At 32.9% G+C, this 57,671-nt stretch carries 47 protein-coding genes (2 of these 47 cut by a window edge); 24 read left to right on the forward strand and 23 right to left on the reverse strand.

The features are described from left to right. The 3 genes from LG45_RS03185 to LG45_RS03195 all read right to left on the reverse strand — a co-directional run. Positions 1 to 35, reverse strand: partial view of a dihydroorotase gene (locus tag LG45_RS03185; protein WP_035124351.1) — the 5' end (the start) only. 1,219 nt of this gene lie to the left of the window's left edge; only the first 35 of its 1,254 coding nucleotides appear in the window; its start codon is at positions 33 to 35; its stop codon lies off the left edge, out of view. Beyond that, a complete protein-coding gene (locus LG45_RS03190; RefSeq protein ID WP_035124352.1) occupies positions 32 to 1,960 on the reverse strand; it encodes a vWA domain-containing protein in 1,929 nt (642 codons plus the stop codon). Before LG45_RS03190 ends, LG45_RS03185 begins: the two co-directional genes overlap by 4 nt. Positions 1,961 to 2,080: 120 nt before the next feature. Further along, a complete protein-coding gene (locus LG45_RS03195; RefSeq protein ID WP_035124353.1) occupies positions 2,081 to 3,286 on the reverse strand; it encodes a serine hydrolase domain-containing protein in 1,206 nt (401 codons plus the stop codon). Between the two features lie 199 nt (positions 3,287 to 3,485). Between LG45_RS03195 and LG45_RS03205 the strand changes: the two genes are divergently transcribed. The 10 genes from LG45_RS03205 (at position 3,486) to LG45_RS03250 (ending at position 21,336) form a co-directional block, all read left to right on the forward strand. Further along, on the forward strand, positions 3,486 to 4,688 hold the full coding sequence (locus LG45_RS03205) for an NAD(P)-dependent oxidoreductase (RefSeq protein WP_035124356.1): 1,203 nt from the start codon (positions 3,486 to 3,488) through the stop codon (positions 4,686 to 4,688). 107 nt (positions 4,689 to 4,795) lie between these two features. Beyond that, positions 4,796 to 7,531, forward strand: a complete 2,736-nt coding sequence (locus tag LG45_RS03210; RefSeq protein WP_035124358.1) for a helix-turn-helix and ligand-binding sensor domain-containing protein — start codon at positions 4,796 to 4,798, stop codon at positions 7,529 to 7,531. 279 nt (positions 7,532 to 7,810) lie between these two features. Further along, on the forward strand, positions 7,811 to 10,819 hold the full coding sequence (locus tag LG45_RS03215) for a SusC/RagA family TonB-linked outer membrane protein (RefSeq protein WP_035124360.1): 3,009 nt from the start codon (positions 7,811 to 7,813) through the stop codon (positions 10,817 to 10,819). An 8-nt stretch (positions 10,820 to 10,827) separates the two neighbouring features. Then, positions 10,828 to 12,309: a RagB/SusD family nutrient uptake outer membrane protein gene (locus LG45_RS03220; protein ID WP_240471805.1), complete on the forward strand. Its 1,482-nt coding sequence runs from the start codon at positions 10,828 to 10,830 to the stop codon at positions 12,307 to 12,309. Between the two features lie 55 nt (positions 12,310 to 12,364). Next, positions 12,365 to 13,180 carry a LamG domain-containing protein gene (locus LG45_RS03225; RefSeq protein WP_035124363.1) on the forward strand — a complete coding sequence of 272 codons (816 nt, stop codon included), beginning with the start codon at positions 12,365 to 12,367 and terminating at the stop codon, positions 13,178 to 13,180. 50 nt (positions 13,181 to 13,230) lie between these two features. Next, positions 13,231 to 14,586, forward strand: coding sequence for a glucoamylase family protein (locus LG45_RS03230; RefSeq protein ID WP_035124364.1), 1,356 nt, complete (start codon positions 13,231 to 13,233; stop codon positions 14,584 to 14,586). 10 nt (positions 14,587 to 14,596) lie between these two features. Next, on the forward strand, positions 14,597 to 15,292 hold the full coding sequence (locus LG45_RS03235) for a carboxylesterase family protein (protein ID WP_035124365.1): 696 nt from the start codon (positions 14,597 to 14,599) through the stop codon (positions 15,290 to 15,292). Positions 15,293 to 15,339: 47 nt separating this feature from the next. Continuing rightward, positions 15,340 to 17,640 (forward strand): beta-glucosidase BglX, encoded by a 2,301-nt coding sequence (gene bglX / locus LG45_RS03240; RefSeq protein ID WP_035124366.1) that lies wholly within the window; start codon positions 15,340 to 15,342, stop codon positions 17,638 to 17,640. A 278-nt stretch (positions 17,641 to 17,918) separates the two neighbouring features. After that, the gene (locus LG45_RS03245) at positions 17,919 to 19,670 is read left to right on the forward strand and encodes a discoidin domain-containing protein (protein WP_035124367.1); all 1,752 of its coding nucleotides are present in this window, start codon (positions 17,919 to 17,921) and stop codon (positions 19,668 to 19,670) included. 229 nt (positions 19,671 to 19,899) lie between these two features. Then, positions 19,900 to 21,336 carry an MFS transporter gene (locus LG45_RS03250; protein WP_035124370.1) on the forward strand — a complete coding sequence of 479 codons (1,437 nt, stop codon included), beginning with the start codon at positions 19,900 to 19,902 and terminating at the stop codon, positions 21,334 to 21,336. Between the two features lie 406 nt (positions 21,337 to 21,742). Here LG45_RS03250 and creD read toward each other — a convergent pair whose 3' ends face one another. The 5 genes from creD to LG45_RS03275 form a co-directional block, all read right to left on the reverse strand. Next, positions 21,743 to 23,032 (reverse strand): cell envelope integrity protein CreD, encoded by a 1,290-nt coding sequence (gene creD, locus LG45_RS03255; RefSeq protein WP_035124371.1) that lies wholly within the window; start codon positions 23,030 to 23,032, stop codon positions 21,743 to 21,745. A 64-nt stretch (positions 23,033 to 23,096) separates the two neighbouring features. After that, on the reverse strand, positions 23,097 to 23,552 hold the full coding sequence (locus LG45_RS03260) for a hypothetical protein (RefSeq protein ID WP_035124372.1): 456 nt from the start codon (positions 23,550 to 23,552) through the stop codon (positions 23,097 to 23,099). 11 nt (positions 23,553 to 23,563) lie between these two features. Then, complete coding sequence (locus tag LG45_RS03265; RefSeq protein WP_035124373.1) at positions 23,564 to 24,331, reverse strand: oxygenase MpaB family protein; 768 nt, start codon at positions 24,329 to 24,331, stop codon at positions 23,564 to 23,566. Between the two features lie 64 nt (positions 24,332 to 24,395). Then, positions 24,396 to 24,692 carry a winged helix-turn-helix domain-containing protein gene (locus tag LG45_RS03270; RefSeq protein WP_035124375.1) on the reverse strand — a complete coding sequence of 99 codons (297 nt, stop codon included), beginning with the start codon at positions 24,690 to 24,692 and terminating at the stop codon, positions 24,396 to 24,398. Positions 24,693 to 24,730: 38 nt separating this feature from the next. After that, positions 24,731 to 25,354, reverse strand: a complete 624-nt coding sequence (locus LG45_RS03275) for a hypothetical protein (RefSeq protein ID WP_035124377.1) — start codon at positions 25,352 to 25,354, stop codon at positions 24,731 to 24,733. Positions 25,355 to 25,442: 88 nt separating this feature from the next. Between LG45_RS03275 and LG45_RS03280 the strand changes: the two genes are divergently transcribed. Next, entirely contained in the window at positions 25,443 to 26,813 is a 1,371-nt protein-coding gene (locus tag LG45_RS03280; RefSeq protein ID WP_035124378.1) for a M28 family peptidase, read from the forward strand. Next, on the forward strand, positions 26,814 to 27,161 hold the full coding sequence (locus tag LG45_RS03285; RefSeq protein ID WP_035124380.1) for a DUF1801 domain-containing protein: 348 nt from the start codon (positions 26,814 to 26,816) through the stop codon (positions 27,159 to 27,161). It begins immediately after the preceding gene. A gap of 54 nt (positions 27,162 to 27,215) precedes the next feature. On the opposite strand, the gene LG45_RS03290 is transcribed toward LG45_RS03285, so the two are convergent. Beyond that, a complete protein-coding gene (locus LG45_RS03290; RefSeq protein ID WP_035124384.1) occupies positions 27,216 to 32,552 on the reverse strand; it encodes a T9SS type B sorting domain-containing protein in 5,337 nt (1,778 codons plus the stop codon). A 188-nt stretch (positions 32,553 to 32,740) separates the two neighbouring features. On the opposite strand from LG45_RS03290, the gene hflX reads away from it, so the two are divergent. Continuing rightward, positions 32,741 to 33,961: a GTPase HflX gene (gene hflX, locus LG45_RS03295; RefSeq protein WP_035124396.1), complete on the forward strand. Its 1,221-nt coding sequence runs from the start codon at positions 32,741 to 32,743 to the stop codon at positions 33,959 to 33,961. Positions 33,962 to 34,160: 199 nt separating this feature from the next. On the opposite strand, the gene LG45_RS03300 is transcribed toward hflX, so the two are convergent. The 6 genes from LG45_RS03300 to LG45_RS03325 form a co-directional block, all read right to left on the reverse strand. Then, positions 34,161 to 35,090: a DUF3078 domain-containing protein gene (locus tag LG45_RS03300; RefSeq protein WP_035125336.1), complete on the reverse strand. Its 930-nt coding sequence runs from the start codon at positions 35,088 to 35,090 to the stop codon at positions 34,161 to 34,163. 98 nt (positions 35,091 to 35,188) lie between these two features. Further along, positions 35,189 to 35,698 (reverse strand): DUF2480 family protein, encoded by a 510-nt coding sequence (locus LG45_RS03305; protein ID WP_035124398.1) that lies wholly within the window; start codon positions 35,696 to 35,698, stop codon positions 35,189 to 35,191. A gap of 43 nt (positions 35,699 to 35,741) precedes the next feature. Next, positions 35,742 to 36,065 (reverse strand): SUF system Fe-S cluster assembly protein, encoded by a 324-nt coding sequence (locus LG45_RS03310; RefSeq protein WP_035124400.1) that lies wholly within the window; start codon positions 36,063 to 36,065, stop codon positions 35,742 to 35,744. A 36-nt stretch (positions 36,066 to 36,101) separates the two neighbouring features. Beyond that, complete coding sequence (locus LG45_RS03315) at positions 36,102 to 36,521, reverse strand: SufE family protein (RefSeq protein WP_035124402.1); 420 nt, start codon at positions 36,519 to 36,521, stop codon at positions 36,102 to 36,104. An 11-nt stretch (positions 36,522 to 36,532) separates the two neighbouring features. Beyond that, positions 36,533 to 37,003: a hypothetical protein gene (locus tag LG45_RS03320; RefSeq protein WP_035124404.1), complete on the reverse strand. Its 471-nt coding sequence runs from the start codon at positions 37,001 to 37,003 to the stop codon at positions 36,533 to 36,535. A gap of 11 nt (positions 37,004 to 37,014) precedes the next feature. Beyond that, positions 37,015 to 38,229 carry an aminotransferase class V-fold PLP-dependent enzyme gene (locus LG45_RS03325; protein ID WP_035124406.1) on the reverse strand — a complete coding sequence of 405 codons (1,215 nt, stop codon included), beginning with the start codon at positions 38,227 to 38,229 and terminating at the stop codon, positions 37,015 to 37,017. 189 nt (positions 38,230 to 38,418) lie between these two features. Between LG45_RS03325 and LG45_RS03330 the strand changes: the two genes are divergently transcribed. Together LG45_RS03330 and LG45_RS03335 are read left to right on the forward strand one after the other, a co-directional pair. Beyond that, on the forward strand, positions 38,419 to 39,759 hold the full coding sequence (locus LG45_RS03330; RefSeq protein ID WP_035124408.1) for a serine hydrolase domain-containing protein: 1,341 nt from the start codon (positions 38,419 to 38,421) through the stop codon (positions 39,757 to 39,759). 299 nt (positions 39,760 to 40,058) lie between these two features. Then, positions 40,059 to 40,754 carry a hypothetical protein gene (locus LG45_RS03335; RefSeq protein ID WP_035124409.1) on the forward strand — a complete coding sequence of 232 codons (696 nt, stop codon included), beginning with the start codon at positions 40,059 to 40,061 and terminating at the stop codon, positions 40,752 to 40,754. A 51-nt stretch (positions 40,755 to 40,805) separates the two neighbouring features. Here the strand turns inward: LG45_RS03335 and sufD are convergent, their stop codons facing one another. From sufD to LG45_RS03355, 4 genes are all read right to left on the reverse strand, one after another. Beyond that, positions 40,806 to 42,122, reverse strand: a complete 1,317-nt coding sequence (sufD, locus tag LG45_RS03340) for a Fe-S cluster assembly protein SufD (protein ID WP_035124410.1) — start codon at positions 42,120 to 42,122, stop codon at positions 40,806 to 40,808. Between the two features lie 70 nt (positions 42,123 to 42,192). Next, positions 42,193 to 42,945, reverse strand: coding sequence for a Fe-S cluster assembly ATPase SufC (gene sufC, locus LG45_RS03345; protein WP_035124412.1), 753 nt, complete (start codon positions 42,943 to 42,945; stop codon positions 42,193 to 42,195). A 35-nt stretch (positions 42,946 to 42,980) separates the two neighbouring features. Further along, positions 42,981 to 44,429 (reverse strand): Fe-S cluster assembly protein SufB, encoded by a 1,449-nt coding sequence (sufB, locus tag LG45_RS03350; protein WP_035124413.1) that lies wholly within the window; start codon positions 44,427 to 44,429, stop codon positions 42,981 to 42,983. Between the two features lie 11 nt (positions 44,430 to 44,440). Further along, complete coding sequence (locus LG45_RS03355) at positions 44,441 to 44,770, reverse strand: HesB/IscA family protein (protein ID WP_035124414.1); 330 nt, start codon at positions 44,768 to 44,770, stop codon at positions 44,441 to 44,443. 220 nt (positions 44,771 to 44,990) lie between these two features. On the opposite strand from LG45_RS03355, the gene LG45_RS03360 reads away from it, so the two are divergent. The 4 genes from LG45_RS03360 to LG45_RS03375 all read left to right on the forward strand — a co-directional run bounded on the left by LG45_RS03360 (position 44,991) and on the right by LG45_RS03375 (position 50,131). Further along, complete coding sequence (locus tag LG45_RS03360) at positions 44,991 to 45,848, forward strand: MBL fold metallo-hydrolase (RefSeq protein ID WP_035124415.1); 858 nt, start codon at positions 44,991 to 44,993, stop codon at positions 45,846 to 45,848. A gap of 145 nt (positions 45,849 to 45,993) precedes the next feature. After that, complete coding sequence (locus LG45_RS03365) at positions 45,994 to 46,425, forward strand: MarR family winged helix-turn-helix transcriptional regulator (RefSeq protein WP_035124416.1); 432 nt, start codon at positions 45,994 to 45,996, stop codon at positions 46,423 to 46,425. 163 nt (positions 46,426 to 46,588) lie between these two features. Continuing rightward, complete coding sequence (locus LG45_RS03370; protein WP_035124418.1) at positions 46,589 to 48,184, forward strand: S8 family peptidase; 1,596 nt, start codon at positions 46,589 to 46,591, stop codon at positions 48,182 to 48,184. A 63-nt stretch (positions 48,185 to 48,247) separates the two neighbouring features. Continuing rightward, complete coding sequence (locus LG45_RS03375; protein ID WP_035124420.1) at positions 48,248 to 50,131, forward strand: M1 family metallopeptidase; 1,884 nt, start codon at positions 48,248 to 48,250, stop codon at positions 50,129 to 50,131. 41 nt (positions 50,132 to 50,172) lie between these two features. Here the strand turns inward: LG45_RS03375 and LG45_RS03380 are convergent, their stop codons facing one another. Then, positions 50,173 to 50,769, reverse strand: a complete 597-nt coding sequence (locus LG45_RS03380; RefSeq protein WP_035124423.1) for a hypothetical protein — start codon at positions 50,767 to 50,769, stop codon at positions 50,173 to 50,175. Positions 50,770 to 50,988: 219 nt separating this feature from the next. Here LG45_RS03380 and LG45_RS03385 point away from each other — a divergent pair, with 219 nt between their 5' ends. The 5 genes from LG45_RS03385 to LG45_RS15985 all read left to right on the forward strand — a co-directional run bounded on the left by LG45_RS03385 (position 50,989) and on the right by LG45_RS15985 (position 55,200). Then, positions 50,989 to 51,393 (forward strand): hypothetical protein, encoded by a 405-nt coding sequence (locus tag LG45_RS03385; RefSeq protein ID WP_035124424.1) that lies wholly within the window; start codon positions 50,989 to 50,991, stop codon positions 51,391 to 51,393. A 10-nt stretch (positions 51,394 to 51,403) separates the two neighbouring features. Continuing rightward, positions 51,404 to 51,790, forward strand: coding sequence for a ribonuclease P protein component (gene rnpA, locus LG45_RS03390; protein WP_035124426.1), 387 nt, complete (start codon positions 51,404 to 51,406; stop codon positions 51,788 to 51,790). A 115-nt stretch (positions 51,791 to 51,905) separates the two neighbouring features. Next, on the forward strand, positions 51,906 to 53,540 hold the full coding sequence (locus tag LG45_RS03395; RefSeq protein ID WP_035124429.1) for a S41 family peptidase: 1,635 nt from the start codon (positions 51,906 to 51,908) through the stop codon (positions 53,538 to 53,540). After that, positions 53,541 to 54,356: an OmpA family protein gene (locus LG45_RS03400; protein WP_035124431.1), complete on the forward strand. Its 816-nt coding sequence runs from the start codon at positions 53,541 to 53,543 to the stop codon at positions 54,354 to 54,356. A gap of 4 nt (positions 54,357 to 54,360) precedes the next feature. Continuing rightward, positions 54,361 to 55,200, forward strand: coding sequence for an OmpA family protein (locus LG45_RS15985; RefSeq protein ID WP_052087472.1), 840 nt, complete (start codon positions 54,361 to 54,363; stop codon positions 55,198 to 55,200). Here the strand turns inward: LG45_RS15985 and LG45_RS03410 are convergent, their stop codons facing one another. The 3 genes in view from LG45_RS03410 to LG45_RS03420 are tightly spaced (at most 37 nt apart) and all read right to left on the reverse strand, a layout consistent with a single transcriptional unit that may run on beyond the window. After that, the gene (locus tag LG45_RS03410) at positions 55,201 to 55,650 is read right to left on the reverse strand and encodes a GNAT family N-acetyltransferase (RefSeq protein WP_035124434.1); all 450 of its coding nucleotides are present in this window, start codon (positions 55,648 to 55,650) and stop codon (positions 55,201 to 55,203) included. It abuts the gene before it with no gap. 1 nt (position 55,651) lies between these two features. Further along, positions 55,652 to 56,641: a DUF4837 family protein gene (locus LG45_RS03415; RefSeq protein WP_035124436.1), complete on the reverse strand. Its 990-nt coding sequence runs from the start codon at positions 56,639 to 56,641 to the stop codon at positions 55,652 to 55,654. 37 nt (positions 56,642 to 56,678) lie between these two features. Continuing rightward, positions 56,679 to 57,671 carry the end of a LysM peptidoglycan-binding domain-containing protein gene (locus LG45_RS03420; protein WP_035124439.1) on the reverse strand. Its footprint extends 1,347 nt past the window's final position, so the window shows 993 of its 2,340 coding nt (coding positions 1,348–2,340); its start codon lies off the right edge, out of view — the gene reads right to left on this strand; the stop codon is at positions 56,679 to 56,681.

Raw genomic sequence — 57,671 nt, forward strand, 5'->3', positions numbered from 1 at the left:
TCTATAATCTTGGCTTCTCTGATGATTATTTTCATTTTACAAATTTTTGAATTAAAACTTCCAATGCAACAAAAAGTAGCGCTAAAATAACAAACCATTTCCAGATCTGATTGTCGGTTCTATCGGTTTGTAGTGTGTCGAATAAAGAATCTACGTTGCTTATTTCTTTAAAATCACTTGCTGCTTCGGGATTGGCATTCGTTAAGTTACTTTCGGTTCTATTGTAATTAAAACTTATGTTTTCTACTAATTTATCGTTGTTAAAAACACCAAAATTTCCGGCGTCTTTCGGATTATCATTGAACGTTAATTTGACTTTATTATTCAGTATTTGTTGAACCGGAATAAAGCTTTCTGTTGCGTTTTTTACATTAACAATTTCGTCTTTACTCAATAATGTCTCCATAATTAAAGGTTTGCTTTCTCCAATAATTGTGGCGTTAATTCCTGCTTTTTGAGCATTTTGAGCCATGTTATAAAACGTTGGAACAATAATTGGTGAATTCTGAAAATTACTATTCACTTTATTGATTTCACCAGCAAAAACATAAACCGAGGAAACACTATTTTGAATGGCACTTAAAAAAGGTGTTTGATCGCTGTAACCCAAAACCGTTGGCGCTGAATTACTTATTTCAAATGATTTTTTTGTGTTTGGATATTGAAAATTATCTACTTTTTTCTCAAAAACACCGCTAAATAATGGATGACTAAAATTGATTTTGGTAATCATCTTTTCAGTAGTTCCTAATTCATTAAATTTAAACGCTCCAAAATTGGCAAGAAAATTATTTAAGTTTGATGGCGTACTTTCTGAACTTGGAATTAATATTACATTTCCGCCTTTTTCTACAAATGATTTCAAGGTTGTTTGCAACGCTTGCGGAATTTCTTTTAACTCATTTAAAACAATTGCATCTTGCTTGTCAATCAAATTATAATCTAATGATTGCAATGGAAAATTAGAATAATTAAATTCATCCGAAGTATAAATTCTTGATAAAAAACTACTTTTTTCAACTTCACCAATACTTATAACATTGCTTTTTTCTGGTTTTGAAATGCTAAAATAATAATTGTTGTCGTATTCCAATCCGTTATCAGAAATAGTTACATAACCATGAAAATCTTCTTTCGGAATTGTAAAATTAATAGTTTTATTTTTTGATTCAAAATTAACTAAGGTTTTAGCAGTCAATTTTTTATTGTTGTATAAAGCAATTGGAATATCTTTAAAATCTTCACCAAAAGCATCCAATTTTACTCCGATTTCATAAAAATTATCCAAAACCTGATTCACATAAACACTGTCAATTGCAATGTTATCGGTTTTTTCGGCTTCTGGAATTATGAAATATAAGTTCTTGTCGTCTTTACTATTTTTTAGCTGATTAGGTTGCAATCCTACGGCATCGGTAATCACAACAATATCTTTTTCAAATGCCGATTTGTGTGCTTTAATTTTCGCCAAAAGATTATCCAATTGAAAAGGTGAAGCACTGTATTTTAAATTCTGAAGTTCTTTTTGAATTGATTTAATATCGGTATTCCAATAATTATCAGAACAGGTAATTAAAGAAAAATTGGCGTTTTCTGGAGTGTTTTCAAGCAAATCCTGAACGGCTCGTTTTAGTAATTCGCCTTTTTTACCTTTGGCTTGCATACTGAAAGAATTGTCTAAAATTATGTACAATTCGTTAGTTGCATTTTTACTGTCTTTGGCTTTAAAAAAAGGTTGTGCGAAAGCGAAAATTAGAAAAGCTAATAACAATAATCTTGTAGCGAGAAGTAAATATTTCTTAAGTTTCGAACTTTTACGTGTTTGGATTGCAAGTTCTTTCAGGAATTTTACATTCGTGAAATATTCGGTTTTAAATTTACGTAACTGAAAAAGATGAACCAGAATTGGAATTACCAATAAAAAAAGGAAGTATAGAATTTCTGGGTGTTTAAATTGCATTCTTACAAAGATTTACTTCACAGGTGTATATTTTGGATACTTTGGGTTGTTTTTTCAATTGTCAAAAATACATTTTTTTTAGCACAAAAACCTATCAGTTTAAGTTTTTGTTGTCAATAATTATTCGTCTTTAGATGTGGTATCTTTTAGTGTAAATGGATAATCTCCAAACAAAGCCGACAGTCGTTTCATTTGAAAAGTATTTCGTGTAAATTTGTTCGAAAGCGCAATAATTACCGTATTTTCTTTCCTTAAATTAATGTAACTTGACGTATTTCCATGCCACCAACCGTTGTGATAAAATAGCTTTTGTCCACTTTCCCATTCGCGCATTCTAATTCCTAATCCATAATTTTTCTCGCCGCGACTTTCATAACTGTAACCTTTAAAAACTTGATCAGCTAGTTTTTTACTTATAAAATCTGGTGAATTTCTGGCCAAATCAAATTTTAATAAATCACGTGGTGTCGAATAAATATTTTTATCGCCGTATACAGCATCCAAAAAATCGAAAGGATATTTTACATAGTTGTATTTGTACGATGGCGTTGCTTTTTCTTTAGGAGTATTTTCATCAAAAACAAAAGAGTTTTTCATGTCTAATGGTTCGAAAATAATTTTCTTCATCGCTTCCGCATATTTCATTTTGGTAACTTTTTCAATAACCAAAGCAAGCAAAGCATAATTGGTATTGTTATAACTAAAATGAGTGTCGGTTTTAGTTTCTAATTTTATGTCTTTTGTAATAATTACATTGAGTAAATCAGTGTTTGTTAGGGTTTTGTTTCTTCCCCAAATGGCTTTATCATCACAGAAATAATTGTATTTTTTCATGCCACTTCTGTGATTTAGAAGTGTTTTAATTGTAACATCTGGATAAGGAAAACCTTCAAAAAGCGTAGTCAATTTTTGATCTAAATCAATTTTTTTAGCATCAATTAATTTTAAAATGGCTGCGGCAGTAAGTACTTTAGTAACTGAAGCTATATGTAACGGAGTTTCTGGCGAGTTTAAAATGTTATTTTCTTTATCGGCATAACCATCGTATTTTTCATATATAATTTGTCCGTTTTTGGCCACTAAAAAACTCACGTTTTCAAAACCTCGTCCGAAATTATTTTCGAAAAAACCTTCAATTTGTCTTTTTTTGGTATTGGTATAAGCAGCAGAAAGTTTTGGCAAGGAATCTTCTAACGGAAGCATTGCATATTCTAAATCGCTTTTTCTTTTTGTTGACTTTTTTTCTTTTTCATCATTTTTGCAGCCAAACAGAAGTAAAAAAGTGACTGTAAAAAATAAGTATTTTGGTAATCGAATTGGAATCATTATTAATTTGGTTGAAAAACAAATATATAAAACAATAAATCAAACAATTGGAACAAAATGTTATAATAATTATAAAATTATCAACAGTTTCTTGCAATTATTTGAAATTCAGCAAATAATCTTAAATTTAATTTTAGGTTAAAAGTTTTGAAAACGTTTTCGTTAATGCTACTTTTGAGGCGCAAAAAAATAGCATATCATGAAGTTCGGAATCATTAAAGAAAGAAAAAATCCACCAGATAGAAGAGTAGTTTTTACTCCAGAAGAATTAGTTCGATTAAAAACAGAACATCCAGAAGCAGAAATTAAAGTTGAAAGTTCTGATATTAGAGTTTTTTCTGATGAAGAATATTCAAATCTTGGTTTGGAAGTTACAACAGATATGACCGATTGCGATGTGCTTTTTGGTGTAAAAGAGATTCCAGTTGATGCTTTAATTCCGAATAAGAAATATTTTTTCTTTTCGCATACAATCAAATTTCAGCCTTACAATAGAAAATTATTGCAAGCGATTTTAGAAAAAAATATTGAATTGTATGATCATGAAACGATTGTAGACGCTAATCACAGACGTTTAATTGGTTTTGGAAGATATGCAGGAATTGTAGGTGCTTACAACGGTTTTAGAGGTTTCGGAATTAAATATGAATTATTTAATTTACCAAAAGCAGAGACTTTAAAAAGTAAAGACGATTTGATTGTTAGATTAAAAAGACAAACACTTCCCAATATAAAAATTGTGCTTACAGGTCACGGAAAAGTTGGAATGGGCGCAAAAGAAATTCTTGACGGAATGAAAATCAAAGAAGTTCAAGTTGATGATTTTTTAAATAAGAAATATTCTGAACCAGTTTATACTCAAATTGATGTTTTAGATTACAACAAACGACTTGACGGAAAAATTTTAGACAACAACGATTTTTACAAAAATCCAAAGGAATATACTTCAAATTTTGAACGATTTTCGCAAGTAGCCGATATTTATATGGCTGGACATTTTCATGGAAACAATGCACCTGATATTTTAACTCGTGAAATGTTGTTATCTGCAAAAAACAAAATTCAAGTTGTAGCCGATATTTCATGCGATGTTGATGGTCCAATTGCTTGTACCATTAAAGCATCGACGATTGCAGATCCATTTTTTGGATATTTGCCTAGCGAAAATAAAGAAGTTCCTTTTACACATCCAGGTTCAATTATGGTAATGTCTGTTGATAATTTGCCTTGCGAATTGCCAAAAGATGCTAGTGAAGGCTTTGGAGAAATGTTTATGGAACATGTAATTCCAGCTTTTTTCAACAACGATAAGGACGGAATTTTAAAACGTGCAAAAATGACAGAAAATGGTCAATTAACCGAACGTTTCAAGTATTTACAAGAGTATGTAGATGGCAAATAGATTCATTTATTTAATTCCTATTTTAAAATTATAATTTAAAGTCCCGATTGTTGTCGGGATTTTTTATTTCATAAAATTGGCTATATTTGAGTTGAATTTAATTAGAAATGAAAAGATTTTTTCTCAATATTGTTTTACTTTTTTTATTGACTGCAAAGTTAAATGCGCAAGATTTATTGCCATTTGTAGAAAATATAACCAAAGCTAACTATAACGGCGACAACCAAGTATGGAGTGTTACTCAAGGTGATGACAATGCCATGTATTTTGCAAACAATCATTTTTTCTTGCGATATAATGGCGTGATTTGGGAGAAATATACATTGCCTAACAAGACAATTATTCGTTCGGTTTTTGCAGATGGAGAGCGAATTTATACAGGATCATTCAATGAATTGGGTTATTGGAAACGAGTTGCTGGAGTCATGCGTTATTTTTCACTGTCGAAAGAGAATCTTTTTTTTGGAGAAGCAGTAAATGAAGAAATTTGGAAAATCTTTAAATTTAAAGATAAAATTTACTTCCAATCGTTCAATCAAATTTTTATTTATGACGGTAAAAATATCAAGAAACTAGATTTGCCAAGTCAGATATCTTATTGTTTTCCTATAGATAATAAGTTGTATGTAGCATCAGTAAATAATGGTGTTTACCTTTACGAAAATGGTAAATTTTCAAAAAAATCCAGTTGGTCTTTATTAGAAAACAATATTGTTCATTCCATAGAATTTAACAACAACAAAATGTATTTTTTTACTAGAAAAAATGGTGTTTTTGTAGAAGAAAATGGCGTTTTAAGTCCATGGAAATCAGTTTTAAATGAAAGTTTAAAATCGGAATTAATCAACACAGCACGATTTATTGATAGTAATCGAGTAGCAATAGGCACAGCTTTTAAAGGAATATACATTGTTGACATAAATGATAATTCATACATCAGTATCAATCGAAATAATTCCCTAAAAAACAACTCGGTTTTAAGCATCGGATTTGACAAAGAAAACGATTTATGGCTCGGAATGGATAACGGAATTACACATATAGAAATTAATTCTCCGTATAAAAGTTTTGTTGATAACACAGGTATTTTAGGAACTTTATATTCAATTGCACCAATGCAAAATGGATATTTACTGGGTTCAAATCATGGTGTTTTTAAGTATGAAAATAAGAAATTATATTTTATTAATGGTTCGCAAGGTCAAGTGTGGCAAATTGATAAAGTAAATTCAAAATATGTAATTGGTCATAATGATGGAACTTTTATATACGATCAATCATTAAACAAAATTAATAATGTAAATGGCGGCTGGAAATTATTAAAAAACAATTTTAATACTACTTATTTTCAGGCTAATTATTCAGGTATTGTTGTTTATGATAATGACAGCTTTTCTAATTTTTATAAAATTGACAAGCTTACAAAACCTATAAAGAATGTTGCTCAAAATAATAGAAATGAATTGTGGGCAGTAGACAATTATAAAAGTCTCTACAAAATAGAATTTGATGACAATTACATTGCCAAAAATATTATAAATGTTACTAAAAATAACGGTATTAAAAATGATTTTAATGTAAAGTTATTTAGTTTCAAAAACGAAATACTTTTTTACATTAATAACAATTGGTACAAGAATAATTCAATTACAAATAAATTAGAACTTTCGGAACAATTTAATAAATCATTTAAGGATATTACCGGAATTAGTTCTATTGATGAAAACAGTTTCCTAATTATAAAAGAAGGATTGTTTTATGTAGTGAAGTATGAAAATAATCAATTTGCTTGGAATTTAATTCCGAAGAAGTACTATGAAGGAAAGAGTATTAATGAAGAAACTAAAGTTTTAAAGCAAGGAAATCAAATAGTCATTAATTTAGACGATGGTTTTTTTATTTATGAATTAGAAAATAAACAGCTCAAAAGTCAGAAAGTTCAAATTGAAGGATTTTATAATTCTAACATTATTACAGATGATACTACAGTAAATTTCAATCAATCGGTTGAACTCAATGTCATCACTCCGTATTACGGATTTAATAAAGCCAATTTGTTTTATACTTACAATAATAGCAATTATTTGCCTATTGAAAATGGAAAAATTATACTAAATAATTTAGACAATGGATGGAAAGAAATAACCGTTTATATCAGGAAAGGAACCAAATTTATAAAATTAGCCGATTATGAGTTTAAAGTAGCTAGGCCTTGGTATTTTTCATTTTGGATGGTATTGTTTTACATTCTTTTAGTTGCGGGTACTTTTTTCCTTTATTACAGATGGAATAAAGTTAGATATCTCGAAAAAATAAAACTGAAAGAAGAAGAGTTAAAACATCAAAAAGAGATAATACAGCTAGAATTAAATGCCGAAAATAAAATAAAAATGCAAGAATATGAAAAACATGTTCTTGAGATTCAAGTGCAAACAAAAGCGTCAGAAGTGGCTGGAAAATCCCTTTCTATCGCTAAACAATCAGAGATGATTGATAGTATTCAAACCATCATGAATTCGGAAGGAAATATTCAATCTTTAAAATCCAAAATAAATAAAGTAATCAAAATCAATTCGTTAAATAAAAATGAATGGAAGGAATTTGAAATAAACCTTTTCAAAAGTAACGAAGAATTTATAAAAGCGCTTACTGCCAAATATAATAATCTAACTCCAAAAGATATTCGCCTTTGCATTTATCTCAAAATGAACTTATCTTCTAAGGAGATTGCACAATTAATGAATATAAGTTATCGTGGTGTGGAGCTTCATCGTTACCGTTTAAGAAAGAAAATTGGTATCTCGCAAGAGGAAAATTTGTCTAAATTTCTAATGAATATATAAAAGTAGATTCTCAATTAAGAAATTTAATACCTACTTTTATGCTGAATCGTTAATTTTTAAATTAATTTTTTTCATTATTCTTAGTACATCATAACTACATCATTTGTATAATAAATGATGTATCTTTAACATTATTTAACACTATTTATTGTGTTGATTTTCAATTTAATATAAAATATTTTTTAAATTATGATGTAGTAATGTAGTGTATTCAATTAGCGTTACTATCACGTTATAGTTTGTACTTTAGTTGTCAAATTAACTTAAACAATTTAACAAATGAAAAAAATTATTCTTTTTTTACTATCGATTGTTTTTCCAATTATGTCTCATGCACAAGATATTACTGGAAAAGTGATTGATGACAAAGGTATTCCGCTCATTGGAGTGAATATTCGAGCATTAAAAACTAATACAGCAGTTAGTTCTGATCTTGATGGGAACTATACAATCAAAGCCACAACAGGAGACCAACTAGAGTTTACAATGATTGGTATGGCAACTCAAGTAGTCAAAGTTAATGGAAATACTATAAATGTGACTATGAAGGGCGATTCAACAGTGTTGTCAGATGTTGTTGTGATTGGTTATGGAACTGCTAAAAAACGTGATTTAACAGGTTCTATAGTTAAAGTTTCAGGTAAAGAAATTGCAGACAAACCCAATTCAAATCCTATTAATTCATTACAAGGAAAAGTTGCAGGATTATCTGTTGTAAATTCAGGAACTCCAGGTGCTGAACCAGATATTAGAATTAGAGGAACAGCTAGTTTATTTCAAACAAAACCATTATATGTAGTTGATGGTATTTTTAATGATAATATTAGCTATATAAACCCTGCTGATATTGAGTCTATTGAAGTTTTAAAGGATCCATCTTCTTTAGCTGTTTTTGGAGCTCGTGGAGCAAATGGAGTTTTAATTGTAACTACAAAAAAAGGAAAGATAGGTAGAACAACTGTAAATTATAATACATCATTAGGAGTTAAGAACATTACAAATAAACCAGAGATGACTAATGCATCTCAGTTTAAATCATTATATGATCAACAAAGAGCAAATCAAGGTGTTGGCGCGTATCCATATTATAATTTATTTACTGCTGATACCGATTGGATTGATGAAATAACAAACAGTAGTGCAACAATTTATTTTCATAATTTATCAATTTCTAATGCAACCGAAAAAAATAAATTTTATTTAGGTTTTGGCTATGTTAATGAAGAAGGAGTTATTAAAAATGAATTATATAAAAAATTTACTTTTAATGTTAATGATGAGTTAACAATTAATGATCGATTTAAAGTAGGAGTTGGTATTAATGGTTCTGATGAGCGTTTGCCTAGATTAGGAAACTATATTTCAGCAATAAATGCTACACCAATTGTAGCTCCATTTAATACGGAGTTAGGTGTTTATAATCAATTGCCAATTGATATTGGAGGTGCACAAGTAGGAAATCCGCTTTTAGAAGTTGAAGGTAAAAAAGGCACACAATTAAATAGAAATACACGTTTTGTTGGAAACGCTTTTGCGGAGTTTACAATTGTTGATAAATTGAAATTAAGAGGTGCTTATTTAGCAGACTTGGGGTATTCTAATGGAAGAGGTTACTTGCCAGTATTTAATGTTTATGTTGCAGAAGTTGATGACACCAATTTATATGGAGGAAACGCACTTACTTCTGTTAGTCAGTTTAAAAATAATAATCAAAAATTGCAACAAGAATTATTATTAACTTACGAAAAATCTTTTGGGAAGCATAATTTTTCTGGTCTTTTGGGATATACTCGCTATGAAGAAATGTTTAGCGGTATGAGTGGAACAGTTAAGCAGTATTCACCAAGTATTAATGATGCGGGTATTGATGAAAATGCAATTCCTAACGATCCAAGATGGTGGTACTTAAATGTTTATCCATATGGTGATCCAACTACAAGAATTGCAAACTCGGATCAGTATGAGGAATCAACTGTTTCTTATTTAGGTCGTGTTTTGTATAATTATGATGGCAAATACATGTTAAATGGTTCTTTTAGAAGAGATGGTTCTTCTGGAATTAGAAAATGGCAAAATTTTTGGGCTCTTGGTGCAGCTTGGGAGGTTACAAAAGAATCTTTTATGGAGAACCAAAAAACTTTTGACTTCTTAAAAATTAAAGCATCTTTCGGACAATTAGGAAACCGATTTGCATCTGTCAGATATCCAACTTATCCAACATATACAACAGGTTCAAGTGCTGTTTTTGGCGAAGAATTGGTACCAGCCTATGTATTAGCTTACAGAAATAATCCAAATTTAAAATGGGAAACTGTAACTTCTAAAGAGTTTGGGTTTGAAATGGCAACACTAAATAATAGATTAACTTTAGAAGCTAATTATTATGATAAAACTACAACTGATTTATTAACTTATGTTCTTTTTAACAGTGATAGATTTTACACAAATGCAGGTGAAATTTCAAATAAAGGTTTTGAATTGGCTGCATCTTGGAAAGATAATATTACTAAAGACTGGAATTATTCAATTTCTGGAAATTTAACAACAATTAAAAATAAAGTTAATTCTGTATTCACAGATGGATTTGAAATTTTTGATGGACCAACTCGTTTAAGTGCTGGTAGTCCAATTGGTTCTTTTTATGGTTATGAAGTTGAAGGTGTTTATCAATCGTATGCCGATATTTTAAATTCTCCTATAAGCACACTTGGAAGTTATGATGTTGGTGATTTAAAGTTTAAAGATATCAATGGCGATGGAATTATCGATGCTGATGATAGAAAAGAAATAGGAAATCCTACTCCAGATATTACTTATGGATTTTCTGCCAATGTAAATTATAAGAACTTCAGTTTATCAGCAGACTTTCAAGGAGTTTATGGAAATGAAATATGGAGAGATTGGGGAAATGGAGCAACTTTTGCACAATTTAATTACAGAGCTGATAGACTAAATGCTTGGAATGGACCAGGAACTTCAAACTGGGAACCGAGATTAAACGATGCTTCTGGATATAATACAAATAATCGTTCAACATACATGATTGAAGATGGAAGTTATTTAAGACTTAGAAATATTCAATTAGGATATAATTTTGATCCTACTTTCTTAAGTAAAGTAAAAGTAGATTCTTTAAGATTATATTTAAGTGCTCAAAACATTGTAACATGGTCGAACAATTCTGGATTTACTCCTGAAGCTGGTGGTTCACCTACAAAATTTGGAGTTGATACTGGTGGTTATCCTTTACCAGCAATAACTTCATTAGGTATAAATGTAACATTCTAAAAAAAACGATGATGAAAATAAAAACAATTGTAAAACTATCATTAATTACTACTATAACAGCATTAATGATAACTTCTTGTAATGACGAAGACTTTTTAGACAGATTACCAGAAGGTGTTGCCACAGAGGGTGATCTTCCTGCTGGTGCCTTAGAAGAAAAAGCTTTCGGTTTATACGGAAAAATGAGAACAGAAGCAGGTATAACCGATTGGACACGCTATTGGTTTCAAAGTATCCGTTCAGACGATGCCGCAAAAGGAAGCTCAGTGACAGATGCTGCAGCATTTGGAACAATATTCGATGGTTTTCAATATTCTGCTGCAGAAGGATTTGCTGCTTCAAATTGGAATGGGCATTACAGTTTAATTTATGCTTGCAATGATTTAATTGTTTTGGTAGATGAGTCTGGTACAACAGATGCAGGAAGTTTAACTAATAAAGCTGAAGCAATGGCCATCAGAGCATTTTGCTATTTTGAGTTGAGAAGAGATTATGGAGAAGTGCCAATCGTTATTAATAAAGTAGTTAATCCTGCAGATGCAGTTAAACCAAAATCAACAATTGCCGAAGTAGATGCTCAAATTGTAAGTGATTTAACTTTTGCAAAAGAAAATTTACCAATGACTTGGCCTTCATATCCTGGTAGAGCAACTAAAGGTTTTGCACAAACTTTATTGGGAAAATTATATTTATATCAACAAAATTGGACACAAGCATTGACAGAATTTAATGATGTAATGGGTTATGGATATGCTCTTAATAATTCTTATTCTGATATATTTTTACAATCAGGTGATAATTCTACAGAATCTGTTTTTGAAGTGCAGTTTCTCAGATTGGCTGGAGTAAATTATTCTAATAATTATTGGGAATCTCAAGGTGTACGTGGTACAAGTACTTGGGATTTAGGTTGGGGTTTTAATGTGCCTACTCCTAATTTAATTAGTGCTTACGAAGCAGGCGATCCAAGGTTAGCAGCGACCGTTTTATTCTCAGGTCAAAATGATGGATATGGAAATATACTTCCAACAAGTCCGCCTTTAGACCAACCTTATTGGAATAAAAAAGCTTACACGTTACCATCAGAAAGAGCTTTCTTTGGAGAAAATAAAAACCACTGGTCTAATATAAAACTTATTAGATACGCAGATGTTTTGTTAATGGCGGCAGAAGCAGCCAATGAAAGTGGACAAAGTTCACTCGCTGTAAGTTATATTAATCAAGTTAGAGCAAGAGCAAGAGGAACTAATACATCAGTTTTGCCAGATATTACTTCAACAGATCAAGCAATTGTAAGAGCTGCAATTAAACAAGAGAGAAGAATAGAACTTGCTATGGAAGGTGAACGTTTCTATGATTTAGTTCGTTGGGGTGATGCAAATGCTATATTAGGTGGATTGGGATACCAACCAAAAAATGAATTTTATCCAATTCCGCAAACGGCTATTGACCAATCTGGAGGAGTTTTAGTACAAAATCCAAATTATTAATAAATTTTAGGCATAGTAATTTATCAATTGCTATGCCTTACTAAATAAAATAATTATGAAAAATTTAAAATTTTCTTTAGCAAAAGTGAGCTTAGTAATTATGACTTCACTTTCAATTATTGGCTGTCAAAATATGGATCGTCCTGGAGTAGGAGATTATCCAATTGATGAAAATCCTCCTGGAGGACCATTAAAATTTTATGTTCCTTTTGATGGTGAAACTGATAATCCATTGATGAATGCAGTGGATCAGATTAAAGCTAAATTTCCTTCTGAAAACCCATTAACGCAAATTGAAGGAATAAGTGGTAAAGCAGTTCAAGGTGGTGAACCAAAAAAATTTATTGCTTATCCTAAACCAAATGATTTTACAACAACAACTGATAGTTTTACAATATCACTTTGGACAAAACATGGTGCTCCAACACAAACCGAATTTGTATTTAGTCTTACCAGTAATAATTGGGCGAAAGCAAGCATGTTTATGTTAGTTGAAGGAAGCGTAAGTACACCAATTATAAAATTATTTGTAGATGAAGAACCAGGTGACAAATGGTTTGAATGGGTTGGAGCAAATAGTGTTCCAGGTATTTTTGACGATCAATGGCATCATATCGTTTTTAAATATGATTCAACTACTTCAGGAATGACAATTTACAAAGACGGTATTGCTTTTTCTACTCAAGTTTGGGCAAATCATGGTGCTATTCAATTTAATGATTCTAATATTACAGGTCTTAGAATTGGTGGATCAGGAAATCCAAATGAAGGTTGGATGAATTCATGGACTGGAGCTATTGATCAATTCAGAATGTATAATATTGCTTTGTCAGATGCAGAAATTCAAGAGCTTTACACTACTAACAAATAATTTTTTTACACCTGTCGAGGTAATTATCTCGACAGGTTAAATTTATAAATATGGCCTATTTAAAATATTCATTTTTTTTTATTCTAGTTGTTTTTTTGAATTGCAGTAATGATAATCAAGCACCAGAAGATTTAAACCAAGTAGTAACAGACGAACAACTTCTAAACCAAGCCCAAAAAGACGCCCTAAAATACTTTTGGGAATACGCCGAACCCAACTCTAAATTAGCTCGCGAACGCTATCATACTGATAATCCAAGTTTCGAAGCTAATATTGTTACAACTGGTGGTTCTGGATTTGGATTAATGACCATAATTGTGGGTATCGAAAGAGGTTTTGTTCCTAGAGCAGAAGCTGTTTCCAGACTTACAACGGCATTAAACTTTTTAGAAACTGCCGATAGATTTCACGGTGCATGGCCACATTGGATGGACGGAACTAACGGTAATGTAATTCCGTTTGGAACGATGGACAACGGTGGCGATTTAGTAGAAACCGCATTTTTATGTCAAGGTTTATTAACTTTAAGAGAATACTTTAAAAATGGTTCTACAGCAGAACAAGCATTAGCACAAAAAGCAGACAATCTATGGAAAGGTGTCGAATGGGATTGGTACACAAAAGGCGAAAACGCATTGTATTGGCACTGGTCTCCAAATTATGCTTGGCAAATGAATTTCAAACTAGAAGGTTACAATGAATGTTTGATTACGTACACTTTAGCAGCAGCTTCACCAACACATCCAATTACTGCCGCAGCTTATCATCAAGCATGGGCGAGAAGTGGCGCAATTGTAAATGGAGGTTCGCAATACGGAATTCCAGTAGTTCTTAATTATAACGGTGCAACTGGAAATGTTGGTCCAATGTTTTGGTCGCATTATTCGTATTTAGGCTTAGATCCAAGAGGTTTGTCAGATCAATATGCCAATTATTGGACGCTTACGCAAAATCATTCCAAAATAATGAATAAATATTGTATTGCAAATCCGAACAATTGGACAGGTTATTCCGAAAAATGTTGGGGTTTAACTGCAAGTTACACCAGAAATAATGATGGTTCTACAGGTTATACTGCCCATCAACCCAACAATGATACTGGAGTAATTTCACCAACAGCAGCATTGTCTTCTTTTCCATACACGCCAGCAGAATCAATGAAATTCCTTCGTTATTTATATGAAGAGAAAAAAGCGCAATATGTTGGAGTAGCCGGACCTTACGATGCGTTTTCTCCAACTCACAATTGGGTTACACCAAGATATTTAGCCATCGATCAAGGAACAATTGTTCCAATGATTGAAAATCATAGAACTGGTTTGTTATGGAATTTATTCATGCAGGCACCAGAAGTTAAAGTTGGTTTACAAAACTTAGGCTTTTCATCAGCACAACACGGATTTTAGTTCCATTTATATGAAAAAGACAATTGCATTTTTAATCGTATTTAGTTTTCAATTAAATTGCTTCTCACAAGAAATTAGACAAAATTTCTCCAAAGAAGTAAAAACGAAATTGGAAATAAATTACATTCTAGATTTACCATCCAACCAAAAAGAAAAATATCCATTATTAGTTTTTCTTCATGGCTCAGGCGAACGCGGAACCGATTTAGAAATTGTCAAAAATCATAGTCCTTTTACTTATAAAAATTTAATTAAAGAACCTGTAGGAATTCTAGCTCCACAATGTCCAGAAAATGTTTGGTGGGATACAAACGCAGTTTATCATCTAATTTTAGAAATCGCATCAAAATACAATATTGATAAATCCCGAATTTACTTAACCGGATTAAGCATGGGCGGATGGGGAACTTGGAAATTAGCCGAAGAACATCCCGATCTTTTTGCTGCAATTGCAACTGTTTGTGCTCCAGCAGATCGATTAATGAAAATTCAAGCCGACAAACTTAAAAATATTCCAATTAAAATATATCATGGTGCATTGGATGATATCGTTACTCCAGATCAATCAATAGAAATGTACCTTGAATTGAAGAAAATTAACCCAAATACAGATCTAATAATTTTTTCTAAAGACAATCATAACAGTTGGGATTCAACTTATTCCAATCCTGAATTTTACAAATGGTTATTAGAACAACACAAATAATATCTGATAGTTATCAGAAAAAATAAATCTACATCACAAGCATTATAATGAAAAACAAACTAATTTTATTCCTAGCCGTTTTTAGTTTAACCATAGGTTACACTCAGAAAAAGACACCCAAAAAAGCACCAATTGCTCCAAAAGATGTTTTTATTAAAGACTTAATGTCTAAAATGACTCTTGAGGAAAAATTAGGACAATTAAACCTACCAACATCTGGCGATATTACAACTGGTCAAGCCAAAAGTGCCAATATCGCTAAAAAGATAGGAGAAGGAAAAGTAGGCGGATTGTTCAACATAAAATCAGTTGCAAAAATCAGAGATGTTCAAAAAGTAGCTATGGAAAAAGGAAGACTAAAAATTCCTTTAATTTTTGGTATGGACGTAATTCACGGTTATGAAACGACTTTTCCAATTCCGTTAGGATTATCATCTTCTTGGGATATGCCAATGATTGAAAAAACCGCAAGAGTAGCTGCAATCGAAGCAACTGCCGACGGGATAAACTGGACATTTTCACCAATGGTAGATATTTGTAAAGATCCTCGTTGGGGTAGAATCGCCGAAGGTGGTGGCGAAGATGCCTACTTAGGAAGTCAAATTTCTAAAGCAATGGTAAACGGTTACCAAAACGGAAATCTAAAAAATACCACATCTATGATGGCATGTGTAAAACATTTTGCACTTTATGGCGCATCAGAAGCTGGTAGAGATTATAACACGGTAGATATGAGTAAAATTAGAATGTACAACGAATATCTACCTCCATACAAAGCTGCTGTCGATGCAGGAGTTGGTTCAGTAATGGCTTCTTTTAACGAAATTGATGGTGTTCCTGCAACTGGAAATAAATGGCTTTTAACCGATTTACTTCGCACCGATTGGGGTTTTAAAGGATTTGTTGTAACCGATTATACCGGAATTTTAGAAATGATTGATCATGGTGTTGGCGACATGCAAACCTCTTCTGCAATGGCTTTAAATGCTGGTGTAGACATGGATATGGTTACCGATGGAATATTGTCAACTACCGAAAAATCACTTAAAGAAGGTAAAGTTTCAATGGAAACAATCGACAAAGCAGTTTATAGAATGCTTGAGGCTAAGTATGATTTAGGCCTATTCGAGAATCCCTATAAAAACTGTGATGAAAATCGTGCAAAAACCGAAATTTTCACCACAGAAAATAGAACTTTCGCTCGTAAAGTTGCTGCCGAATCAATGGTGCTACTAAAAAATGACAATCAAATTTTACCCTTGAAAAAATCGGGAACTATTGCCGTTATTGGTCCATTAGCTCACACAAGTGAAAATATGGGCGGAACTTGGAGCGTTGCAACTAAACAAGATAAATCGAAATCATTCTTAGACGGCTTAAAAGTTGTGGCAGGAGATAAAGCCAAAATAGTCTATGCCAAAGGAAGTAATTTAGATTACGACGCCGAGTTTGAAGCACGCGGAACCATGTTTGGTAAAGAAATAAAACGCGACTTACGTTCTAAAGAGGAAATGATTAAAGAAGCATTAGAAACTAGTAAAAATGCCGATGTAATTCTAGCCGTTTTAGGTGAAGGTGCAGAAATGAGTGGCGAATCTAGTAGCAGAACCAACTTAGAAATTCCGCAATCTCAAAAAGATTTATTAGCTGAATTATTAAAAACTGGCAAACCCGTAGTTTTAGTATTATTTACAGGAAGACCATTAGTTTTAGTCGATGAAAACGCAACCATTCCGGCCATATTAAACGTATGGTTTCCAGGTAGCGAAGCTGGTTTAGCCATTTCCGATGTGCTTTTTGGCGACGTCGTTCCATCTGGAAAATTAACCGCAACTTGGCCTAGAAGTGTGGGTCAAATTCCAATTTACTACAGCCACAAAAATACAGGAAGACCTTTGGGGAATGAAGAAGGAAAGTTCGAAAAATTCAAATCCAATTACATTGATGAAAGAATCGAACCCTTATATCCGTTCGGTTACGGCTTGAGCTACACAAAATTCGATTATTCTAAAGTAAAAATATCGTCCAATAAAATGGCTAAAAACGATAAAATCACTGTTTCTGTTGATATAAAAAACACAGGAAATTACGACGGAAAAGAAGTGGTGCAACTCTACACAAGAGACTTAGTTGGCTCAGTAACGCGACCAGTTAAAGAACTAAAAGGATTCCAAAAAGTAGAAATTAAAAAAGGCGAAACCAAAACAGTTTCCTTCACAATCACCGAAGAAGACTTAAAATTTTACAATCAAAATCTAGAATTTATAGCAGAACCAGGAACATTCGAGGTGTTCATCGGCGCCAATTCCGATACCAAGAATAAAGAAGCATTTGAGTTAGTTAAATAATTTGTTTCATGCACTTCGAGGGAAACCCTTTAGTATTTGCTAAAGGGTTTTTTATAAAAAGTAACATTTATTAGAAGCTATTTCCTGCTATACATTCCAAGCTTTTCACATTTTTCATGTTTTTGTAAGGCCAAAAAGGAGCTTCCGTTGGTCGCTCTTTTTAGCCAACAAAAATCAAGAAAAATTGTAAAAAGGCTTTCCATTGCTATCAGGGCTAAACCATTGAATATAAAAGACGTTATATTTTAAACGAAAACTTTTCAAAAACATCAAAAACTATGAATAAAATCCTACTCATAATTTTCACACTTGCATCAATAGAAAGTTATTCCCAACAAAAAACATTCTGCAATCCCATTAATGTAGATTATGGTTATTGCCCAATTCCCAATATGGTTACACAAGGAAAACACCGCGCAACTGCCGATCCTGTAATTATAAATTTCAAAGGGAAATACTTTCTTTTCTCAACTAATCAATGGGGTTATTGGTGGAGTGATAACATGCTCAATTGGAACTTCGTTTCTAGAAAATTCCTAAAACCAGATGCAAAAGTTTATGACGAATTGTGCGCACCAGCCGCTTTTGTAATGAAAGACGAAATGTATCTAATCGGTTCAACACACGGACCAAATTTTGCACTATACAAAACCAAAGACGGAACCAAAGACGATTGGGAAGTTGCTGTAGAAAATTTCAAAGTTGGCGCTTGGGATCCAGGATTTCTATATGATGAGGAAAAAGACAAACTATTTTTATATTGGGGTTCAAGCAACGAATTTCCGCTTCTCGGAACCGAAATCAATACCAAAACACTACAATCAGACGGATTTGTAAAACCAATGATTACACTAAAACCCGAAGATCACGGTTGGGAACGATTCGGCGAATACAACGACAACGCTTTTCTACAACCTTTTATGGAAGGCGCATGGGTTACCAAATACAACAATAAATACTATTTGCAATATGGCGCGCCAGCAACCGAATTCTCTGGTTATGCCGATGGCGTTTATGTGAGTAAAGAACCGTTAGATGGTTTTGAATATCAATCACACAATCCGTTTTCATATAAACCCGGCGGTTTTGCCCGTGGTTCTGGTCATGGCGCAACGTATCAAGATAATTTCGGAAATTGGTGGCACGTTTCAACCGTAATTCTAGGACAAAAAAATAACTTTGAACGCAGAATCGGAATTTGGCCTGCAGGTTTCGACAAAGACGATGTAATGTATTGCAACACAGCCTACGGCGATTATCCATCGTTTTTACCACAAAAAAATGCCGACCACATCAAAGGATTATTCTCGGGTTGGATGATTTTAAATTATAACAAACCAGTTCAAGTTTCCTCAACGCTCGGCGGATTTCAATCCAATCTTGCTGTTGATGAAGATATGAAAACCTATTGGAGCGCCAAAACGGGTGAAAAAGGCGAGTGGTTTCAAACCGATTTAGGTGAAGTTTCTACAATAAACGCTATCCAAATAAATTATGCCGATCAAGATGCTGAATTCATGGGAAAAACTTTAGATAAATTCCATCAGTATAAAATTTTGGCTTCCAATGATGGTAAAAAATGGACGACTTTAATTGATAAAAGCAATAATAAAACCGATGTTCCACATGATTATATCGAACTAGAAACGCCTGCAAAAGCAAGGTTTTTGAAACTTGAAAACATCAAAATCCCATCAGGAAAATTTGCTTTAAGCGGTTTTAGAGTTTTTGGAAAAGGACAAGGAAAAGCACCAGAAATGGTTCAGAATTTTATGGTTTTGCGCGCCGATGCTAAGAAATTTGGCGAACGAAGAAGCTCGTGGATTCGTTGGCAACAAAATACTGAAGCCGATGGTTATGTAATCTATTTCGGGAAATCTCCAGACAAATTGTACGGAAGTATTATGGTCTATGGTCAAAACGATTATTTCTTTTCTGGAATGGATAGAACAGATGCTTATTATTTTCAAATAGAAGCGTTCAACGGCAACGGCATTAGCAAACGCACAGAAGTGATAAAAGTCGACTAAATCACCGATTTGTAAACGTTGAATTTTTATTGAAAAATCATAGAAATCATTTTAAGAAAACGTTTTCGTTAATAACTATTTCAAGAATTGGTTTAGTTATTTTTATATAAATGTATATTTATGAAATATTTCAACTAATATTTATCATAATAGTAAATATAAGTGCTAAATAATGAGAACTTTACAATAATAATTTACTAAAATTAACCAAAAACTAAACAAACAAATTATGAGTTCAGAACAAATTAAAACGAATTGGGCGCAATTTATTCCGCTAGCAACTGTATTCTTCTTTTGGGGATTTGTTGCCGCAAGTAATGATATTTTAATTCCAGTTTTTAAAGAAGCTTTTACTTTAACTCAAGTAGAAAGTCAATTGGTTTCGTTAGCATTCTACATTGCTTACACCGTTGGATCATTACTTTATTTATTGATTTCGTATTTAACCAAAGGCGATTTAATTAACAGAATTGGATACAAAAATTCGCTTGCATTAGGATTAGGAATTTCTGCGCTTGGAACTTTATTGTTTTATCCTGCAGCAAATACTGGTTCGTTTCCTTTAATGTTGTCTGGATTGTTTATAGTAGCACTCGGATTTTCATTACAACAAACCGTTGCCAATCCATTAGCGATTGCACTTGGACCAATAAATACTGGTTCACAGCGTTTAACAATGGCTGGCGGTATCAATAATCTTGGAACTACAATTGGACCACTAATTGTGAGTTTTGCCATTTTTGGTTCGGCTACGTCTTCAAATACAGATATGAGTATTGAAAGTGTGAAAATTCCTTACTTGATTTTAGGTGCGGCATTTTTATTGGTTGCTATTTTGCTTAAATTTTCTTCGTTACCAGATAAACCAGCAGCAATTGTTGAGTCGGAAGCTGAAGCAAGTTCTTCTAGAAGTTCGGCTTTAAAATACCCACAATTGGTTTTAGGAATGATTGCCATCTTTGTTTACGTAGGTGTTGAGGTTTCTACAGCAAGTAATTTACCAGCTTATATGGAGAAAAATTTAGGTTTTCTAACCAAAGATATCGCACCATATATTTCGTTATATTGGGCGAGTTTAATGATTGGTCGTTGGACTGGAGCAGTTGAAGCTTTCACCGACAATATGAGCACTCAAAAAATATTACGCTTCATTGCACCTTATTTAGCATTTGGAGTTTTCTTAGCGGTAAATGCGATTGCAAAACACGATTTAACACCATTCTACGTATATGCTTTAGTAATTTTGGTTTTAATTGCAGCTGATATCGCTAGTAAAGGAAATCCTGCAAGAATGTTATTAATCTTCTCTGGATTAGGAATTGCAGCTTTACTTGTTGGAATGGCAACAGACGGAATGGTAAGTGTGTATGCATTTACAAGTGTTGGATTATTCTGTAGTACGCTTTGGCCATGTATTTTTACATTAGCCGTTAGTGGATTAGGAAAACACACCAGTCAAGGTAGTAGCTTCTTGATTATGATGATTATGGGTGGCGGATTTATAAGCTTATTGCAAGGTTATGTTGCCGATATGGCTACCATTCAATCAAGTTATATTGTTGGTGTTTTATGTTTTGCTTATCTAGCGTTCTACGCATGGAAAGTAAGCGGAATTTTAAAAGCACAAGGAATTAACTTCGATAAAAAAGTTAGTGGCGGACATTAAGAAATAGTGTTCAGTGTTCAGTGTTCAGTTTATAGTGATTACTTTATATATAAAAACTCCGATTGAAATTTAGGTTTCTTTCGGAGTTTTATTTTTGTGCAAATGGTTGGCTAACTAGCCCTGATTGCAGAGTAAATCCCGATTTTTATCGGGATTGCAACGGAAAGCAGGAATAAGGAAACCAAGAATTCCCGAGCCATTCGCTCCTGATTATTTAAATAGTTACTTAAAAACGTGAAATTTGGGGTTGTAGACGTGAAATTTGGCGTTTGCTATGTCAAATTATACGTTTGTGATGCCAAATTATACGTCTAGTTACGTCAATTTTGGCGTTGGTTAGGTCTTGTTTGGCGTTAATTACCCCAAATTTGACGTTACCAACACCATCGTTGACGTTTTTTATGATTTATTTACTCCATTCAATTTTTCTAGAGAAGTACATTACGGCGGCAAGAATGCAGAATAAACCGATGCTTCCTACTAAAAGTGCGTAATCTTCGAGCTGAATTATCACGTAAATAAAGGTGTAAAGTACTGATAAAGAAACACCTATAAAGAGTGGAAATTTTCTGTCTTTGAGTATGGAAATGGAATATAAGGCGATTAAAACTACAACTGAAGTTCCTGCAATGGCGTAGGCGAGGCTGAAACTACTGTGTTCTGTGATGGAAATGAGTAGTGTGTAAAACATGATTAAGGCGATTCCAATCATGCTGTATTGAAAAATATGGATGCTGATTTTACTGATGGATTGGATGAGGAAAAAGATTAAAAACGTGAGTCCGATTACTAGAAATCCGTATTTGGAGGCGCGTTCGTTTTGCTGATATTCGTCGACTGGTGTGATAAAATCTACGGCAAAAGCATACTTATTGAGCTTGGGCAAAGTTTCAAAATTTTCCTGCGCAAATGGTCGGTTGAAGTGAAGGATTTTCCAGTTGGCGTTGAATCCTGTGTTGGAGATTTTTTTATCGTTAGGAATAAAACTTCCATTAAAACTTGGGGAATTCCAGTTGGATGTCATCTTGGCGTCGGTGGTTTTACCAATAGGAACGATACTAATGCTCTTGCTTCCGTTGTAGGTAATGTTCATGTTGAAGTTGGCGTTTTTAATGGAATTGTAATCGATGAAACCGGTTTCTAGTAACTCGATAGAATCGTTGGATTGGTTGCCGTGATTGGGTTCGAAGGTGTAGTTGGTGTTGCCAATTTTGATTTTTACTTCGTCGTTGATGCTTTTTAGATTGGTGGTTCTAATAACAATTGTGGCTTTGTCCCAAAAGACATTTTCGGTTGGAATGCTTTTTTTAGCGAAATTGGGTTCGGTATAATTTCCAGAAAATTCCATTTTAGTAGTAAACACATTCGATTTGTAAATGCTTCTTTGCAAAGGCGATTTCATTTCGGTGTTGGTTACATTCGATAATTTTTCGGGAAAGAAATAGGCGTTTTGGACTTGACTCGTGATTGGATCTTTGTACGGAATTTTTAAAATTGGACCATAAAAATAAACGCTTTCACCCCATTTTGAAATGGTTTCTGCGATAACTTCTTTTTGGCGAATGCTTCTTTCTGCAATTAAATCCTGAATTAAGGTAAGCGGAATTAGTAGGATTAACGTAAGTAAACCTACCATAATCATTTTGGCAGTTGTTGATTGAAAGAAACCTTTAGTTTCTGATTCTAGATTTTCCATGTTGTTGCTGATTAAAAATTATTTATATTGATTTTTGAAATTGAAATTGATTTTTGAGATTGTATCATTTAATATTAAAAGTGGTTTGAATTGTTTTTATAGGAATCACTAGCATCTTTTGAAAGTCTAAATCATGAATGCGATGTGCCGATTTTCCTCGATTGAAGTTTTTTATAAATTGCTTAATTTGAGTAGGATAGAAGATGGTTCCAATAGTGATTACCATAAATAAATAGGCACTTTTTTTACCGTTTCCGAGTAAGAAAAACTGCATTGCAATTTCTTCTGGAACAGAAACTGATGTGTTGGTTAGCACATGAATTACATCGTGATCTTCTAGTTTGGGTTGCATTTGGAAGTTATATTTTAGTAAAAAACATCCTAGGTGAAATCCTAAACTGTCTTGATTGTATTGAATTAATTCTGATGGCGTGATGTTCCATGGAGTTCCTTTTTTGAAGAACTTTTGATAGGGTTTCTTCGTGATTTCGTACATTTTTTCGATTAATAAATCTCTCATACTAATATTGTTTATAGATTTTCAAATTTTCCTATGTTGGCAATTTCTTGCTTGTGTTTACCGGGAAGTAGGATTGATTTTAGGAGGTTATCGAGCTTTAGAGCTTTAGAAAATTTATACAGATTAATAACTAAAATTGTGGGAAAGTACGAAGTTGTAAAAAGCTTGTTATACACAATCTTCGGAACTAAAATCTGTTGAATTTGTATTAAAATGAAATACCGAAAACTGCCTAAATGTTTTTTGTATTGTTCGAAAAGATGGATAGTGAATTTTCCTTTTTCCAAATCGTTTTTTAGATGGATGTTTCGGTCTATTATCCATTCGTTGTAGTTTATTGGTAAATTTTTTAAGTTCATTCGTAGCCCTAATTTCATGAACACATCGAAAATTTCTTCTTTTTCTTTGATTTCTAATTTTCTTTCCAATATTTCAAAAGAGCGAATAGAATAGTCAATTAGCATGTAAAGGACATCTCGGTATGCCCAATCGGGTATTGATTGTTCGCGACTTTTTTCTACGCCTTGATGGATTTGTGTGATTTTATCAATCGTTGCCAAAGCCATTTGCTCTTCTTGAAAAATAATTTTTTGGGCATATTCCACAGTAGAAAATAATCGTTCCAATGGGTTCGTCGGAATCTTTCCAGTATAATACAACCAATCGACTGCTTTGTTTAAAGCAAATTCGGCAGCCGAACCAGCAAAAATTAGTAGAACAGTATCGGTTCTTTTCCAAATGTCTCTTACAATTGAATTTTCGTCAACAAAGTAATTCATGATTTCATTTTTAATAATTTATAAAGTACTTTGAAATTCAAAGTAAATAGATAAAAAAATAGGTTTAAGTTTTTGATATTAATTTTTCGAGCGCATCAATGTGAGCCGAAAATGCTTTTTTTCCGTCTTTGCTGGCACTGTATTTTGTGTTTGGTTTTTTTCCGATAAATTGCTTTTCAATTTGAATATAATTTTCGGCTTCTAAGGCTTTGGTGTGTGAGGCAAGGTTGCCGTCGGTTACACCAAGAAGTTCTTTTAGCATATTAAAATCGGCACTTTCGTTCACCATCAAAATCGACATGATACCCAAACGAATTCGGTGATCAAAGGCTTTGTTGATATTTTGGATGATGGTTTTCATAAGTTTCGTTAGAATGTAATGTACAAATTTAAAGCAAATTAATTTCTATCATATTTAAAATACATTACACTGCCATAAAGAATGTGGCAAACGCCAAATCCTAATGCCCAAAATAATAATCCATAACCTAAGAACCATGTAGAAAGCAATCCTAAAAATATCATTGTAAGTCCTAAATATCGTACGTCACCAAGCGTATATTTACTTGCATTTACACAAGCTAATCCATAAAAAATCAGAGTTAGTGGTGCTACTAAACTTAATATTTCTTTTTCTATTAGAAATAAAATAAAAAAACCTCCAGTCGCTAATGGAATTCCGAAATTTATCACCAATCTTTTTGAGGAAACATTCCAAACTTTATCTTCTGTTTTACTCGCTTTTCTAACGCTTAAAACTATTCCAGTAATGATGGATAAAATAAGAACTGAAGCAGCAATAATAAATAGTTTAATTACAGCAGATTCTGAAATTATTAAATTTTTATAATTTCCAATAGTGGTCGTGTCAAAGTATATGGTTTTATAGGCAAACCAAGCACCAACTAAAGAATATATTCCAGCTAAAACACCAGATAATCCGCTTAGCGAAATAAAACGCGATGATTGATTCATCATATTTTTTATTTCAGAAATGTCATTAAGATATTTTTCGTTTTCCATTTTAAAGTACTTTGAAGTACAAAGTAAATGAATAATAATTGTTCAACCAAATGTTTTTTCATTTATTTTTGATGTAAATATTAAATACATGAAAAAAATCACGGTACTCCTTTTGCTTCAAGCATCTTTATCTTTTTCGCAAACTACAGATGAGCAAATGCTCAAAGAAATTTACAAGTCGGCTTTAACTGATAGTAAATGTTATTCTTGGTTAGATGATCTGTCTAATAAAATTGGGTCGCGTTTATCGGGTTCTGTAGGTGCTGAAAAAGCAGTTTTATATACCAAAAAAGAATTAGAAACTCTTGGTTTAGATAAAGTGTATCTTCAAGAAGTTATGGTTCCAAAATGGGTGCGAGGCGAGAAGGAAATAGCGTATCTGATTCATGGTAAAAAGAAAGTTTCCTTTCCAATATGTGCTTTAGGAATGTCGGTTGCGACTCCAAAAGATGGTTTGACTGCTAATGTAATTGAAGTTAAAAGCCTTGAAGAATTAAAAGCATTAGGTTCGGAAAAAGTAAAAGGTAAAATCATATTTTTTAATCGTCCAATGAATCCAGAATTTGTAGAAACTTTTCATGCCTATGGAAGTTGTGTTGACCAACGATCGTCTGGCGCAAGAGAAGCTGGTGAGCTTGGAGCAAGTGGAGTTATAGTCCGATCAATGAATTTAAGATTAGATGATTTTCCGCATACGGGTTCTACGAATTATAAAGATATTGCCTTAGATAAACGAATTCCAGCGGCAGCAATTTCTACAAATGGAGCTGAAGCTTTGAGCAAATTATTGAAAGAAAATCCTAATGCAAAATTGTTTTTTAAGCAATCTTGTAAGCAATTTGATGATGTTCTCTCCTACAATGTTGTGGGTGAAATTACTGGAAAAGAGTTTCCAAATAAAATTATGGTTGTTGGCGGGCATCTTGACTCATGGGATTTAGGTGATGGTTCTCATGATGATGGAGCAGGTTGTGTTCAAAGTATGGCAGTTTTAGAAATGTTCAAAAAGTTGAATTATAAACCTAAAAATACGATAAGGGCTGTATTATTTATGAACGAAGAGAATGGAGTAAAAGGAGGTTTGAAGTATGAAGAATTGTCCAATAAGAATAGTGAGAATCATATTTTTGCTTTAGAAAGTGATTCTGGTGGCTTTACTCCGAGGGGTTTTTCTATAGATGCAGATAATACTAATTTTGATAAAATTTCAAATTGGAAAAGTTTATTTGAACCTTATTTGATTCATATTTTTAGAAAAGGGCATACAGGAGTTGATATTGGTCCATTAAAATCAGACAAAATTGTGAAAGTTGGTTTGCAGCCAGATTCTCAGCGTTATTTTGATTATCACCATGCAGCCAATGATACTTTTGATGCCGTTAATAAACGTGAATTAGAACTCGGAGCTGCATCGATGGCGGCTTTAATGTATTTGTTTGATCAATATGGCTTACAATAGATGAAACCTGCAGAAGAGTATATTTTAAATCAGCCCGAACCTTATCGATCGATGCTATTTAATTTGCAAATAATTATTGAAAGTCAAATTCCAGAAGTAGAATTATTATACAAATGGAAAATTCCATTTTATTACTATAAAGGAAAGCCGTTTTGTTATTTTAATGCAAGTCATAAAAGATATTACGTTGATTTAGGAATAGTAAAAGGTTTCCAACTTACAATTCATCAAGATAAGTTAATATCAGAAAAAAGAAGTGTAATGAAATCTTTAAGGTACTATTCTGATGATGAAATTGATAGTGCTGTATTATTGGAAATTCTTCAAGAACTTATTAAACATTATTAAATAAAAAAAGAGACTGAATTTCAGTCTCTTTTTTATTAAGATATTAGTTGAGAATTATTTTATCTCTCTGTTGATATAAATCCAACCAGTTTTGGCCTCCATACCATCACGTTCTATTACATAATAGTAAGTTCCGTCTGGTAATTCATCTCCTTTATCAGATTGACCATTCCACTCGTTAGTATAATTTGCCTTAGCATATACTTTTCCACCATAACGATTGAATAATGTTAACTGTTTTACATTGAAACCAGTTAAATCAAATGAATCATTTAAGTCATCATTATTAGGAGAAATACCCTTTTGAATTAAGCATGTTGTAGAATTTGCTTCAAAAACAAATGAAGTACTGCAAGCACCAACTGTAACTTGACAAGTATAATTACCAGGTGTAGTTACTGTAATTGTTGGACTATTAGTCCCAATTACAGTTCCTGATGGATTAGTCCATGAGTATGTTGCAAGTGCAGAATCAAAATTAGCATTAACAACTTCAAGAACATAAACTGCACCATCACATCCGCCTTCAACACTAAATTGAGGAGAATTAACTATAGTAACATTAAAACTTTCTTCATCTGTACAGGTAGTTGTACCATTTGTATTGGCTGCATAAACGTAAATAGTTTGTGTAGCTGTAATAACTGTTCCAACAGCTAGTTGCGAACCAGTTCCTCCAGCACTAGAGAAGTAATTACCAACAGATAAAGTAGGAAGTGTATAACTATCGCAAGCATTTACATTTGCTACAGCTGAAACAATTGGCGTAGAAACGACAACTACATTCATTGTTGTACCAGTAGCACAAGTGTCTGTAGTAGTAAACGTGTAAGTAAATGTTCCTGCAACTGAAGTATCAATTGTTGTTGGACTCCAAGTACCAGTAATTCCGTTTGAAGAAGTTAAAGGTAAAGTAGGAGCTGTTGTACCACTACATAATGGTCCAATTTGTGTAAATGAAGCAACCGTTGGTGTTACAATTGTAACAGAAATTGTTGTTGTATCAGCACATTGACCAGCATCTGGATAAAAAATATAATAGAAAGTTCCAACTACAGATGTATCAATTGTTGCTGGACTCCAAGTACCAGTAATTCCATTTGTTGAAGTTAAAGGTAAAACAGGAGCGGTTGCATTTTGACAAAGTCCAGCGATTGGATTAAAAACTGAAGCCGTTAACGCATCAATAGTTACAGATAAAGTAGCCGTTGTTGCGCATATTCCAACATCAGGAGTAAATGTATAAACTGTTGTTCCTGCAACTGATGTATCAACTGTTGCTGGTAACCAACTTCCTGCAATTCCTTCAAGTGATGTTGTTGGTAAAATTGGCGCTGTACTTCCAATACAAATATTAGAAATAGGCGCAAAAGTAGTAATTACTTGATTAATAACAGTAACACTTAATGTAGTTGGTAGAGCACAAGCTTGACCTGCTACAGTAGTATCTGGAGTAAATGTATAAACAACAGTTCCTACAACAGATGAATCTATTGTTGCAGGCGACCAAGTTCCAGTGATACCATTAGTTGAAACAGCAGGTAAAACAGGGCTTGTTGTGTTTTGACAAACATCTGGAATTGCATTAAATGTTGGCGTCGATTCGCCTATTACTGTTACCTCTACAGTTACATTACTAACACAAGTTTGTGTAGGTGTAGTGTCTGGTGTAAAATCATAAGTAAATGTTCCAGCAACTGAAGTATCAATTGTACTTGGTGACCAAGTTCCAGTAATTCCATTAGTAGAAGTTAAAGGCAATATTGGCGCAGTAGTATTTTGACAAAGATTTGAAATTGGATCGAATGTTGGAGTTACTGGTGTATTAAATGTAACAGTTATAGTATCTTCTTCTGGATCAAGTAATCCACACGCCACAACGCACTTGTATGTACCAGAAGTTGCAACTGTTAAAGTTGGACCGGTTTCACCAGGAATTAAAGTTGTTCCATTATACCATGTGAAATCTGTTGTATTCGTTGAAGTTGCAACAATAGTATACGAATTACCACAAACCGTTACGTTTGGTTCTAACTCAACAGTACATGGACATATTGCTGTACCCGTACTTGTTGGTGTTGGACCAAACTCTATAGTACTTGGTTGATTACTAAAATTAGTAATTAACAAAGTATAGTATTGACCTTGAATTGCATTTGGAATATCTGCAAATTCCACAGCAGCAGTAGAATAACTACAATCGACAACGTTAGTTGGAAAAGTTGTATTTCCATCTGGATAATCATAAAGTCCAGTACAAGTTGGTCCAGTTAACGGACCCCAAAGAATAAAATCTACATCTATTGGAGCTCCAGTTACTGCATTAGTTTGGGATATCTGGAATGTCAATGGGCCACTCGTTTCAATTTGAAAATTGTACCAAGCTGGATTTGGAGTTGAACCTAAACAACCTGGCGAACCTAAACTTGGTACATTTGTTGTTCCATTATAGGTTTGATCATCACCACAAAATGATATACTATCAGTACATGATGTTATTAAAATGAAATTTGTTGGTCCATTCCAAGTACTAATATCTGTTGATGAACATACTGCTCTAACGTAATATTCATAATTTATGTTAGTATCTAATCCAGTAGCAATATATGAATTTGTATTTACTATTGTTCCAACAGCATTTGCTGGAGGCAAACCAGTACCTGCTGGCTGAATTATTACTTCCCAAGAAGTTGCACTACCGTTTTCTAACCATGATAAGTTTACAGAAGTTGCAGTTAATGGTGTTGCCACCAAAACTGTTGGTCTTGGACAAGTTGGTACTGGTGCACAAGTTACATTAGCAACCCAACCAGTAGATTCAACACTTCCATTAGAAACAAATACAAATGTTAAGCAACCACTTGCAGTAGAAGCAATAAATTGTGGTGGTATAGCAGTCCCTGAATAAGTTCCTAATAAAACTCCAGCAGTGCTTGAACCATCGTAAACCGATAGTATATCACTATTTTGTTGTGTTGAAAAAGAAGTGAATGTTACTGTTACTTGTTCTCCAGGAATAGTTGGACATATTGTCCAAGTTACATTTGAATTACTTGGATAGTTTCCGTTTGTTCCTCCATTATCAACAAATGTTCCTCCACAAACTGGTGGAGCAATTGCTGTAGTGATAGGTCTTGGACCTGCCCATGTACTAACATCAGTAGGAGAACATGAACTTCTCACATAAATGTCATAACATGTTTCTGGAGTTAATCCTGTTAAAGTAAAAGGGTTTGATCCTGCAGCAATCCAACCTGTAGCTGATGCTGATGGATAAGGAGATCCGCAAGGTAAAGCAAGTACTTGCCAAGCTGTTGCGGTTCCTGTTTCTGTCCATGCAAGATTAACTGTAGTTGATGTTATTGCCGAAGTTAAAAATGATTGCGGTTGAGGACAAGTTGGTGGTGGACCACAAGTAATATTTGATGTCCATCCCGGTGCATTTGTTGAAGCACCACTTCTAAATCTAAAAGTTAAACAACCGTCAGCACTAGTTGAAGTAAATGAACCTGGGTTTGTAGTTCCCCAAAATGCACCAGGTACTCCTCCAGGAACTGTACCTGCTGGATTGCCACTTGAGATTAAATCTGGAGCAGAAACTGCACTTCCATTATAGATATACAAACCATCTGCTACAGCTTGTGTGTTAAAACTCGTAAAAGTTACTGTCACCACATCTCCTGGTGTTAAAGGACAAATTGTAACATTATAATTTGAGTTATTAGCATAGTTTGCCGTTGAACCAGCTGGATCAGAAAATGTAGTTCCGCAAGCTGGCGTTACTTGTAGAGTTGTTCCTGAAACTATTGTTGTCCATTCGCTTACTTCTTGTGGAGTAGTAGTTGCGTCACAAACCGCTCTTACGTAAAAGTCATAACAAGTATCTGGAGTTAAACCTCCAAGTGTAAATGGGTTTGAAGGAGCATCAACAAAACCTGTAGTTGTTTCTGTTGGAGTTGGTGAGCCACATGGTAAAGCTAGAACTTGCCATTGTGTTGCTGTACCTGTATTAGTCCATGCTAAATTTACAGAAGTTGCTGTTAAACCTGATCTAACAACTGATATTGGTTTTGGACATGGTGGTGGTGGACCACAAGTAACATTAGATGTCCATCCAGAAGCCACTATTGTAGCATTACTTCTAAATCTAAACGTTAAACATCCATCAGCACTTGATGATGTAAATGGGCCAGGAATTGAAGTTCCCCAAAAAGAACCAGCCAATCCACCTGGAACTGTTCCCGCTGGATTTGTACTTGTTATTTGAGGAGAAGCAGTAGTTGCTCCATTAAAAACGTATAAACCATCAGCATTTGCTTCGGTGTTAAAAGTTGTAAAAGTTACAGTGACAACTTCTCCAGGAGTAACAGGACAAATTGTTAGAGTGTTATCTACATTGTTACCATAATTGGCAGCAGCGCCGGGATCTAAATAATTTCCACCGCATATTGGAGGTGCAATAGGTGTACAAAATTGTGAAGGACCAACCCATTCACTATTGATACCGTCACCACATAATGCTCTTACGTAGTATTTATAACATGTATTTGCAGAAAGTCCAGTGGCAGTATAAGGTAATGCTCCATTATACACAACTCCTGTTCCTGTTGGAGCTGAAGCAACTGGAACAACCTCAATTTCCCATGAAGTTGCACCACTTGGGTTAGCCCAAGATAAATTGGCTTGATTAAATAAGATACCTGATGATGTTAACGTAGTAGGATCTAAACATCTCTCTGAAACTCTTACATTGTCTAATAACCATCTGTCACCACTAATACCAGTAACCGTTTGGGTATATTTCATTACGAATGCAATGTAAACTTGAGTTCCAGCAGGCATTGATGCAGGAAAATCTATAACTTTTTCAGTATAAACATTGAAAGGATTTTGAACTCCATCTTCATCAATTGTTAATTCGTTTTCGTCGTATTCTTCAAGTAATGTATAATCAGCAGGATTGGTTTGAGTTGCTGTTACAGGTGCAATTTTTACTTGATAAATAGTACCCGTATTTCCATTAGTAAAAGTACGAGCAAAGAAACGCAACTGACCATTTGTAGGAATGGTAATAAGTGGCGTAGCAAGGTAATCCTCAGAGGTGTTACCAATTCCAATGTTTTCTCTGTTCATGTATGCTGCGTTTGTACCAGCATACACTAATGGAGGTGTTGGCGGGGTAACTACACCATTATTGATATTCCAACGTTGGGCTAAGCCGACTCCGTTGTCAAAAACTGCCCAGTTCCCAGTGCCTAAAGTCCAGTTTGTGGATGGCAAAGGCGTTGGGCCTGTTGTGCTTTCAAATCCTTCAGTGCCAGGAATTGGAAACTGAGCGTATCCAGCAAGTGAAAGAAATAAAGTAACGATTAGTAAAGTAATTTTCTTCATCAAATGATTTTTTTAATTAAATGATTAATTGTGTTTGTTTGATTTTAATCTCCAAATTTAACAAAATTTATAAATAAAGTGATAAAAATCCAGTTTTTAACTAAATTAAATTATCAGACAAAAATTTAAATTGCTGATTGTCTCATATTTTACACATTTTATCTATTTTTGCAAGAGAAGAAGAAATTATGATAGAAAAGGAAAAAATAAATTTTGAAAAGACTGTTGTTGTGGGAGTTGTAACTCAAAATCAAAGTGAGGAAAAACTTACAGAATATTTAGATGAATTAGAATTTTTGACATTTACTGCTGGTGGAGAAGTTGTAAAACGATTTTGGCAAAAAATGGACAAGCCAAATCCTAAAACTTTTTTAGGCACTGGTAAAATGGATGAAATTGCATTGTATTGCAAGGAAAATGAAATTTCGACGGTGATTTTTGATGATGAATTATCGCCCTCACAACAAAAAAATATTTCTAAAGTAATTGATTCTAAAATATTAGATAGAACAAATCTTATCTTAGATATTTTTGCGCAACGTGCTGAATCTTCATATGCTAGAACTCAAGTAGAGCTTGCACAATGTCAATATTTATTGCCAAGATTATCTGGTATGTGGACACACCTTGAACGACAAAAAGGAGGTATTGGTTTGCGCGGCCCAGGTGAAACTGAAATTGAAACCGATAGACGAATTGTTCGTGATAGAATTGCTTTATTAAAAGAAAAAATCAAAACTATTGACAGACAAATGTCGGTGCAACGAAGTAATCGTGGTGCTATGGTTCGAGTTGCTTTGGTTGGATATACCAACGTGGGAAAATCTACTTTGATGAACGTGATTAGTAAAAGTGAAGTGTTTGTAGAAAACAAACTTTTTGCAACTTTAGATACAACGGTTAGAAAAGTGGTTATTGGAAATTTGCCTTTTTTACTTTCGGACACGGTTGGTTTTATTAGAAAATTACCTACACAATTGGTAGAATCTTTTAAAAGCACGTTGGATGAAGTTCGTGAAGCTGATTTATTGCTTCATATTGTTGATATTTCGCATCCCGATTTTGAAGACCATATTGCGTCTGTAAATCAGATTTTGATGGATATTAAGAGTAATAACAAACCAGTTATTATGGTTTTTAATAAAATTGACGCTTTTAAACATTTGACAATTGATGAAGACGATTTAATTACTGAAAAAACATCCAAACATTATACGCTTGAAGAATGGAAGCAAACTTGGATGAGTAATGTTGGCGCCGAAAATGCCTTGTTTATTTCTGCTATAGAAAAAGAAAATTTTGAAGAATTTAGAGAGCGTATTTATGAAAAAGTGCGCGAAATTCATGTTACTCGTTTTCCTTACAATAAATTTTTATATCCTGATTTTAAAGATATTGTGGTTGAGTAATTCCAAGTCGCGATAGTGATTGCAATGAAAAGCCCGGAACAAAAAAAGAGTGTGGTTCTTGTAGTAAAAAAGCGACTGAAAGAAGCTCTTTTTACTACTTAGAACCACCTCTTTTTTGTGAGGACTTGTAATGTAAAGCGCGGCCATTCGCCCTAAAAAAAGCCTCTATTTCTAGAAGCTTTTTTGTGATAATTTGTATTTAAAATCCGTAATTGATTCCTAAACCGAAAATTTGTCTTGTTTGTAAACCTTGAAAAGCGTTGTCGTCATAAACGGCTTGAAAGGCAAGATTTGTTGAGAAATACTTGTTGATTTTCATGACAATAGCAAGTGTGTAATCGACGTCTACATTTTGTGGATCTTCAAGATAATTGCTGTATAAATTTAAAGTGTTTTCGGCAGATACATTTTCCATAATATTAAATTTGTAATATCCAGAAGCGTAGAAACCTAACTCGTAACGCAATGATTTATTGACATCTACTCCAAAATAAGTTCCGTCTACATAACCCGGAATTGAAGTATAATCTTTATCTACTAAAGTAATTTTGGAAGTTAATGGCGCCAAATTCACTTTTAGATTATCACTTTTTTTCCAAAATAAACCTGGGCCAAAAGTTAAATATCCTGGAGATAAAAAGTTGGTGTTTTCGGTTCTAATTTCGGCGCCGTTTGCATCTGTTCCATAAACGAAACCTTTGGTAAATTGTGTTCTAAAATTTACAAAAAACGAATAATACCATTCGCCAAATGCTTTTTTGCCTAAGATAGAATTGAACTCTAATCGGTCATCGGTTTTTTTCTCGAAGTTGGAGTTTTTTGTTTGAACCAATCCGTAAGAAGCCAAGATTTTGTTATCCCAAGTTAAATCACCTTTTTTGTAGTTAAAATCGTAGTTTAAAGCAAGGTTTCCCGAGATATTGTCTTCACCACCAGCAACCCAATTATTGAAACTTGATTGGTTAAAAAGAAAGGTAACGGTTCCTTTTTTTCTCCATCCGTCACTTATGGTGTCGTTTAATTTTTTAACTGCTTTTTCTGTATTTTGAGCAAGTTCTTTCTCTGTATTTTGTGCATTAAGTGATGTAATACCAAAAAACAGCATTAGTAAAAGTAAAGTTTTTTTCATGTTTTTAAGTTTTGAATTTCTAACACAAATGTAGTAATCCATTTTAATTCATGAAAATTATAAAGTAAAGATAATCAGTTGATTTTGTAGAATTTGTTCTACTTTTTACTCTTAAATAATGGTACCGCTGAGCAAGCTTCGCCATACATAATACTTTTTGCAAATGGCTGAAGATGTTGTGCTGCAAGAACATAGGCGCTTTCGGGAACAGGTTTTTTAGAACAACCTTTAATGATTACTGGTTTGTCTTTGTAGACATTATAATCAATATTTTCAAGTAAATCTTGGTAAATAGCCGATTCTAAATTCGCCAAATTACCTGAAATTACTTTCTTAGCAAATGGTGCTGCATGGATAGTAACTAAAATACTAGCCCAAGCCGGAATTATAGCATCAGTTGAGCAATATACAGCGACATAATGATTTTGATATTGTGACCAATCATGATTCTTAAGTGCTTCGCGAAAGTCTTTTTCTTTAAGTAAAAAACCTTCGTAAAGCCATTGTGAAATATCAATCTGTGTTCGAACTTCGGTTGGATAATAATCTTCCAAATCGAAAACTTCGAGCACAGAATTAGCTACTTTATTTATTATTTCTTGTGACATTTTTTAATCTGAAATCAAAAATCGTTAATCTTCAATCAGAAATCTAAAGCATTCCTAATTCTAACTTTGCTTCTTCACTCATTAAATCTTTACTCCAAGGTGGATCAAAAGTAATTTCTACTTCGCATGATTTAATAGTGTCAATTTTTTGCACTTTTTCTTCTACTTCACGAGGTAAAGTTTCGGCAACTGGGCAGTTTGGTGAGGTTAACGTCATTAAAACTTTCACTTCGTTATCTTCATTAATCATTACGTCGTAGATTAATCCGAGTTCGTAAATATCAACAGGGATTTCAGGATCGTAAATTCCCTTTAATACTTTTACAACGCTTTCTCCTAAGTTTATTTCGTCTTTAAATTCTTCCATATCTATGCTGAACTTGTTTCAGTTTCTTTTTAATTATTAATTTTTAGCATTAAATGCCAAAGCGTACATTTTTATTTCTTTTATCATCGATACCAATCCATTAGCGCGCGTTGGAGATAGATGCTCTTTTAGTCCAATTTCGTCAATAAAATCGGTATTTGCCTCTAAAATATCGGATGCTTTTTGATTGGAAAATGCTCTTATTAAAATGGCAATTATTCCTTTTGTTAAAATGGCATCACTATCTGCTGTGAACACGATTTTATCGTCATTTTGCTCACCGTGAACCCATACTTTAGATTGACAACCTTTGATAATATTGTCTTCAGTCTTGTATTTTTCGTCAATTAAAGGCAATGATTTTCCTAAATCGATGATGTACTCGTAGCGTTGCATCCAATCGTCAAACATTGAAAACTCATCTACTATTTCTTCTTGTATTTCTTTGATCGTCATTCTATTACAAATTATTTTTTGACATTAAAAGATACAATTTTATTTACCAATTTTTCAATTTCTACTGGAGGAAAACCGTGATCAAAATCAACTGTTTTGTATTCTACTCCATCAACCGTGATTTTTAAATTTGCAATTGCTGCACCATCATAAAATCGTTTTTGAGTTGGATCTTTAAATGTCGCTAATTGATCTAATTTTACTGAATTCAAATAACTATTTAGTTCTTTGTTAACATCGTCCGAAATTTTCACTGCTTCTCCTTTATCTTTCACATCTCGTTCATTAACAACAGAAACCATTTGATTTTCAATAGTTATCTTTTCATAAAATCCTCTTGAGGAAGCTTCATATTCTATTTTTGGAACTTTGTATTCTTTCACTTCCGAAATGGTTTTAGACTCATTTTCCACCACATTCTTTTGATTATTACAACCAACAAATGCAAAAACCGATACAACTACTAAGGCTAATTTTCTCATAATTTAATTTTTTAAGACAACATCGTTTTGGCTTTTTTCACCGCTTCAACAAAGATATCAATTTCTTCTTTAGAATTGTAAAAAGCAAAACTTGCTCTTATTGTTCCGGGAATTTTATAGAAATCCATAATTGGTTGTGCGCAATGATGTCCAGTTCGTACTGCTATTCCTAATTTATCGATAATCGTGCCAATATCATACGGATGAATTCCGTCAATATTAAAGGAAATTACTGATGTTTTTTCTTTTGCCGTTCCGAAAATTCTTAAGCCTTCAATTTCTAATAATTTTGAAGTTGCATACTCTAATAATTCGTGTTCGTAGGCTTGAATGTTTTCAAATCCTACTTCGTTCAAATAATCAATTGCGGTTCCAAGAACAATTCCGCCTGCAATATTTGGTGTTCCTGCTTCAAATTTGTGAGGCAAATCGGCATACGTAGTTTTCTCGAACGAAACCGTTGCAATCATTTCGCCGCCACCTTGATATGGAGGTAATTTTCTAAGCCATTCTTCTTTTCCGTATAAAACTCCAGTTCCTGTTGGCCCGCAGATTTTATGTCCCGAAAACACATAAAAATCGCAATCCAATTCTTGAACATTTGGTTTTAAATGTGGCACAGCTTGCGCACCATCGATTAAAACTGCAGCTCCAAATTGATGCGCTTTATCAATAATGTATTTTATTGGATTTAAAGTTCCTAACGCATTAGAAATATGATTTACAGTAACAATCTTAGTTTTATCTGAAAGTAATTTATCGAATTCTGAAAGAATCAATTCACCTTCTTCATTCATCGGAATTACTACCAATTTTGCTCCTGTTTTCTCACAAAGCATTTGCCAAGGAACAATATTACTGTGATGTTCTAGTGCCGAAACCATAACCTCATCACCAGCTTTTAAAATAGATGCAAACCCATTTGCAATAGCATTAATTCCGTGGGTTGTTCCTGCTGTAAAAATTACTTCATATGGGAACTTTGCATTTATATGATTTTGGATTTTACCGCGAGAAACCTCGTAAGCATCAGTCGCCAATTGACTTAAAGTGTGAACACCACGATGAATATTGGCATTTATTTCTTCATAATATTTTACGATGGCATCAATCACAACTTTTGGTTTTTGCGAAGTGGCGCCGTTATCGAAATATACTAACGGTTTTCCGTTTACTTTTTGCGTAAGTATCGGAAAATCGGCTCTTATTTTATTTATATCTAACATCCTTATTTATAAAAATTCTAAATACAAAAGTACACAATTTGAAATGGAATTTTATCAAACGTTTGTTAATAAAATTAAAGTTTTAATCGCCTTGAATTTCGTTAATTACCAAAGATTTAGTTTTCAATTTTTGATAATCGATGAAATTTGTGTTCATTAATTTTATAAATTGCTTGAAAAATACTTTAGATGAAAAAATTCTTTAAAATCTTCGCTGTTTTAGTAGTACTACTTTTAGTTTATCTTCGAATAGCAATTTATCCACAACTCGATTTAATATCTGGATTTGCATCCAAAAGTGTAGCTTCGGGACATTTTATTGATAATCGATCGTTGGAAACCATTCAGCAAGGCGATAATGATATCCCAAAAATTGATTGGGCAAAAAACACCATTAATGATTCTGAAAAATTTGTAACAGCAACAGTTTACGGATTAAAAGAACGCAAAGCCATTTACCGTGAAGGTTTGGGCGCGACTTTAATCAATGATGATTTTGATGTTTCAAAACCATATAATGTTCCGAAAAGAAACAAATTAGAGAATAATTTACCTTTTCCCTACGGAAACAACGAACCTAAAGACACCGTTTTTTCAAACATAAATTACGAAAAATTAAATACAGCTGTCGTCAATGCTTTTGATAAAAAAGGCAAAAAAGACAAGCGAACACGTTCAGTGATTGTGATTTACAAAGACAAAATAATTGCTGAAAAATACGACACAGGATTCAACAAAAACTCAAGAATTCTGGGTTGGTCGATGACTAAAAGTTTGACTGCAACGTACTTTGGAATTTTACAAAAACAAGGCAAAATCGACATCTCAAAACCAGCCCCAATTGCCGAATGGAAAAATGATGAGCGCAAACACATCACCATCAACGATTTACTTCACATGAATTCTGGTTTGGAATGGGAAGAAAATTATTCTAAAATATGTGATGCTACCAAAATGCTTTTCATTGAAGAAGACATGACGCAATCGCAAATCAACAAACCTTTGGTTGGTAAGCCAAATAACACTTGGAATTACTCATCAGGAACAACCAATTTGTTAAGCGGAATTTTAAGAAAACAGTTTAAAACCCATCAAGAATATTTAGATTTTTGGTACAATAGTTTATTTGATAAAATCGGAATGAATTCTGCTTTGGTAGAAACCGATATGGCAGGAAATTTTGTAGGTTCGTCTTATGGTTGGGCAACGACAAGAGATTGGGCAAAATTTGGATTGCTCTATTTACACAAAGGGAATTGGAAGGGCGAACAACTATTTAATGAAAGTTGGGCGAAATTTGTAGCAACGCCAACCAATACTTCTAACGGAAGATATGGTGGACAATTTTGGTTAAATGCTGGTGGATATTTCCCTAAAGTTCCTCGAGATATGTTTTATGCAAGCGGTTATCAAGGTCAAATGGTGGCAATTTTCCCAAGTCATGATTTAGTAATTGTGCGCATGGGATTGAGCGAAAGTTTTGATTTTAATGGGTTTTTGAGTGAAGTTATTGGGAGTTTGAAAAAGTAATATTATGAATAAGAAAGCTCTTTTTCCTATTTTACTTTGTTTATCTGGTTTTTTTCTATTGGGTTTTGGATTCACAACAACAATAGGTCATCCATTCAATACTTTTTGTTTTTTACTAGGTTTTGTCTTAATGATTTTTGGAGCAATTCTATTTATTAGATGTGTATTTGAATAGTGATTATCTCCCAAAATATTCTCAAATTGCCCATGTTTTCTTTACAATATTTTTAAATAAATATAGTTATAGTATTTATTGTGACTATAATCTTATAAATTTACACTTATTAAATATACAAAAAATGAAAAAAACTAACAGAATCTTTACATTACTACTAATTTTCACAACTGCATTATTAACATCTTGTAGCAGTGATGATAGCGGCGAATCTAATGGAACTACAACCGGAGATTATTTTCCAATGAAATTAAATAATACATGGAATTTTAATGCTAATGGAAACACAGAACAACTAAAAATGATTGGAACTGATGAATTTGGAGGCACAACTTATTACGAGCTTCAAGATGAAGGTGACGATTCTGGTTTAAATACACAGTATTGGGTAACTAAAAAAGGAGCTACATATTATCAAAAAATTGCTGATGTAACTTCAGTTCAAAGTGGTGTTACCATTAATATAAAAGGGTATCAAATACCGATGTTAAAAGATGATTTGGATGTTAACGAAACATGGTCTGGAACACTTCGTCCTAAAGTAACTTTTAGTTATAATGGTAACAGCGGTTCATTGCCTACAACGGTTACATATACCGGTAAAATAATAGCAAGAGATGCAACAGAAGTTATAAACGGTGTAACATACACAAACATCATTAAAATGACAATGGATGCAGAAACTAACGTTGATGGACAAATTAATGAAGTGTTTACAGAATATTGGTTTGCTAAAGACATTGGTCCAGTAAGAGAATATGAAACTTTGAATGGTGGTGTTACAAACGAAAGATCGTTAATTAATTACACACTTAATTAAAGAAAATAAACTGCTTAAAAAAAGGTTCAAAATTTGAACCTTTTTTTATATCTATAAATCAAACCCTAAATTAACACCCAATTTAGTTGCGATAATCTTAGTAATTCGTTTTTTAAGTTCTGGTATTTTGATGCTTTCAATTACTTCGTTTGAGAAGGCGTACATTAATAATGCTTTGGCTTCTTTCTTTGGAATACCGCGTTGTTGCATGTAAAACATGGCGCTTTCGTCTAGCTGACCAATCGTGCATCCGTGCGAACATTTCACATCGTCTGCGAAGATTTCTAATTGTGGTTTGGCGTTTATTGTAGCTTTATCACCTAATAAAATATTGTTGTTTTGCTGAAAAGCATCTGTTTTTTGCGCTTCTTTTTCTACATAAATTTTTCCGTTGAAAACTCCTGTTGAGCTATCGGCAAGAATGGTTTTGTAGTTTTGATGACTTTCGCAATTTGGCGTTGCGTGATTTACAAGTGTGTAATGATCAACATGTTGCTTGTCGCCAATAATGGTAATTCCTTTCAACGTAGAATCAATTCTTTCTCCAAAATGATAGAAATTCAAGTTGTTTCTTGTGATGTTTCCACCAAAAGAAAACGTGTGAACCGAAACTCTACTTTCTTGTTTTTGAGAAATATACGTATTATCAATTAAGTTTGCCGATAGCAAATCATTCTGAATTTTATAGTAATCTGCAATGGCACGTTTTTGAGCAAAAATCTCTGTTACAGCATTGGTCAACACTGGATTTTCATTCAGCGATTGATGTCTTTCAATAATTTGAACGTGTGCATTTTCGCCTACAATAACCAAATTTCTAGGCTGAACCATCAACGCATCTTCTACTCCTGTTGAGAAATAGATGATTTCGATTGGTTTTTCAACGACTTTACTTTTTGGGATGTTGATGTACGCACCTTCATTTGCGAAAGCAGTATTTAACGAGGTTAACGTTTCGTCTTTACTGGCAATTTTATTGAAATATTCATCGATTACCATTTTGTATTTTGGTTTTGTCAATGCCGATGACATTAAGCAAACGTCCAATCCGTCGTGGGTTGTTGATGATAAAAACGAAGAGAATTTTCCGTCTACGAAAATCACTTTATACGTATCAATTTCATGCAAGAAGTATTTTTTTACCTCAGCAAATTCGATAGCATTTTCGTGTTTTGGAAATACAGAATAGTCATTTTTTAGAATGGTATTCAATGAGGTGTATTTCCAAGCTTCCTCTTTTTTAGTTGGGAAACCTTTGTTTTCAAAGTTTTTTATGGCCGAAGTACGCACATCGTGAAGTTCTGAGTGAACGTCAATTTGCTCTTCGAAAGCCATGAATGAGGATATAAGTTTTTCTTTTAATTCCATATTTTTTGTTGTCGGTTGTCAGTTGTTTTTGTTGTCAGTTTGAAACCGAGAACAGACAACTGAGAACTTTTTAAACTTCTAATTCTGCTTTAATCCAATCGTATCCTTTTTCCTCAAGCTCGTAAGCCAATTCTTTTCCGCCCGATTTTACGATTTTTCCATCCATTAAAACGTGAACGAAATCTGGAATAATATAATCTAATAAACGTTGGTAGTGCGTAATTACTAATACCGCGTTGTTTTCGTTTTTAAGCTTGTTAACACCATTTGCAACAATTCGAAGCGCATCGATATCCAAACCAGAATCGGTCTCGTCCAGAATCGCTAATTTTGGTTCCAACATTGCCATCTGGAAAATCTCGTTACGTTTCTTTTCACCACCAGAAAAACCTTCGTTTAACGAACGAGAAAGAAATTTACGGTCAATTTCTAATAATTCTGATTTTTCACGGATTAATTTCAGCATTTCGTTGGCTGGCATTTCTTCTTTTCCGTTGGCTTTTCTACTTTCGTTTATTGCCGTCTTCATGAAATTGGTAACAGAAACTCCTGGAATTTCTACAGGATATTGGAACGATAAGAAAACACCTTTGTGAGCGCGTTCTTCTGGAGCCAATTCTGAAATATCTTCTCCTTCCAAAAGGATTTGACCATCAGTAACGGTGTAATTTTCATTTCCTGCAATAATCGAAGAAAGTGTAGATTTTCCGGCACCATTTGGTCCCATAATTGCGTGAACTTCTCCTGCGTTTATCTCAAGATTAATTCCTTTTAATATTTCTTTGTCTTCAACTGAAGCGTGTAAATTTTTTATTGATAACATTTTTTGAATGTGTTTTTATTCTGATTTAATTTTGATTAACCTACTGAACCTTCAAGTGAAATTTCCAATAATTTTTGTGCTTCTACAGCAAATTCCATTGGTAATTTATTTAAAACTTCTTTACTGAAACCGTTTACGATTAAAGCAATTGCTTTTTCGGTTGGAATTCCTCGTTGGTTGCAATAGAAAACTTGGTCTTCTCCAATTTTAGAAGTCGTTGCTTCGTGTTCGATTTTGGCTGATGAATTTTTGCTTTCGATGTATGGAAAAGTATGCGCACCACAATTATTTCCCATTAAAAGTGAATCACATTGCGAGAAGTTTCTAGCATTTTCTGCATTGGCACTAATTCGAACTAAACCTCTATAACTATTTTGAGATTTTCCTGCAGAAATTCCTTTAGAAATAATAGTAGATTTGGTATTTTTACCTAAATGAACCATTTTAGTTCCAGTATCGGCTTGCTGGAAATTATTGGTAACTGCAATCGAATAAAATTCTCCTATAGAATTGTCTCCTTTTAAAACCACCGATGGATATTTCCAAGTTACAGCTGAACCAGTTTCTACTTGCGTCCAAGAGATTTTTGCATTTTTCTCACAAATTCCTCTTTTCGTAACGAAATTGAAAACTCCACCTTTTCCTTCTTTATTTCCTGGATACCAGTTTTGTACCGTCGAATATTTTATTTCGGCGTTGTCCATTGCGATTAATTCTACAACAGCAGCGTGCAATTGATTTTCATCACGACTTGGCGCTGTACAACCTTCAAGATACGAAACATAACTACCTTCGTCGGCAATTAAAAGTGTTCTTTCAAATTGACCTGTACCTGCTTGATTGATACGGAAATACGTTGATAATTCCATAGGACAACGAACGCCTTTTGGAATATAACAGAAACTTCCATCAGAGAAAACAGCCGAATTTAAAGCCGCATAAAAATTGTCTCTTTGTGGCACAACAGTTCCTAAATATTTCTGAACTAAATCTGGATATTCACGAATTGCCTCAGAAATACTCATGAAAATAATTCCTTTTTCCGCCAATGTTTTCTTGAAAGTAGTTGCTACCGAAACCGAATCGACAACAATATCCATAGCGACATTGTTCATCATTTTCTGCTCGTCGATCGAAATTCCTAACTTTTTATACATTTCTAAAAGGTCTGGATCAACGTCATCCAATGTTTTATTCGGATCGGCTTTTTTAGGTGCCGAATAATATGAAATTGCCTGAAAATCGGGTTTTTCATAATGAACATTTGCCCATTCTGGTTCGACCATTTCTTGCCAAGCACGAAAGGCTTCAATACGCCAATCGGTCATCCATTGCGGTTCTTCTTTTTTCAAAGAAATCGCACGAACTATATCTTCATTTAATCCAATAGGAAACGTCTCAGAATCTAAATCGGTGTAAAATCCGTATTCATATTCTTTAGTTTCTAATTCTATTTTTAAATCGTCTTCTGTGTATTTTGACATTTTATTTTGTTTTATAGAGAAAATGATTCTCCGCATCCACAAGTTCTTGATGCATTTGGATTGTTAAAAACAAATCCTTTTCCATTCAATCCGCCAGAAAATTCTAAAACTGTTCCCGCTAAATACAAGAATGATTTCTTTTCTACGGCTATTTTTACATGATTATCTTCAAAAACTTTGTCGTTTTCACCCAGTTCTTTGTCAAATTTTAATTCATATGACAAGCCTGAGCAACCACCACTTTTTACGCCCACTCGAACGTAATCTTGGGCAGCGTCAAAACCGTCTTCCTGCATCATTGCAACGATTTTTTTACTTGCGTCATCAGATACTTTTATCATAACTTTTTAATTATTAGCGTTTTATTCAAAATTAGACATGATAAAAAAGTGTATTTACTATTTTGATTTTGTCTAAATTAAAGGCAAAGATACGTCATATTTCGTTTTTTACATAATTACTAACATTTTTATAACGAATAATAGAATAGAAAAAAATGATTTTAACGTGATTCAAAACAACCATTTTAGTAAATTGCAACGTTTTTAATCATAAAAAATCATGAAACTTTATCCAATTGAGGCAGGAAATTTTAAATTAGATGGCGGAGCAATGTTTGGCGTTGTACCAAAAACAATCTGGAATAAAACAAATCCTGCAGACGAAAATAATCTTATTGATATTGCTGCAAGATGTTTGTTAATTGAAGATGGAAACCGACTGATTTTGATTGACACCGGAATGGGTAATAAACAATCGGAGAAGTTTTTTGGTTATTATTCACTTTGGGGAAACCATTCGCTTGATAAATCATTAGCTAAATATGGTTTTCACAGAGATGACGTGACGGATGTTTTTATGACGCATTTGCATTTTGACCATTGTGGTGGAAGTGTTAATTGGAATAAAGATAAAACTGGTTATGAAGTTGCTTTTAAAAATGCAAAATTTTGGACCAATGACAACCATTGGGAATGGGCTACCAAACCAAATCAACGTGAAAAAGCTTCGTTTCTTTCAGAAAATATTTTGCCAATGCAAGAAAGTGGTCAACTAAATTTCATCAAAAGATCTGAAGGAGATTTCTTAGGAAAATCAGAATTAGATTTTGGAATTTTCTTTGTTGATGGCCATACCGAAAAAATGATGATTCCGCACATTCAATATCAGGATAAAACGATAGTTTTTTGTGCCGATTTAATTCCGACTGCCGGACATTTACCTTTACCTTATGTTATGGGATATGACACTCGACCACTTTTAACGATGCCCGAAAAATCTAAGTTTTTAGAAAATTGTGCCGAAAATAATTTCTATTTAGTATTAGAACACGATGCTCATAACGAAATAATCACAGTAGAAAAAACCGAAAAAGGCATTCGATTGAAAGATGTTTTTAAATGTGAAGATGTATTTTAATTCAATATAAATCTCATTTTAAGCGCATTATCTTTATTGATTTTGCGCTTTTCTATTTTTTATAAAATTCTAAATTATTGTTAAACTTTTAATTGATATATCAATATTTGATAAATCATTTTTAAGTTTGTTTAAAATATATTCCATGGAAAATTTAAACAATGTAATTTTTTACAACATTGAGCAAGCCATCAAAACCTACAGAATGTATGCTCAAAAACAAATAAAATCACACGATTTAAAAATAACGGTTGACCAATGGCTTGTTTTAAAAAGCTTGAAAGAAAATCCGAAAGCTAATCAGCAAGAACTTGCCGAAACAGTTTTTAAAGACACTGCATCGATTACAAGAATTATAGATTTATTAGTAAAATCGGAGTTTGTAGAACGTGAAATTAATCTTAACGACAGAAGAAAATTTGATCTTATGATTACGTCAAATGGAGAAAAAATTCTTGCAAAAACACATGTAATTGTTTTAGAAAATAGAAAAAAAGCACTTAACGGAATATCAGAAAATGATATAAAAATCTTAAATGAGACTTTGCAAAAAATAACAAAAAACTGTAAACATTAAAACTGAAAAATCATGATACGAATAATACTTTATTTGACCGTCGCCATAATTACAGCCATCAAAATTTTTGTTTTGGGACTATTAAATTTATAAAATAAAGTTAAGAAACCCTTTCAAAACAATTGAAACTTACTATTTTTGAACACTTAATACATTTTTAACTATGAAATTGATAAAACCAATTTACGTTTCTGCATTTGCAGCACTTATTTTATCAAGTTGTTCACCGAAGCTTGCGCCAATGGTAAGCACCAATGCAACTAATATTGATAAATTACCATTAAAAACTTCGGTAGTAAAAGAAGACGATTTAAAACGTTGGAGTCATTTAGATTTAGCAAAAGACACTATTCCAGGAATGAGTACCGATAAAGCGTATTCTGAATTTCTAAAAGGGAAAAAAGGAACAAAAGTCGTTGTTGGAGTTATCGATTCTGGAATTGATATTGATCATGAAGATTTGAAAGGTAAAATCTGGGTGAATTCTAAAGAAATTGCTGGAAACAATAAAGACGACGATAATAATGGATATGTTGATGATATTAATGGTTGGAATTTCTTAGGTGATTCTAACGATGAAAATCTTGAGTTAACTCGTATTGTTAAAAAAGGTCCGAGTGCTCCAAATTATGCCGAAGCTAAGAAAGCTTTAGACAAGCAATATGGCGAAATGATGCAATACAAGCCTCAAATGGACATGATTTCTAAAGCTGATAAAGCGATTAAAACTCATTTAAATAAAGAACTTTATACTGTTGAGGATTTGAAGAAAATTTCAACTACTGATTCGGCATTAAATCAAAATAAAATGATCATGTTAAGTGTTGCGTCGCAAGTTGGACCAAATTTTCATTCAGATTTAAAAGAGCAAATGGATCAGGTTTATGACATGCTTAACTACAATTTGAACGTAAAACACGATGGTAGAAAAGCAGTTGGGGATAATCCAGACGACATAAATGATAAAAAATACGGTAACGGAAATGTAAAAGGTCCAGATGTTACAGATGGCCTTCACGGTACACACGTTGCAGGAATTATTGCTCAGATTCGTGGAAACGGAAAAGGTGGCGATGGTGTAATTGCAGATAATGTTCAAATTATGGCATTAAGAGCTGTTCCAAACGGAGATGAGTATGACAAAGATATCGCACTTGCCATTCGCTATGCAGCAGATAATGGAGCGAAAGTAATCAACGGAAGTTTTGGAAAAGATTATTCTCCAAATAAAGAATGGGTTTGGGAAGCAATAAAATATGCTGCAAGTAAAGATGTTCTTATCATTCATGCTGCTGGAAATGACGGAAAAGATTTAGACCTAGAACCAAACTTTCCAAATGATGAAGTAAACGGAAAAGAAATTTCTAATAATTTCATGTCAATTGGAGCATTAAATAAAGAATATGGAGCTAATATGGTTGCTAATTTCTCAAATTATGCAACTAACAACGTAGATATTTATTCTCCAGGAAACGAAATTTACGCTACAATTCCGAACAATAAATACAAATATTTACAAGGAACTTCAATGGCTTCACCAAATGTAGCTGGAGTTGCAGCTTTAGTTCGTTCGTATTATCCAAATTTAACTGCATCACAAGTAAAACAAATCATAATGGATTCTGGAACACCAATTACTACAGAAGTTGTCCTTGGTGAAAAGAAAGAAAAACGTTCGTTTACAAATGCATCAAAATCGGGTAAAATTGTAAATGCTTACAACGCATTACTGATGGCAGAAAAAATGTCAAAAAAATAAAAAATAAGTTCAATTGATAATGGAAGGAATTTGGTTTCCTTCCATTTTTTTTAACTAAAAACTATGAAAAAAACAGTTCTAATTGCAATTTTATGTCTTGGATTTAGCCTTGGATATTCGCAAAAATCTACTTATTGGCAACAACACGTTGACTATAAAATGGAGGTTTCGATGGATGTAAAAACCTATCAATATAAAGGAAAACAAGAATTAATTTATACCAATAATTCACAAGATACTTTACGTCGTGTTTTCTATCATTTATACAACAATGCGTTTCAACCGGGAAGCGAAATGGACATGCGATTGCAAACCATAAAAGATCCTGACGGACGAATGGTAAACAGACTAAAAGTGGATGGTAAAGAAGTAAAAGAAAGTAGAATTTCTAAATTACAACCTAATGAAATGGGTTATTTACACGTTTCCAATTTTAAACAAGACGGTGTAAAAGCTGTTGCAAAAGAGGTTGAAACAATATTAGAAGTTACCTTAGCAAAACCACTTTTACCAGGGAAATCTACAACATTTACTTTAGATTTTGAAGGTCAAGTTCCAATTCAAATACGTCGTTCTGGACGAAATAACAAAGAAGGCGTTGAACTTTCAATGTGTCAATGGTATCCTAAAATGGCCGAATTTGATTTTGAAGGTTGGCATGCGGATCCTTACATTGCAAGAGAATTTCACGGAGTTTGGGGAAATTTTGATGTAAAACTTACCATCGATAAAAACTACATTCTTGGTGGAACAGGTTATTTACAAAACGGAAATGAAATTGGATACAATTATCAAGATGCTGGAGTGAAAGTAGCAATTCCGAAGAAGCAAAAAACTTTGACTTGGCATTTTGTAGCTCCAAATGTGCACGATTTTACTTGGGCTGCAGACAAAAACTACATTCATGATGTTGTGAATACCGACTTTGGAACAACATTACATTTTTTGTATAAAAACAATCCGAAAATTATAGAAAACTGGAAAACGGCACAGCCAAAAACGGTTGAAATAATGCGTTATTTCAATTCGCTTGTGGGCAAATATCCTTACAAACAATATTCTGTAATTCAAGGTGGCGATGGCGGAATGGAATATGCTATGTGTACTTTAATTCTGGGAGAAGGAAAACTTGACGGATTGATTGGCGTTATTGCTCACGAAATGGGACATTCTTGGTTTCAACATGTTTTGGCAACCAATGAAAGCAAACATTCTTGGATGGACGAAGGTTTTACAACCTACATTGAAGATATGGCTTTAAATGAATTGTCTGATAAAAAAGTGGAAAATCCGTTTGAAGGTTCTTATAAAGCTTATGTTTCTTTGGCCAATTCTGGAAAAGAGCAACCACTTTCTACTCACGCAGATAGATATGATGAAAATAGAAGTTACAGTATTGCATCTTACGTAAAAGGATGTTTATTTCTAACGCAACTGCAATACCTCATCGGGAAAGAAAATTTGGATAAAACAGTAAAACGATTCTATTCTGAATTTCAATTTAAACATCCAACGCCAAACGATATTAAAAGAACGGCAGAACGCGTTTCTGGAGCCAATTTAGATTGGTATTTGGTAGATTGGACCGAAACGTTAAACACGATTGATTATGCCATTAAAAATGTTGAAAGTGCAACAGATGGCGTTCAAAGAACTGGAGTTTCATTGGAACGAATTGGAAGAATGCCAATGCCAATTGACATTTTAGTAGAATATACCGACGGAACGAAAGAAAGCTTTTACATTCCGTTGCGAATGATGAGTTTCGAAAAAGAAAACCCAATGCCACCAATTAAAAGAACGGTTTTAAAAGATTGGACTTGGGGAAATTCAAATTACTTTTTTGAAGTGCCAAAATCAAGAACTTCCATCAAGAAAATCACCATCGACCCAAGCGGATTGATGGCCGATGTCAAGAAAGATAATAATTCATATGAGATAAAATAAAGCAAAAAAAAGCGGACAAATAATTGTCCGCTTTTTTTGTGTTATAAAAGTTTAATTTCTGTTATCTCATTGTATTTTTGATAACTATTTGTCTTTGGATCAAAGAATTCTTGCTCTCTATAATTCACTTGAATTTTTTCTCCTTTATCAACTTTTTTCTTTATAAATAAAGTGTCACCATCAAATGGAAACAACCATATAAAATCTTTTACAGCTTTATTTTCATCTATGATTTTAATAGTTACAAATTCGTTAGAAACCATAGAATCATAAGTTCCAACAACAAATGTATCTTCAACATCAGCTACTTCTTCTGTTGCTTCTTCTTCGCTATCACTCATATTTGCAAAAATTTCAGGACAAATTAGTGCCATTTCCAAACCTACGTTTTCGGCAACACCTTCAATAGTTTCCATCTTTTTCTCCGGATTGTAACCAATGATTTTTTGTTCTTTCGCCGTTAATTTATCCAATGATTGAAAGATACAAAGTCCGAGTGAAATATCAGAAATTGTTGCTTCGCCTTTGGCTTTTGTACATTCACAAGTTGATTCGGCTAATTTTTTAAACACAACTTCTTTTTTTTGAGCAAAAGAAAAAGCGGTGAAAAATAATAATAGTAAAGTTGCGTTCTTCATAATTATAAATTGTTGGTTTTATTTGAGTTGAAACAAAAATAGAATAATAAACAAAACTAAGCTCTTTTTTTAATTATTTTTTTTTGGAATAGAATTTGTAGTTTTACACCCTATTAACATTTTACATATGAAATCGCCAGTAACACATAGTTTGCAAGCAAACTCAACTAAAATAAAGCGATACCATATGACCTTTAAAAAGCAAATAAAATTTTACATATGAAACATATTCAATTGTTTTTACTTCTTCTTACTATGGGTTTTGCTTCTCAAGTAACCGCACAAACCTTTACTTTAAGAACAAGCAGCGTAAGTTATTCTGAAAAAAACCAAATTGGAAAATGGAGTAAATGGTCTGACTTTGCTAAAGCCGATTTGATAATAACCATCGATGGCAAAAAGAATAGAATCGTAGTAAACTCGCCAACAATTCAAGTTTTTACTATAAAAAGTTATGGCGAAAAAACCGAAACCGATAAAGATGTTATCACACCATTTGAATGTGTTGACAATAATGGTTCTAAGTGCAATATCATTGTAATTACAAGAAAAAACGAAGGCAATAGAATGCAATTTTACATCAATTATTCTGAAGTAAAATTTGTTTACAACATCTACAATTAATACCCCAAAAATGGATTTTTCCTATCCTAAAACAGAAAAATTAAAAAGCAGAAAAACGATTGATTCACTTTTTTCTGAGGGAAAATCAGTTTCAAAATTTCCGTTACGAATGGTTTATGTTGCTACAGATGAAGAAAATACAACAACCACTTTTGGCGTTTCAGTATCTAAAAAAAACTTTAAAAAAGCAGTAGATCGAAATTATTTTAAACGTGTTTTGCGTGAATGTTACCGTCTTAACAAACACCTAATTCATGATAATTTGCAGAAACCATATGCGATTATGTTTTTTTATCAGACAAAAGAACGATTGAGTTATCAAGAAATAAACGAAAAAACAATTGCGATATTCGAGAAATTTATTCGTCAAATTAACGAAGATAACTTACCCAAATAACGCTCACGCTTTCTTAACAAACACATAAAAAAATAGTTTTTTGCTTATTATGCAATATATTTGATTTTGTTTTATAAATTCGTTAGTTTTTAATTCTAAAAATAGTAAATCGATTATGCTTAAGTATTTTAAAAAGAGATATATACTTCCAATAATTGCCAGTGGTTTTTTATTAGTTGGAGTGAGTTTCAAAGACAATTTTTTTGAAATAGCCAAACAAATAGAAATTTTTACTTCGCTTTTTAAAATTGTGAATCAAAATTATGTTGATGAGGTAAATCCTGCAGAAGTAATGGATAAAGCCATCAAAAGCATGCTTGCCGATTTAGATCCGTATACTAATTTCTTCAACGAACATGATGTTGTAAAATTCAAAATTAATAATACTGGCGAATATACTGGAATTGGCGCGATGATTACTAGAAAAGAAGATCAACTAATTATCAAAGAACCATACAAAGGTTATCCTGCCGATAAAGCCGGACTAAAAGCTGGTGATGCTATAATTCAAATTGGTGACGTGATGTTATCTGATTTTAAAGAAGATGCCTCGCAACTTTTAAAAGGTGCAAAAAACACAAAAATCGATATCAAATACATCCGTCAAGGAAAACAATTAACAACCCAATTAGTGCTTGATGAGGTTGAAGTAAAAGCGGTTCCGTTTTTCGCAAAAATTGATGATAAAACTGGTTACATAGTTCTTTCTGCTTTCAATAATAAAACGACTAAAGAAACCAAAGAGGCTTTAGAAAAACTTAAAGCCGATGGTGCCGAAAGAATCATTCTAGATTTAAGAGGAAATCCGGGTGGTTTATTAAATGAAGCGGTAAATATTTGCAATCTTTTCGTGCAAAAAGGTGAAACAATTGTTACGACAAAGTCTAAAAACGAAAAGTACAATAACGTTTACAAAACTTCTAAAGAACCAGTAGATTTAGAAATTCCTTTAGCAATAATTGTTGATGGAAAAAGTGCTTCTGCATCTGAAATTGTTGCTGGCGCATTGCAAGATTTAGATCGTGCTGTTGTTATTGGAAGCCGCAGCTTTGGAAAAGGATTGGTACAACGACCATTTGACATGACCTACGGAACTCAGGTAAAAGTTACTATTTCTAGATATTACACGCCATCTGGAAGATGTATTCAAGCTTTAGATTATTGGCATAAAGACAAAGATGGAAAAGCAACTAGAACCGATGCTTCAAAATACAATGCATTCAAAACCAAAAAAGGAAGAACAGTTTATGACGGTGGAGGAATTTTACCCGATGTTGAACTTGAAGAAACAAAACTTAGCAGCATTACTGAAGTATTGCAAAAAAACGACGGAATTTTTAATTATGTAACTTATTATTACTTTAAAAATCCGAATTTAGGTGATAAAATTCCGACTATTTCTGATGCCGATTTTGCCGATTTTAAAGCGTTCTTGAAAAGAGAAAAATTTAGTTTTGATACCGAAACCGAATTGGCTTTGAAAAACACATTAGAAAAAGCTAAAAAAGAAAAAATTGATGTAGCAATTACAGCTCAATACGATCAGTTGATGAGTGCAATTCAAAAAAGTGAAGAAGCACTTTTAGACAAAAATCAGAAAGAAATTAAAAAATTAATACTAGACGAAATCATAAAACGTTATCAGTATAAAGAAGGATTGTATCAATATTATACTAAAAGCAATCCAGAAATTATTAAAGCAACCACTCTTTTAGCCAACAAAGCTGAATATTCTAAAATACTAAACTAAATGTTACGATTTTTAAGGATTTTACCATTGTTTTTTTTCGGATTTATTTCTGCTCAAGAAGAAATCGTACACTCGGTTTATTTTGAATTTGACAAATATTCATTTGATGATAAACAAGCCAAAGAAGTTGTTGATTTTATAAAAAACAGTGACTCAACTCGAATTGAATCGGTTCAAATTTTTGGTTATACTGATGATATTGGTAAAGATGATTACAACTTTAAATTATCAACCAACAGAGCCAATGCCATTCAATCAAAGCTTTTAGAAAATGGTGTAAAAAACAAAATTATAGTAACCATTGAAGGAAAAGGAAGAATATTAATTGACGATGATATCGTTGATAATCTTCCCGAAAAACGTTCTAAAAACCGTCGCGTCGATGTGGTTTTGAATCTTAAAGAACTTCCAACGTTGGTGATGCCCGGATTTTATCATAGCATTAATAAAAACCATGTTGTTGGCGATCATATTTATCTAGACAACATTCTTTTTGAAAGAGGAAGCAGTAGATTATCAACAAAAGAAAAAGCAGAATTAGATAAGATTGCTTTGCTTTTAGTACGCTATAAAAACATTCACTTTGAAATTCAAGGACATGTTTGTTGCACGCCACCTTATCAAAAAGAAGCTATTGATAAAGATACTAAAAAACGTCAATTGTCTATAAATAGAGCGCAAGCAGTTTATAAGTATTTGGCTTTTAGACGTGTAAGTAAAAACCGCATGACTTTTAAAGGTTATGGAAATACGGTTCCACTTGGGAAAGATCCACAATATGATAGACGAGTTGAGCTTGTAATTACAAAGATTTAACTTAATGAATCGCCTATTAATTGCACTGCTTTTTGTAAGTTTTCTATCAAATGCACAACAGAAATCAAATACTATTAAAGTTTATTTTGATTCTAATTCTAGTGATTTAGCATCAAATGAATTGGCGGTTATAAATGACGTTTTTTCTAATGAAACACTTACTTTTTATACCATAAATATTTCCGGTTTTTGCGACGATATAGGTTCATTTGAAGCCAATAAAATTTTATCAGATAAACGAGCTCAAACTGTAGCTTATTTCTTGAAATCGGAATTTGATATTAACGCTACTTCAACTCTTGGAAAAGGAGAAATTGCTATTGAAGATTTGAATTCTAATTTAGATGAAATTAGAAAAAACAACAGATATGTTTCTATTTTCTACACTTTTACCGAAGATGAAATGAAACCATCTGATGAAACATCAACTACTAATCCAGCTTTAAAATTCTACAAAACATTTGATGATGAACTTGTTGTAGGTGATAAAATTATTATCAAAAACTTACTTTTTAGAGGTAACTTAACCGTTTTTCAAAAAGAAGAAGATGCGCTAATTGAACTAAACAAAGTAGTCGATTATTTAAACAAAAATCCGAATACAACTATTGAAATTCAAGGTCACGTTTGTTGTATTGGAAGTGCACACAGCGATGCATTTGATAAATATTCCGGTAAAACCAATTTATCGCATACACGAGCCAAAAAGATTTATGATTATTTAGTTGAAAAAGGAATTTCGCCAAGCAGAATGACACACATGGGTTACGGTAGAAAATTTCCTATTCCAAACGGAATCGAATCGGATAACAAACGTGTTGAGATTTTAATTACTAAAATTTAATCATTTACGCTTCATTTCAATATGCGGAATATCGTCTTCCAAATACATTTCGCTAGTTTGTACAAACTGATGACTTTCGTAAAATTTCTGTAAATAAAGTTGTGCCGAAATGGTAATTTGATCAGTATTAAAATGACTTTTAACTCCAGAAATTGCATTTTGCATTAAATCGTGTCCCCATTTTTTGTCGCGATAATTCTGATCGACAATAACTCTTCCAATAGAGGCGTTTTCAAAATAATCATTGGGTTTGAATAATCGAGCGTAGGCCACAATTTTACCTTCATAAATTCCTAAAAGGTGTAACGCTTTCTCGTCTTTGCCATCAATGTCTTGATATACGCAGTTTTGCTCCACTACAAAGACTTCACTTCTTAGTTGCAACAAAGAATATAGTTCGGTTAAAGATAATGCCTCAAATCGCTTAATTTGCCATTCAATAGTTGCCATGTTATTTTTTTTCGGGTTTCTTTAAAAATTGAACCGATTTTATGATCGATTCTAATTCTAACATTAAATCTCTTTTACTTTTGGATGGCGCGTAACAAAATCCTTCAAGCACCAAAATTCGTTTATTGGTTTCATCAACTATTGCATAGTTTATAAATGGTCCGCTCATGAAATCGTTGCTTAAATCCCAAGTTCCTTTGGTTTCATAAGTTGTTTTCCCGAAAATTTTAGTCTTTGTTAGATAAGGCGAAAAAGCAGTTTCGGTTATCATTTTCGTTCTCGGTTTGTTACCATGAATGTATTTTTTACCAATAGAATCTCTAATTTTTACAATTCTGTTAACCAAATTGGTAGTGTCTTTAAGTGAACTCATCGGAATTTGATACGCCAATAAACATAGATTGCCGCTGGTGATTTCTTTTTTTAGCCACAAAAAATTTTTGCCCTGCAAGACAATTTTATACTTGTCAGGTACGTTGACTAGAACATTGAATCGCGACTTTATTTTGTCTCTTTCTAATGATCTTCGAATGTTTCTTTTTTGGAAAATATCTATCTCCGATTTTTTAATTTCCGAAATAATTTTTGGGGCATTTACCTCAATACTATCAATAATTTCTTTAACTGTTTTACCAGAAATGTGAACTGCTATCTGCGGAGTTACATATTCGTTTGGCTTAATGTAAAACTTAGTTTTAGCTTCTTTTTTAACCACAATAATATTTCTACTATTGGTCATGAAACCTTCTAATAATTTTACTGGATATTGATTTAAAGTAAATAATGGTTCTTCTTCTTGCAGACCGATTACTGGCGAAGCGAATTTATTTCTGATAGAATCGCCCACTTCACCATTCCAAAGTTGATCGTCGATAATCACAGAAATGGCGTTTATTTTCGCAGTGTTTTCATCAGAAATGGTGTTCTTCTTTTGATTACACGAAAAAAATAAAATACTAATTGCTAGAAATAAAAAATGGGTTTTATTCATATTGAAATAAAACCCAAATTTATATAAGATTTTTTGATTATCCACCTATTTTTAATTTCATTCCAGGTTTTAAATTCTCACTTTTTATGTTATTCAATTTCTCGATGTCGGCAATGGTAACACCAGGAAATTTTTTAGCAATACTAGTTAATGTATCGCCTTGTCTTACTTGATATAACTTTTGATTTGCTTTTTTAATTGTTGCAACATAATCGTCTTTAACTTTTTTACCTTTAGTAGATGCAACTTCTTTACCAACGATAAGTTTATCACCTTCTTTAATACTTGTATCCGATAATGAATTTAACTCTAATAGATCATTAACTGTGGTGTTGTATTTTCTAGCTATTGTTCCTAAAAATTCTCCTTTTCCTACAACGTGTTCTATATTTTTTGCTAAATCATCATTATTTTCATTTGATTTTTGATTCGAAATAATTAACTCTGATCCAAGTTTTATATTGTTATCAGATAAATTATTCCATTCTTTTAAATCATCTACAGAAATATTATTGTTCTTTGCAATTGATGATAAATTATCTCCTTTAACCACAACATAAACGCTTTCATTTTTAGAAGTTGTGTCTGTTTTTACTTCTTTCTTAATGATTTCAGCTTTAACTTTCTTTGGTTCGGCAACAGCAACTGCTTCATTTTTAGTCGCAAATGGTTGCTTCACTTCTTTTCTAACAGTTGTAGTTACTTTTTCGTTTTTGATGATTTTCAAATTATCTCCAAGACCAATATTGTTTCCTTTTAACTTATTCCATTTTTTAATTTCGGCTACAGAAACATCGTATTTTGAAGCAATTTCTCCTAAAACATCACCTTTTTTTACTTTGTGGTATTTTGTAACATCTTTGTATGAAACTACTTTTTCGGTTTTAAAAACTTTGTCAGTTTTAGTTACATTCGATGCAATATTAGAAGTTGAATCGGTTACAATTTTTGCTTCTTTAGTCGAAACAGAATCGGCTGCAGTTTTATTGGAAGCAATATCGTTATTGGCTTTGTAAGCAATTTTTTCGGT

Source organism: Flavobacterium aquatile LMG 4008 = ATCC 11947 (assembly GCF_000757385.1).
GTDB lineage: Bacteria > Bacteroidota > Bacteroidia > Flavobacteriales > Flavobacteriaceae > Flavobacterium > Flavobacterium aquatile.

What these genes read in the sequence shown, in the direction of transcription:
- LG45_RS03190 (WP_035124352.1), bottom strand. Translation starts at nt 1,960, where the DNA reads ATGCAATTTAAACACCCAGAAATTCTATACTTCCTTTTTTTATTGGTA.
- LG45_RS03195 (WP_035124353.1), bottom strand. Translation starts at nt 3,286, where the DNA reads ATGATTCCAATTCGATTACCAAAATACTTATTTTTTACAGTCACTTTT.
- LG45_RS03205 (WP_035124356.1), top strand. Translation starts at nt 3,486, where the DNA reads ATGAAGTTCGGAATCATTAAAGAAAGAAAAAATCCACCAGATAGAAGA.
- LG45_RS03210 (WP_035124358.1), top strand. Translation starts at nt 4,796, where the DNA reads ATGAAAAGATTTTTTCTCAATATTGTTTTACTTTTTTTATTGACTGCA.
- LG45_RS03215 (WP_035124360.1), top strand. Translation starts at nt 7,811, where the DNA reads ATGAAAAAAATTATTCTTTTTTTACTATCGATTGTTTTTCCAATTATG.
- LG45_RS03220 (WP_240471805.1), top strand. Translation starts at nt 10,828, where the DNA reads ATGATGAAAATAAAAACAATTGTAAAACTATCATTAATTACTACTATA.
- LG45_RS03225 (WP_035124363.1), top strand. Translation starts at nt 12,365, where the DNA reads ATGAAAAATTTAAAATTTTCTTTAGCAAAAGTGAGCTTAGTAATTATG.
- LG45_RS03230 (WP_035124364.1), top strand. Translation starts at nt 13,231, where the DNA reads ATGGCCTATTTAAAATATTCATTTTTTTTTATTCTAGTTGTTTTTTTG.
- LG45_RS03235 (WP_035124365.1), top strand. Translation starts at nt 14,597, where the DNA reads ATGAAAAAGACAATTGCATTTTTAATCGTATTTAGTTTTCAATTAAAT.
- bglX (WP_035124366.1), top strand. Translation starts at nt 15,340, where the DNA reads ATGAAAAACAAACTAATTTTATTCCTAGCCGTTTTTAGTTTAACCATA.
- LG45_RS03245 (WP_035124367.1), top strand. Translation starts at nt 17,919, where the DNA reads ATGAATAAAATCCTACTCATAATTTTCACACTTGCATCAATAGAAAGT.
- LG45_RS03250 (WP_035124370.1), top strand. Translation starts at nt 19,900, where the DNA reads ATGAGTTCAGAACAAATTAAAACGAATTGGGCGCAATTTATTCCGCTA.
- creD (WP_035124371.1), bottom strand. Translation starts at nt 23,032, where the DNA reads ATGGAAAATCTAGAATCAGAAACTAAAGGTTTCTTTCAATCAACAACT.
- LG45_RS03260 (WP_035124372.1), bottom strand. Translation starts at nt 23,552, where the DNA reads ATGAGAGATTTATTAATCGAAAAAATGTACGAAATCACGAAGAAACCC.
- LG45_RS03265 (WP_035124373.1), bottom strand. Translation starts at nt 24,331, where the DNA reads ATGAATTACTTTGTTGACGAAAATTCAATTGTAAGAGACATTTGGAAA.
- LG45_RS03270 (WP_035124375.1), bottom strand. Translation starts at nt 24,692, where the DNA reads ATGAAAACCATCATCCAAAATATCAACAAAGCCTTTGATCACCGAATT.
- LG45_RS03275 (WP_035124377.1), bottom strand. Translation starts at nt 25,354, where the DNA reads ATGGAAAACGAAAAATATCTTAATGACATTTCTGAAATAAAAAATATG.
- LG45_RS03280 (WP_035124378.1), top strand. Translation starts at nt 25,443, where the DNA reads ATGAAAAAAATCACGGTACTCCTTTTGCTTCAAGCATCTTTATCTTTT.
- LG45_RS03285 (WP_035124380.1), top strand. Translation starts at nt 26,814, where the DNA reads ATGAAACCTGCAGAAGAGTATATTTTAAATCAGCCCGAACCTTATCGA.
- LG45_RS03290 (WP_035124384.1), bottom strand. Translation starts at nt 32,552, where the DNA reads ATGAAGAAAATTACTTTACTAATCGTTACTTTATTTCTTTCACTTGCT.
- hflX (WP_035124396.1), top strand. Translation starts at nt 32,741, where the DNA reads ATGATAGAAAAGGAAAAAATAAATTTTGAAAAGACTGTTGTTGTGGGA.
- LG45_RS03300 (WP_035125336.1), bottom strand. Translation starts at nt 35,090, where the DNA reads ATGAAAAAAACTTTACTTTTACTAATGCTGTTTTTTGGTATTACATCA.
- LG45_RS03305 (WP_035124398.1), bottom strand. Translation starts at nt 35,698, where the DNA reads ATGTCACAAGAAATAATAAATAAAGTAGCTAATTCTGTGCTCGAAGTT.
- LG45_RS03310 (WP_035124400.1), bottom strand. Translation starts at nt 36,065, where the DNA reads ATGGAAGAATTTAAAGACGAAATAAACTTAGGAGAAAGCGTTGTAAAA.
- LG45_RS03315 (WP_035124402.1), bottom strand. Translation starts at nt 36,521, where the DNA reads ATGACGATCAAAGAAATACAAGAAGAAATAGTAGATGAGTTTTCAATG.
- LG45_RS03320 (WP_035124404.1), bottom strand. Translation starts at nt 37,003, where the DNA reads ATGAGAAAATTAGCCTTAGTAGTTGTATCGGTTTTTGCATTTGTTGGT.
- LG45_RS03325 (WP_035124406.1), bottom strand. Translation starts at nt 38,229, where the DNA reads ATGTTAGATATAAATAAAATAAGAGCCGATTTTCCGATACTTACGCAA.
- LG45_RS03330 (WP_035124408.1), top strand. Translation starts at nt 38,419, where the DNA reads ATGAAAAAATTCTTTAAAATCTTCGCTGTTTTAGTAGTACTACTTTTA.
- LG45_RS03335 (WP_035124409.1), top strand. Translation starts at nt 40,059, where the DNA reads ATGAAAAAAACTAACAGAATCTTTACATTACTACTAATTTTCACAACT.
- sufD (WP_035124410.1), bottom strand. Translation starts at nt 42,122, where the DNA reads ATGGAATTAAAAGAAAAACTTATATCCTCATTCATGGCTTTCGAAGAG.
- sufC (WP_035124412.1), bottom strand. Translation starts at nt 42,945, where the DNA reads ATGTTATCAATAAAAAATTTACACGCTTCAGTTGAAGACAAAGAAATA.
- sufB (WP_035124413.1), bottom strand. Translation starts at nt 44,429, where the DNA reads ATGTCAAAATACACAGAAGACGATTTAAAAATAGAATTAGAAACTAAA.
- LG45_RS03355 (WP_035124414.1), bottom strand. Translation starts at nt 44,770, where the DNA reads ATGATAAAAGTATCTGATGACGCAAGTAAAAAAATCGTTGCAATGATG.
- LG45_RS03360 (WP_035124415.1), top strand. Translation starts at nt 44,991, where the DNA reads ATGAAACTTTATCCAATTGAGGCAGGAAATTTTAAATTAGATGGCGGA.
- LG45_RS03365 (WP_035124416.1), top strand. Translation starts at nt 45,994, where the DNA reads ATGGAAAATTTAAACAATGTAATTTTTTACAACATTGAGCAAGCCATC.
- LG45_RS03370 (WP_035124418.1), top strand. Translation starts at nt 46,589, where the DNA reads ATGAAATTGATAAAACCAATTTACGTTTCTGCATTTGCAGCACTTATT.
- LG45_RS03375 (WP_035124420.1), top strand. Translation starts at nt 48,248, where the DNA reads ATGAAAAAAACAGTTCTAATTGCAATTTTATGTCTTGGATTTAGCCTT.
- LG45_RS03380 (WP_035124423.1), bottom strand. Translation starts at nt 50,769, where the DNA reads ATGAAGAACGCAACTTTACTATTATTATTTTTCACCGCTTTTTCTTTT.
- LG45_RS03385 (WP_035124424.1), top strand. Translation starts at nt 50,989, where the DNA reads ATGAAACATATTCAATTGTTTTTACTTCTTCTTACTATGGGTTTTGCT.
- rnpA (WP_035124426.1), top strand. Translation starts at nt 51,404, where the DNA reads ATGGATTTTTCCTATCCTAAAACAGAAAAATTAAAAAGCAGAAAAACG.
- LG45_RS03395 (WP_035124429.1), top strand. Translation starts at nt 51,906, where the DNA reads ATGCTTAAGTATTTTAAAAAGAGATATATACTTCCAATAATTGCCAGT.
- LG45_RS03400 (WP_035124431.1), top strand. Translation starts at nt 53,541, where the DNA reads ATGTTACGATTTTTAAGGATTTTACCATTGTTTTTTTTCGGATTTATT.
- LG45_RS15985 (WP_052087472.1), top strand. Translation starts at nt 54,361, where the DNA reads ATGAATCGCCTATTAATTGCACTGCTTTTTGTAAGTTTTCTATCAAAT.
- LG45_RS03410 (WP_035124434.1), bottom strand. Translation starts at nt 55,650, where the DNA reads ATGGCAACTATTGAATGGCAAATTAAGCGATTTGAGGCATTATCTTTA.
- LG45_RS03415 (WP_035124436.1), bottom strand. Translation starts at nt 56,641, where the DNA reads ATGAATAAAACCCATTTTTTATTTCTAGCAATTAGTATTTTATTTTTT.